The sequence below is a fragment of the Mesorhizobium yinganensis genome, assembly GCF_040081985.1.
Taxonomy (GTDB): Bacteria; Pseudomonadota; Alphaproteobacteria; order Rhizobiales; family Rhizobiaceae; genus Kumtagia; species Kumtagia yinganensis.
Genome location: NZ_JBEBMH010000020.1, coordinates 55,228 through 106,100 on the forward strand (window position 1 = coordinate 55,228; position 50,873 = coordinate 106,100).

The 50,873-nt window shown below is 61.2% G+C and carries 48 protein-coding genes and 8 pseudogenes (1 of these 56 running past the window's edge); 19 read left to right on the forward strand and 37 right to left on the reverse strand.

From position 1 onward, the window contains the following. Both ABMA59_RS26735 and ABMA59_RS26740 read right to left on the reverse strand, forming a co-directional pair. Nucleotides 1-1,270, reverse strand: partial view of an SLC13 family permease gene (locus ABMA59_RS26735; RefSeq protein WP_349008427.1) — the 5' portion only. The gene continues 503 nt to the left of window position 1, outside the view; 1,270 of the gene's 1,773 nt are visible here — the first part of the coding sequence; the start codon lies at nucleotides 1,268-1,270; its stop codon lies beyond the left edge, outside the window. 445 nt (nucleotides 1,271-1,715) lie between these two features. Beyond that, nucleotides 1,716-2,768 carry a sensor histidine kinase gene (locus ABMA59_RS26740; protein ID WP_349008428.1) on the reverse strand — a complete coding sequence of 351 codons (1,053 nt, stop codon included), beginning with the start codon at nucleotides 2,766-2,768 and terminating at the stop codon, nucleotides 1,716-1,718. A gap of 998 nt (nucleotides 2,769-3,766) precedes the next feature. On the opposite strand from ABMA59_RS26740, the gene ABMA59_RS26745 reads away from it, so the two are divergent. From ABMA59_RS26745 to ABMA59_RS26765, 4 genes are all read left to right on the forward strand, one after another. Next, on the forward strand, nucleotides 3,767-3,952 hold the full coding sequence (locus tag ABMA59_RS26745; RefSeq protein WP_349008429.1) for a hypothetical protein: 186 nt from the start codon (nucleotides 3,767-3,769) through the stop codon (nucleotides 3,950-3,952). A 48-nt stretch (nucleotides 3,953-4,000) separates the two neighbouring features. Further along, complete coding sequence (locus tag ABMA59_RS26750) at nucleotides 4,001-4,252, forward strand: hypothetical protein (RefSeq protein ID WP_349008430.1); 252 nt, start codon at nucleotides 4,001-4,003, stop codon at nucleotides 4,250-4,252. Nucleotides 4,253-4,678: 426 nt separating this feature from the next. Further along, a complete protein-coding gene (locus tag ABMA59_RS26760; RefSeq protein ID WP_425475989.1) occupies nucleotides 4,679-5,536 on the forward strand; it encodes a transglutaminase-like domain-containing protein in 858 nt (285 codons plus the stop codon). Nucleotides 5,537-5,706: 170 nt separating this feature from the next. Next, a complete protein-coding gene (locus tag ABMA59_RS26765) occupies nucleotides 5,707-6,756 on the forward strand; it encodes an AI-2E family transporter (protein WP_349008433.1) in 1,050 nt (349 codons plus the stop codon). 1,030 nt (nucleotides 6,757-7,786) lie between these two features. On the opposite strand, the gene ABMA59_RS26775 is transcribed toward ABMA59_RS26765, so the two are convergent. The 5 genes from ABMA59_RS26775 to ABMA59_RS26795 form a co-directional block, all read right to left on the reverse strand. Continuing rightward, nucleotides 7,787-8,062: a DUF1488 family protein gene (locus ABMA59_RS26775; RefSeq protein WP_349008434.1), complete on the reverse strand. Its 276-nt coding sequence runs from the start codon at nucleotides 8,060-8,062 to the stop codon at nucleotides 7,787-7,789. Continuing rightward, entirely contained in the window at nucleotides 8,059-8,388 is a 330-nt protein-coding gene (locus ABMA59_RS26780; protein ID WP_349008435.1) for a hypothetical protein, read from the reverse strand. The genes ABMA59_RS26775 and ABMA59_RS26780 overlap by 4 nt, the downstream gene beginning before the upstream one ends. Continuing rightward, nucleotides 8,385-8,627 carry a hypothetical protein gene (locus tag ABMA59_RS26785; RefSeq protein ID WP_349008436.1) on the reverse strand — a complete coding sequence of 81 codons (243 nt, stop codon included), beginning with the start codon at nucleotides 8,625-8,627 and terminating at the stop codon, nucleotides 8,385-8,387. Before ABMA59_RS26785 ends, ABMA59_RS26780 begins: the two co-directional genes overlap by 4 nt. A 172-nt stretch (nucleotides 8,628-8,799) precedes the next feature. Continuing rightward, a complete protein-coding gene (locus tag ABMA59_RS26790; RefSeq protein ID WP_349008437.1) occupies nucleotides 8,800-9,102 on the reverse strand; it encodes a hypothetical protein in 303 nt (100 codons plus the stop codon). Then, nucleotides 9,099-9,362, reverse strand: coding sequence for a hypothetical protein (locus tag ABMA59_RS26795; RefSeq protein ID WP_349008438.1), 264 nt, complete (start codon nucleotides 9,360-9,362; stop codon nucleotides 9,099-9,101). Before ABMA59_RS26795 ends, ABMA59_RS26790 begins: the two co-directional genes overlap by 4 nt. A 626-nt stretch (nucleotides 9,363-9,988) precedes the next feature. Here ABMA59_RS26795 and ABMA59_RS26800 point away from each other — a divergent pair. Continuing rightward, a complete protein-coding gene (locus ABMA59_RS26800; protein WP_349008439.1) occupies nucleotides 9,989-10,198 on the forward strand; it encodes a hypothetical protein in 210 nt (69 codons plus the stop codon). Here the strand turns inward: ABMA59_RS26800 and ABMA59_RS26805 are convergent. Beyond that, nucleotides 10,195-12,006 carry a PAS domain S-box protein gene (locus ABMA59_RS26805; protein ID WP_349008440.1) on the reverse strand — a complete coding sequence of 604 codons (1,812 nt, stop codon included), beginning with the start codon at nucleotides 12,004-12,006 and terminating at the stop codon, nucleotides 10,195-10,197. The two genes, ABMA59_RS26800 and ABMA59_RS26805, sit on opposite strands and share 4 nt — an antisense overlap. 392 nt (nucleotides 12,007-12,398) lie before the next feature. Between ABMA59_RS26805 and ABMA59_RS26810 the strand changes: the two genes are divergently transcribed. The 3 genes from ABMA59_RS26810 to nhaA all read left to right on the forward strand — a co-directional run bounded on the left by ABMA59_RS26810 (nucleotide 12,399) and on the right by nhaA (nucleotide 14,851). Beyond that, nucleotides 12,399-12,608, forward strand: a complete 210-nt coding sequence (locus ABMA59_RS26810; RefSeq protein WP_349008441.1) for a cold-shock protein — start codon at nucleotides 12,399-12,401, stop codon at nucleotides 12,606-12,608. 211 nt (nucleotides 12,609-12,819) lie between these two features. After that, nucleotides 12,820-13,218: a hypothetical protein gene (locus ABMA59_RS26815; protein ID WP_349008442.1), complete on the forward strand. Its 399-nt coding sequence runs from the start codon at nucleotides 12,820-12,822 to the stop codon at nucleotides 13,216-13,218. Between the two features lie 313 nt (nucleotides 13,219-13,531). After that, the gene (gene nhaA / locus ABMA59_RS26820; protein WP_349008443.1) at nucleotides 13,532-14,851 is read left to right on the forward strand and encodes a Na+/H+ antiporter NhaA; all 1,320 of its coding nucleotides are present in this window, start codon (nucleotides 13,532-13,534) and stop codon (nucleotides 14,849-14,851) included. Between the two features lie 31 nt (nucleotides 14,852-14,882). Here nhaA and ABMA59_RS26825 read toward each other — a convergent pair whose 3' ends face one another. From ABMA59_RS26825 to ABMA59_RS26885, 13 genes and pseudogenes are all read right to left on the reverse strand, one after another. Next, on the reverse strand, nucleotides 14,883-15,740 hold the full coding sequence (locus ABMA59_RS26825; RefSeq protein WP_349008444.1) for a transglutaminase family protein: 858 nt from the start codon (nucleotides 15,738-15,740) through the stop codon (nucleotides 14,883-14,885). Between the two features lie 152 nt (nucleotides 15,741-15,892). After that, nucleotides 15,893-17,041 carry an extracellular catalytic domain type 1 short-chain-length polyhydroxyalkanoate depolymerase gene (locus ABMA59_RS26830; RefSeq protein ID WP_349008445.1) on the reverse strand — a complete coding sequence of 383 codons (1,149 nt, stop codon included), beginning with the start codon at nucleotides 17,039-17,041 and terminating at the stop codon, nucleotides 15,893-15,895. Between the two features lie 205 nt (nucleotides 17,042-17,246). Next, nucleotides 17,247-17,515 (reverse strand): annotated as a pseudogene (locus ABMA59_RS26835) (transposase); the annotation flags it as partial. 94 nt (nucleotides 17,516-17,609) lie between these two features. After that, nucleotides 17,610-18,649: pseudogene (locus ABMA59_RS26840) on the reverse strand (ISL3 family transposase); the annotation flags it as partial. 345 nt (nucleotides 18,650-18,994) lie between these two features. Further along, entirely contained in the window at nucleotides 18,995-19,225 is a 231-nt protein-coding gene (locus tag ABMA59_RS26845) for a hypothetical protein (RefSeq protein WP_349008446.1), read from the reverse strand. Beyond that, on the reverse strand, nucleotides 19,222-20,415 hold the full coding sequence (locus ABMA59_RS26850; protein WP_349008447.1) for an IS91 family transposase: 1,194 nt from the start codon (nucleotides 20,413-20,415) through the stop codon (nucleotides 19,222-19,224). The genes ABMA59_RS26845 and ABMA59_RS26850 overlap by 4 nt, the downstream gene beginning before the upstream one ends. Before the next feature lie 3 nt (nucleotides 20,416-20,418). Then, a complete protein-coding gene (locus tag ABMA59_RS26855; protein ID WP_349008448.1) occupies nucleotides 20,419-21,324 on the reverse strand; it encodes a tyrosine-type recombinase/integrase in 906 nt (301 codons plus the stop codon). Between the two features lie 467 nt (nucleotides 21,325-21,791). Then, a complete protein-coding gene (locus tag ABMA59_RS26860) occupies nucleotides 21,792-22,550 on the reverse strand; it encodes an amino acid ABC transporter ATP-binding protein (RefSeq protein ID WP_349008449.1) in 759 nt (252 codons plus the stop codon). Then, nucleotides 22,547-23,227: an amino acid ABC transporter permease gene (locus tag ABMA59_RS26865; RefSeq protein WP_349008450.1), complete on the reverse strand. Its 681-nt coding sequence runs from the start codon at nucleotides 23,225-23,227 to the stop codon at nucleotides 22,547-22,549. Before ABMA59_RS26865 ends, ABMA59_RS26860 begins: the two co-directional genes overlap by 4 nt. A 42-nt stretch (nucleotides 23,228-23,269) precedes the next feature. Continuing rightward, the gene (locus tag ABMA59_RS26870) at nucleotides 23,270-24,043 is read right to left on the reverse strand and encodes an amino acid ABC transporter substrate-binding protein (protein WP_349008475.1); all 774 of its coding nucleotides are present in this window, start codon (nucleotides 24,041-24,043) and stop codon (nucleotides 23,270-23,272) included. 348 nt (nucleotides 24,044-24,391) lie between these two features. Further along, nucleotides 24,392-24,823 (reverse strand): annotated as a pseudogene (locus tag ABMA59_RS26875) (DUF6504 family protein); the annotation flags it as partial. Between the two features lie 42 nt (nucleotides 24,824-24,865). Next, a pseudogene (locus tag ABMA59_RS26880) lies at nucleotides 24,866-25,895 on the reverse strand (IS110 family RNA-guided transposase). Between the two features lie 336 nt (nucleotides 25,896-26,231). Continuing rightward, a complete protein-coding gene (locus ABMA59_RS26885; protein WP_349008451.1) occupies nucleotides 26,232-26,921 on the reverse strand; it encodes a FadR/GntR family transcriptional regulator in 690 nt (229 codons plus the stop codon). A 198-nt stretch (nucleotides 26,922-27,119) separates the two neighbouring features. Between ABMA59_RS26885 and ABMA59_RS26890 the strand changes: the two genes are divergently transcribed. From ABMA59_RS26890 to ABMA59_RS26905, 4 genes are all read left to right on the forward strand, one after another. After that, nucleotides 27,120-27,920 carry a transporter substrate-binding domain-containing protein gene (locus ABMA59_RS26890; RefSeq protein ID WP_349008452.1) on the forward strand — a complete coding sequence of 267 codons (801 nt, stop codon included), beginning with the start codon at nucleotides 27,120-27,122 and terminating at the stop codon, nucleotides 27,918-27,920. Between the two features lie 63 nt (nucleotides 27,921-27,983). Continuing rightward, nucleotides 27,984-28,655 carry an amino acid ABC transporter permease gene (locus tag ABMA59_RS26895; protein WP_349008453.1) on the forward strand — a complete coding sequence of 224 codons (672 nt, stop codon included), beginning with the start codon at nucleotides 27,984-27,986 and terminating at the stop codon, nucleotides 28,653-28,655. 16 nt (nucleotides 28,656-28,671) lie between these two features. After that, nucleotides 28,672-29,877, forward strand: coding sequence for a cysteine desulfurase-like protein (locus ABMA59_RS26900; protein ID WP_349008454.1), 1,206 nt, complete (start codon nucleotides 28,672-28,674; stop codon nucleotides 29,875-29,877). 478 nt (nucleotides 29,878-30,355) lie between these two features. Further along, nucleotides 30,356-31,312 carry a GlxA family transcriptional regulator gene (locus tag ABMA59_RS26905; RefSeq protein WP_349008455.1) on the forward strand — a complete coding sequence of 319 codons (957 nt, stop codon included), beginning with the start codon at nucleotides 30,356-30,358 and terminating at the stop codon, nucleotides 31,310-31,312. Between the two features lie 34 nt (nucleotides 31,313-31,346). On the opposite strand, the gene ABMA59_RS26910 is transcribed toward ABMA59_RS26905, so the two are convergent. The 5 genes from ABMA59_RS26910 to ABMA59_RS26930 all read right to left on the reverse strand — a co-directional run bounded on the left by ABMA59_RS26910 (nucleotide 31,347) and on the right by ABMA59_RS26930 (nucleotide 35,630). After that, the gene (locus ABMA59_RS26910; protein ID WP_349008456.1) at nucleotides 31,347-32,354 is read right to left on the reverse strand and encodes a nuclear transport factor 2 family protein; all 1,008 of its coding nucleotides are present in this window, start codon (nucleotides 32,352-32,354) and stop codon (nucleotides 31,347-31,349) included. A 32-nt stretch (nucleotides 32,355-32,386) separates the two neighbouring features. Beyond that, a complete protein-coding gene (locus ABMA59_RS26915) occupies nucleotides 32,387-33,076 on the reverse strand; it encodes an alpha/beta fold hydrolase (protein WP_349008457.1) in 690 nt (229 codons plus the stop codon). Beyond that, nucleotides 33,073-34,194 (reverse strand): cobalamin-independent methionine synthase II family protein, encoded by a 1,122-nt coding sequence (locus ABMA59_RS26920; protein WP_349008458.1) that lies wholly within the window; start codon nucleotides 34,192-34,194, stop codon nucleotides 33,073-33,075. Before ABMA59_RS26920 ends, ABMA59_RS26915 begins: the two co-directional genes overlap by 4 nt. Before the next feature lie 229 nt (nucleotides 34,195-34,423). Next, nucleotides 34,424-34,720 carry a hypothetical protein gene (locus tag ABMA59_RS26925; protein ID WP_349008459.1) on the reverse strand — a complete coding sequence of 99 codons (297 nt, stop codon included), beginning with the start codon at nucleotides 34,718-34,720 and terminating at the stop codon, nucleotides 34,424-34,426. Between the two features lie 193 nt (nucleotides 34,721-34,913). Beyond that, nucleotides 34,914-35,630, reverse strand: a complete 717-nt coding sequence (locus ABMA59_RS26930; RefSeq protein WP_349008460.1) for a TetR/AcrR family transcriptional regulator — start codon at nucleotides 35,628-35,630, stop codon at nucleotides 34,914-34,916. Nucleotides 35,631-35,746: 116 nt separating this feature from the next. Here ABMA59_RS26930 and ABMA59_RS26935 point away from each other — a divergent pair, with 116 nt between their 5' ends. The 6 genes and pseudogenes from ABMA59_RS26935 to ABMA59_RS26960 form a co-directional block, all read left to right on the forward strand. Beyond that, nucleotides 35,747-36,490: an SDR family NAD(P)-dependent oxidoreductase gene (locus tag ABMA59_RS26935; protein WP_349008461.1), complete on the forward strand. Its 744-nt coding sequence runs from the start codon at nucleotides 35,747-35,749 to the stop codon at nucleotides 36,488-36,490. Nucleotides 36,491-36,498: 8 nt separating this feature from the next. After that, nucleotides 36,499-37,704, forward strand: coding sequence for an acyl-CoA dehydrogenase family protein (locus ABMA59_RS26940; RefSeq protein ID WP_349008462.1), 1,206 nt, complete (start codon nucleotides 36,499-36,501; stop codon nucleotides 37,702-37,704). 11 nt (nucleotides 37,705-37,715) lie between these two features. After that, nucleotides 37,716-37,940 (forward strand): hypothetical protein, encoded by a 225-nt coding sequence (locus ABMA59_RS26945; protein ID WP_349008463.1) that lies wholly within the window; start codon nucleotides 37,716-37,718, stop codon nucleotides 37,938-37,940. Next, on the forward strand, nucleotides 37,930-39,333 hold the full coding sequence (locus ABMA59_RS26950; protein ID WP_349008476.1) for an AMP-binding protein: 1,404 nt from the start codon (nucleotides 37,930-37,932) through the stop codon (nucleotides 39,331-39,333). The genes ABMA59_RS26945 and ABMA59_RS26950 overlap by 11 nt, the downstream gene beginning before the upstream one ends. After that, nucleotides 39,330-40,355, forward strand: coding sequence for a phosphotransferase family protein (locus tag ABMA59_RS26955; protein WP_349008464.1), 1,026 nt, complete (start codon nucleotides 39,330-39,332; stop codon nucleotides 40,353-40,355). Before ABMA59_RS26950 ends, ABMA59_RS26955 begins: the two co-directional genes overlap by 4 nt. A gap of 200 nt (nucleotides 40,356-40,555) precedes the next feature. Continuing rightward, nucleotides 40,556-40,876 (forward strand): annotated as a pseudogene (locus tag ABMA59_RS26960) (IS6 family transposase); the annotation flags it as partial. 357 nt (nucleotides 40,877-41,233) lie between these two features. On the opposite strand, the gene ABMA59_RS26965 reads toward ABMA59_RS26960, so the two are convergent. The 11 genes and pseudogenes from ABMA59_RS26965 to ABMA59_RS27015 all read right to left on the reverse strand — a co-directional run. After that, nucleotides 41,234-41,959 (reverse strand): GntR family transcriptional regulator, encoded by a 726-nt coding sequence (locus ABMA59_RS26965; RefSeq protein ID WP_349008465.1) that lies wholly within the window; start codon nucleotides 41,957-41,959, stop codon nucleotides 41,234-41,236. Nucleotides 41,960-42,080: 121 nt separating this feature from the next. After that, a complete protein-coding gene (locus ABMA59_RS26970; protein WP_349008466.1) occupies nucleotides 42,081-43,163 on the reverse strand; it encodes an Ldh family oxidoreductase in 1,083 nt (360 codons plus the stop codon). A 45-nt stretch (nucleotides 43,164-43,208) separates the two neighbouring features. Beyond that, nucleotides 43,209-44,213 carry an amidohydrolase family protein gene (locus ABMA59_RS26975; protein WP_349008467.1) on the reverse strand — a complete coding sequence of 335 codons (1,005 nt, stop codon included), beginning with the start codon at nucleotides 44,211-44,213 and terminating at the stop codon, nucleotides 43,209-43,211. Between the two features lie 38 nt (nucleotides 44,214-44,251). Beyond that, entirely contained in the window at nucleotides 44,252-45,760 is a 1,509-nt protein-coding gene (locus ABMA59_RS26980; protein ID WP_349008468.1) for a tripartite tricarboxylate transporter permease, read from the reverse strand. 24 nt (nucleotides 45,761-45,784) lie between these two features. Next, nucleotides 45,785-46,246, reverse strand: coding sequence for a tripartite tricarboxylate transporter TctB family protein (locus tag ABMA59_RS26985; protein WP_349008469.1), 462 nt, complete (start codon nucleotides 46,244-46,246; stop codon nucleotides 45,785-45,787). 62 nt (nucleotides 46,247-46,308) lie between these two features. Continuing rightward, the gene (locus ABMA59_RS26990) at nucleotides 46,309-47,313 is read right to left on the reverse strand and encodes a Bug family tripartite tricarboxylate transporter substrate binding protein (protein WP_349008470.1); all 1,005 of its coding nucleotides are present in this window, start codon (nucleotides 47,311-47,313) and stop codon (nucleotides 46,309-46,311) included. A gap of 82 nt (nucleotides 47,314-47,395) precedes the next feature. Beyond that, nucleotides 47,396-47,821, reverse strand: a complete 426-nt coding sequence (locus ABMA59_RS26995) for a cupin domain-containing protein (protein ID WP_349008471.1) — start codon at nucleotides 47,819-47,821, stop codon at nucleotides 47,396-47,398. 15 nt (nucleotides 47,822-47,836) lie between these two features. After that, nucleotides 47,837-49,210 (reverse strand): NAD-dependent succinate-semialdehyde dehydrogenase, encoded by a 1,374-nt coding sequence (locus tag ABMA59_RS27000; protein ID WP_349008472.1) that lies wholly within the window; start codon nucleotides 49,208-49,210, stop codon nucleotides 47,837-47,839. A 393-nt stretch (nucleotides 49,211-49,603) separates the two neighbouring features. Further along, nucleotides 49,604-49,840: pseudogene (locus tag ABMA59_RS27005) on the reverse strand (ATP-binding protein); the annotation flags it as partial. Then, nucleotides 49,762-50,082, reverse strand: a complete 321-nt coding sequence (locus ABMA59_RS27010; protein ID WP_349008473.1) for a hypothetical protein — start codon at nucleotides 50,080-50,082, stop codon at nucleotides 49,762-49,764. The pseudogene ABMA59_RS27005 and the gene ABMA59_RS27010, both read right to left, overlap by 79 nt. A gap of 32 nt (nucleotides 50,083-50,114) precedes the next feature. Next, nucleotides 50,115-50,311 (reverse strand): annotated as a pseudogene (locus ABMA59_RS27015) (type IV secretory system conjugative DNA transfer family protein); the annotation flags it as partial. Nucleotides 50,312-50,479: 168 nt separating this feature from the next. On the opposite strand from ABMA59_RS27015, the pseudogene ABMA59_RS27020 reads away from it, so the two are divergent. Then, nucleotides 50,480-50,873 (forward strand): annotated as a pseudogene (locus tag ABMA59_RS27020) (transposase); the annotation flags it as partial.

Sequence of the window (50,873 nt, forward strand, 5' to 3'; positions counted from 1 at the left end):
AGAAGGCCGTTGCGACCGGCAGCATGCCTGATGCTGCAAGCGCCATGGCACCACAGAGAATCGCCACAGGAAGCATGCCCTGGCGTACATTCCCCAACCGGATTTCGCGCTCGGCCAACGGCAGAATGCCGAGTTCCTTCAACTTGTCGGGAAACCTTCCAAGGTCGCCCTTTAGCACGAGAACATCGCCCGGTTGCAGGGTGATGTCCCGCAGACGCTCAGTGAACCGCTCGCCGCTGCGGCTGACTGCAAGCAGGTTAATGTTGAAGCGCTCGTGCAGAGCCATGCGCTTGGCAGTCTGTCCGACCAGGATGGAAGTTGCCCCAATTACAGCCTCTATTCCGACAACTTCTCCCGCACCGCCGCCTCCGGTGACTCGGCCCTCTCCTTCCAGTTCGAGGCCGGCTCGGCCGACTGCGCGTTCGAGCGCTTCAGGGTCGCCTTCGAGCAGCACAATGTCGCCCTCGACGAGAACGGCGTCGGGCAGCAGGCTGAGACGCTCTGGTCCATGGCGTATAACGCCGGTCACCAGGATCTCGTAGTCGCACAGCTTCGACAGGTCACTGGTGGTCTGGCCGACCACCGACGAAGTCGCCAAGACGCGGGCTTCCGTCATGTAGTCCTTCAGATCGATCGCCTCGTCCATCGTTGCGGCCGGCTTGCGACCGCCAGGTAGCAGCCGATAGCCGAATACTAGAAAGGCCACACCAGCGACGGCGATGCCGAGCCCTACCGGCGTGAAATCGAATATCCCGAAAGGTTGACCGGTCAGTTCCTCGCGCATGCGCGAGACGATAATGTTAGGCGACGTACCAACGAGAGTGATCAGGCCTCCAAGCAGCGAACCGAATGCCATTGGCATGAGGAACCAGGAAGGCGATGCGTTTGAGCGCCTCGCCATCTGAAACGCCACTGGGATCATCATCGCAAGCGCGCCGATGTTTTTGACGAACGCGGAGAGGACGGTGACCGTCGTCACCAGAACCACTATCTGCCCCTGAACCGAGGTGATCTTGGGCGAAATTCTGTGGAGTGTGGCTCCTATAATCCCAGAGCGTTCGACCGCCGCACTGACCACCAGCGCACTCGCGACGATGATCACGATGTCATCGCCGAACCCGGAGAAGGCAGCCTTATGAGGCACAATGCCGGCAAACACCGCAGTCAGAAGAGCAAGCACGGCGACGAGATCGTATCGAAGCCGACCCCAGATAAAAAGGACCATCATCCCCGACAGGACTGCAAAAGCGAAGATCTGAGCTTGCGTCATGACCTAGTATTCATGAGCGTGATCGCGAACGGTGCCGCCAGCATCATCGCGACCGCAATGCAAGCCGGTCACCCGAAGCACGCTCGAACCACGTGTAAAGAGGCCAAGTGGAGAAGGCTATCACTGCTGCACACAAATGGGCTGACAGGAAGGGCCAGAGAACAAGAAAGCAAGGGTATCGCGAGCAGGACAAGCGAGCTGATCCTCAAGGTTTGTTCGATCGGTTATCCAAGGGAGATTTTACCGGCTGCGGCGTTGATCCGGCTAGCACGCATTGCGACCGACTGCGTTCACCTTGATCTTGAGCATAGGGCACCAAGGAGCGAGGTGGGAGTCCAGACGTGATACTTTCGTCCGCACAGGCACGGCGCCGACGCATGCATGGCTCACTCGGGTAAGGGCGGCGTTTCCATGCCAAGGTGTAGATATTCGGAGGCAATTGTTCCTACGCGACCGTAGAACTGTCGGTTCGGACGCCGGCGCTTTCCTGGTGTTTGATCGTGACGGCGGTGCCGGGATCTGCATCGCGTTGCTGAATCTCAGCCTGCAGATTCTTTACAAGAGCCTCCACAATGCCTGTCCCTAGACCCGCCTTTGGTGCATCACTCCCCGCAGGGATGCCGATGCCGTTGTCGGTAACCGAAAGGGCCCAGTCATTGCCGGACGACCGATAGTCGATCACAATGGTGCCTGTTCGCTCATCGGGGAAGGCGTGCTTGAGGGCGTTGATGACAAGCTCGGTCACGATAAGCCCCAAGCTGACGGAAACGTCCGCTTCCACTGCGCTGTTGTCGACCGTCACCTGAATCGAGAGCCGATCAGGATCCGCTATCATAGACGCGCCAAGACTTTGGCAAAGCTGAGTCAAATAGGTACGAAGTTCGACGTTGCCGCCGTTGGACGTCGAGAGTTGCTTCTGCAGGGCTGCAATCGACATGACGCGGTGATGGGCGTTGTGGAGATGCCCGCGCGCTTCGTCCGACTGAACCCGACGCGCGCTCTGCATGAGAACGCTGGCAATGATCTGGAGGCTGTTTGCCACCCGATGCTGGACCTCCTGCAGCAGGATCGCCTTGTCGCGAACGAGATCATCTTTCAGGCGAGCCTCCGCCCGCGCGTCCGTCACGTCGGTCACGGCCAGCAGAAGGCGAATGTGATCCATGTCGCCGTCGTCGAGCGTGTGAGCGTTGACGACCAGGTTCCGTGTCTTCTGCTTTGGCCGCCTGAGGTCGATCTCGTAGGCTTCGACCTGCGCGCTTCCTGAAGCGGTAGCCCTCAGAAGCGACGCAAGCTTGGGCATCGCCCATTCGCCGTTGCCAAGTTCGCTGAGGCGTCTACCGGGAACTGTCGCTGGGTCGATTTCGAAGGCTCGGCAGAACGATGCGCTCGCTGCTATGACCCTCTGGTCGTCGGAAAGGAAGAGCAGCGGTTCGTTCGACGATACCACAACGGCAAGCGTGCTCGCCGCCTCGAAATGCACAGTCGGTGCCTTTGACATGAAGAGGCCCTCAAGGGCCGGAGACTCACGGCGTGAGCCATCACTCGGCAGGAACGCCGCCGAGCCGGAAAGACGAGTTCGACGAATACACCCTATCACGCCCCGCGCATGCCAACACCATACTAAATCCTGCGCGAGCAGATCGATGTCGGAAAAACCCTCGCGCCACCGCGCGGAAGTCTGGAGCGACCCAGGCGCGCATGACGTTCCCGCACGAGGGTGCGGAACGGCAACTGACTGAGCGGACAATAGAACCGCCGCTCCGGTTGCGAAGCAGCGGTGGCGGTCTGTTCCAACATCGACCAGGGTCAACAAACGGCGAGTTGCACTGCCACGTCGTCTGCGCCAAGCCTTGCTCCCATGGGCGGAACCTTTTGCTGCCACACGTGTTGGTTAGATGTCCCCACCTTTCCGTGTGTAATCCGGCGGGACGCGCTATTAGCGCAGAAAGCACTCAGATGAAATTCATTCAGCGCATGAACGAGCAGCCCTCGTCTTGGCTCCTGCTGTTCGGCACAATAGCTATCCTCGGCTACCTTGTGTATCTCGTCGGCAATGGAATGACCTGGTAGCGCTCTTATGCCAATAAAGCGCGCCATTCCGGCGCACGTTCGTGCAGCCATCGCTACCTTCCTGCACCATTGTCAGAATGAAGCGGCGCCGTTTGCCGGAACAGAGGCTCTGGGCGCAATCTGAACGATGTTTCCTGAGCTGGATATCTCGGATGCCGATCTGGAGGACGCGATATCCGGAGTTGCCGCAAATGCTGGCTTCGATGTTGGTTACGAAACGCGAACTGGCTCGGCTCGTGCGAAGCGGAAAGCGCTTGAACGCTGGGATAATGAAGGCGGAGCAATTGGGAAAGCCCCTCGGATGGAGACCTTGCAGCGGACCGATAACGACGCGAACGGCACGCGGCGGAAGCGTGAGATCGGGAAGACGGCAATATTTGATCTGGCTCGGTCGCGCGCCCGGGAATGTGGAGCGATGAGATACCGATGAGTGAAGTCGTTACTTTGTTTGCCGACAAACGGTGGAAGGCCGTGATCGATTATCGAACGGAGGAAGGCTCGCAAAGTCTCGAACACTATTTCGAGGAGATTTCCGAGCTGCATCTCATCATAGAACACGGACCGGACTGGAATCAGCTCATTCTGCACCGTGACGCTAAATCGCCCGGATGATGGCGGAGATCAAAACAGCGTCAAGAAGGCACTCCGCCAGGAACGCAGGTGGTAGCAAGACTCGCCAGTCGGCCAAAACCAGCCCAAGGTGTTGTCATGCACGGTTCCAAGCCTCGGGAGATCCGCTACGCCTTGCGGATCGAAGACAACGGGACATGGACGGTATTCGACACGTTTACCGACAAACCTGCCGAGATTGGCGACCGACTGACCACAGAGATGCAGATGAACGATGCCGAGGAGATCATGGAGGTCCTAAACCTCCTCCATCCCGCGAACGACAACGGGACGATTCACTAGCGAAGGCTGGATCCCATCAAAGCCTCTCGATGCACCGCGAATCCCTGATCAGTTTCGCTCTGCAGAAGAAATGCCGAGCGAACTTTGAGTGCCACCGCATTTTGGATGTCAGCTCCACAGGTAAGGGAATTTTATGAGCAAACAGCGCCGCATATTCCCGGAACGCCGCCGAAAAATATGCACCAACGCCTCAGGGGTCGTCTCTGCTCTACGGCCTCATCGCCGTGGTTCTGCTCGGAGCGTCTCTCTGGATCATCGGTCGCTTCTACGGCTTCGGTTTTCCGGATCACCCCACTTTCCTTGTCACTGGGAGTGTTGTCGCCTTCTGTGGCGGCTTCATCCTCAGACGGGTCCGGAGGCATCGTCACGACGTTGCCTATGTGAAAGAGTTCAATAAGCGAAGCACACGGTGATGGGACCGCATCGATGAAGCTGACAGTCCTATCACAAGACGACGTATCGCTACTCACGTCCCGTCGTGCTCCAGCCCCACCGTATCATGCTCAGGCCACGCGGCAGCCACGACATCGTGGTGCTGGCGAGTTCGCTCAGCTGCTCGCCAAGGCGGAGTTGGACTGGACACAAGATGTTTTCGGCAATCTGATCGCGACTGCGACGTTCTCGCATCCCACGGCCGAACTCGAGATAATCAATGATCTGGCTGTCCGGCAATCGGCAACGGAATGGCCGATTTTCCGGATCGCACCAGAAGTACATTCGTTTCCGTTCGAATACTCACCCGACGACCTCGCCGCCCTTGGCACCCTCGTTGTCTTTGAACACGCGGACCCGGAAGACAGACTGAGAGCGTGGGCGCGGAGCTTCATTCGCGGCGCGTCGACAGATACGTTGTCTCTGCTGAAGGATATCAATGCCGGCATGCTCGATGCAGTGGCTTACCGGACTCGCGACGAGGAGGGTACGCAGACGCCACTCGAGACACTTTCGCTTGCCAGTGGCTCCTGTCGCGACATCGCCGCGCTCTTCATCGAGGCTGTTCGTCATCTCGGCCTCGGGGCTCGAGCAGTCTCAGGCTACCTCTTCGACCCCCACGCATCTCCGGGTACTCAGGGCGCGACTCATGCGTGGGCCGAAATTTATCTCCCTGGTTCGGGGTGGATCGCCTTCGACCCGACACACCGCCGAGTGGGGAACGCTAATCTCGTTCCGATAGCGGTGGCTCGCAGCAATCGACAGATCATGCCGATCATCGGGGGCTATGTCGGCCTGCCGGAGGATTTCATTGCCATGGACGTGACCGCACATGTCGCGCGGGAGAGATAGTCACAGATCTCGGCGCGGGCTATCACTGATCGCGTCATCTAACCAACGGCTCAGTTAGCCGTCGAAGACCGAGAGCATGGCGGGTGCGCCGTGTAGCTTGGTAGGTTCAAGGGCCGCGTTCTTCGGAAGGATTTTGCCCCTGCCAAGGACGGATAAGGGCTGCACGGCGCATGTTGTTTGACAGATCAATCGAGCAGATTTTGGGAATTGGCGCACTTTTGCTTTTAGGCATTGGCTGCATTGTGGTGCTCTGGCCATTCCTCTCCGCATTGATCTGGGCGGCGGTGCTCTGCTTCTCCACCTGGCCAATCTACACTTGGTTGGAGCGACTTCTAGGAGGAAGGATGACGCCGGCCGCGCTTCTCATGACCCTGATTGTAGCAGCTGTTGTTGTGGCGCCGTTTGCCATCTTGGTGGCAACACTGGCCGATAGTGTGGCGACCGTGGCCCAGGCCGTGAACAACCTGCTTGAACAAGGCCCACCTGCGCCGCCCGCCTGGGTGGCCGAAATCCCGTTCCTAGGTGAGCGCCTAGCACTTTACTGGCAGGGCCTGGCCTACAATGCGCCCGCCTTCCTCGTCGAGCTGACGAAGCTGATACGTCCTGCGACCGACATCGCGGTGGCCAGCGGTGCGGTTCTGGGCGTCGGACTCCTCGAACTGGCACTGAGCGTGTTCATCGCGTTCTTCTTTTATCGGTACGGCCGCCAAATGGCAGCTTCCGTGCGCGGCAGTTCCGAGCGGATCGGTGGCACTCGCGCACGACGTCTGCTCTTAGTTGCCGGCTCAACAGTTACCGGGGTGGTTTACGGTGTGATCGGGACGGCGATTGCGCAAGGACTGCTGGCGGGGCTTGGGTTCTGGATCGCAGGTGTGCCCCAGGCCCTACTGCTCGGCTTCCTCACATTCCTCTTATCCTTCGTGCCCGCCGCTCCTCCCCTGGTCTGGGGGGGTGTCGCACTATGGTTGTTCTTTCAGGGCGAGGTCGGCTGGAGCATCTTCGTTGCGGGTTGGGGTTTGCTGCTGGTGAGCAGCATCGACAACTTCTTGAGGCCGTATCTTCTCACGCAAGCCAACAGCTTGCCCGTACTGCTCAGTTTCTTCGGATTCCTGGGCGGCATTTTGGCGTTCGGCTTCATAGGTGTGTTCCTAGGCCCCGTACTCTTGGCGGTTGGTTACAGCCTGTTCCTTGAATGGCAGGCGTCCGACAGAGAAGCGTAGGCACGCGCCGAAAGGATGAGTGAGATGCCTATCGCTATACGAGGAAGCGGCGAACCGGCGCGTCCCTCGGCAGCCGTGCGGCTGTCTTCCTTGCCATGGTGCATGGCAGCAACGATATGCTCTAGGTGCGTTGGAAAGACCGTCGTCCAATTCCGGCGCCACAACAGGGACAGCCCGATTGCGAAAATCTCTGACAAAATCGCGCGGCTCGCCGCGTTACAGGCCCGGAACACGGCCGTCAAAGATTATAGCGGCGCGGCCGGTCATCTCCAGGCGCTGACTGTGAAGCGGCGTGAAAAGTTGACTCAATTTTTTGATCCAGGTGGTGGGAGTTTTGCGCTGAGTTCTAGGAGGAATCAGCGCGATGAATCAAACGCTTCGATCATGTCAGCTGGTGGCGAAAGGGCTCGTTCTCGAGCGATGGCTCGGGGAAGGTGATCAACTCAGCCTGTGGGTTCGGTCGAACCGGGAGGACGGTCGATGTCCGAGTTGCGGGACGATCTCGCGCAGGGTGCGTAGCCGGTATTGCCGACGGCCCTGCCGACCTGCCTCTTTCTGGCGACCGCGTCCGGCTGCACGTGACCGTGCGGCGCTTTCAGTGCGAGGCGGTGCTTTGCCGCCAGCAGTTGTTCGCTGAACGGTTCGCCGAGGACGTGCTTGCGCCGATGGTGCGGCGCACGGGACGGCTGGAACAGGCACTGACGCGCGATCGCGGGCGGCGGGGTCTTCAGTCGCCGCCTCGCTTGCGGACATGCGCTCCACTGTAGCCAAGCTGAGGCACCACTGCCCCGCTTGGGCCACGCGAGGATCCAGTGATCGGATGCAGAAAGGCTCGGCCTCGGGGCACGATCCTGGACCTGGCTCGCCTGATTCGATACGGCGCCAAATCCATCCGTACGGAGCCTGCTTCCACGGCCTCAGCGCTCTGCCAGTGGCCATGCTCATCTAGATGCCGTCACACGCCGGGCAGGCCTCTATTCCACTTCCAAGGCCGCGGTCATGCCGGCGCACGTCGTGCATCCAGCGAAGTCTACCGGAAATCGGCAGCCGTCAGCGTATAGGAGGTTTGGCGGCGATGGGAGTAGGCCTCGCGGGCGACGTCGTGGATCGAACTGCGCGCCGCATCGAAGGTCGAGAGATACATTTCCTCCGATAGCTCCATTCTGCGCAATCCAGCAGAGGACTTGGCGAGCGCCTCCACTTCGACAAAGAATGGCACTTCGAACATGCCGTCGTGCCCGATAAAGCGAATTGCGTTGCGCACTTCGTCGAAGCTGCGGCTGGGGTTCAGGAATTCAAGAGTCATCGTTGACCTGCCCCTACCGTTACAACTGGCAGCGGCGCAAGCAAGCGTCCGTTCGCTTGCTCTTTGCGTCGCACATCATTCCGCCGATTGAGCGACAGCATGCCATCGGTCGCGTCCGAACGGCTAAGGCCGATCATTTCCTCTCCCTCCCTGTTGGCTGGTACGCCGGTGAAGACATTGTAGATTGTCCAGGACCGGTCGCCTTCGATGCGACGGCCATACTGTTCGTCGCCCGGCGCGCGAGCGGATGCACCGCCTTCATTGTCCCAGACGCTGATCGCGTTGTCGTGCCGCTGCCGTTCGATTTTTTCTATGTATCGGTTCATGATCGTGGCCTTTCTCCAGTGGTCACGTCGACATCAAGTATGCCGGAAAACAGCGCCGCGCCGTATAGGTTGGTGATCGCGACTGCATCGGGCCGTTGAGGCATGTCGAGCGTCTGTGAAAGCAGACGCGCAATCTCAATGGCGTTGGCGATATCGTCGGCTTCTATCGTCTCTCGGCCGACCACGGCGTGGGCGTCATCTGCATCCCGGGTGCGGTAGAACTCGATGACGAATTTCATGGCGCTACTTGTTCTTTCAGCCGAAGCAGCACTGCCTCAGTGCTTGCCTTTACCTTGTGACGCGTTGGCGTTTGCGGCAACCTTGATCTGGCTCCCGAAGCTGCTTTCAGGCTTTGGTGGGGCCTTCTCCTGTTTCGGCTTTCTGATCTCGCGATTGCTTCGTTTCTGACCCTTAGCCATGTCCGAACGTCCTTTCGATGAGCGTTGCGCCGCTGCCGGATTGCGATATGTCGACCAGCTCGAGGCTGTCTTGCGTCGTTACCCGCTCATGACGCTCGTCATCGTTGCGGATGCGATACTGAAGCGAATCTCCCCGTGGCGGCAACGTGCCGGTGATGCGGTAGATTTCTGCATGTGGAGTCAGCCTTCCAAATCCGCCTCTCAACCGGACAGTCTGCCCGATCGTGAAGAGATGGGCAGGAGACTCGTGGCGGGCGGGGCGGGCTGTTGACCGGATGGAACTCGTCGATATCATGACTGCTGGTGATCCTTTTCGAGTGCGGCGTCGAGATCAGCAGGATCGATCCGCGCCATCTGATGTGTGTGGCCATCAATGCCGATGGCTGGCAGGTGAATAAAGGCGCCTACACGTCTCCAAGCGAGGCGGGAGGATACCTCCAGCAATTCCTCATCCTGGTCGACACGATAGTCGCCAGCAGGCTGTGCAGCGTCGAAGCCGCGCAGCATGAAGGGTGCGGAGAACCGGACCACAGTCTGCGTAGTACGCGTTGTCATGGGCCATACCTCCGCAGGACAAGCGCCTCCCGCATGATCCCATTCGAACCGGAACGAACTTGCGTGCTGCCAGTACATCCGTGGTCAGCGGCGGGTTCATTCCGAGGTTCGAACAGGGCGACATGCGCGCCGGGTCGGCGCTTGACACATTCGCTATCGAGAATTCGGTGGTGAATGGCGGGTCGTAGTCTCTGACACCGCGAAGCCAAATCGGCCAAATCAACGAGTTTCATATATGGGCTGAGATCGGCCTCCCTGCAAGGCGATCTGCATTTTTATTTGCTCATTGCGTGCGCGGAAAATTAAACGCTCGGAAACAATCTCGGCGAAAAGCTGGGTAAATTGATTTGCGATGCGATTTTGCTCGATGGACACGTTGCGCAATATTTCTGGGAGCTCGAAATAACTATGGCACTCCTATCATTCGAATGCCACAGTCGCTATGTATCTAAAGTGACCGCCCTTCCTACAGCTTGCAGAAGCGGCAGTTCGTCGAGCCGCTGGCTGGCGACAACGCCCGGACGCACCACGGCCGACGGCGCCGTGCGCAAGGTTGGTTCACCGTACTTGCTGCCTAGCAAGTCACCACTTGGCCGGACCTTATCCTTCAACCACGGAGCTACACCATGATCGTGTTCTCAAAGAAGACCTCCACGGCTGGAAACAACGCCAAAGAGGCGGAGGTACGGCGTGAAGCGACGCCGACAGAGCCTCCGCAGGAGGAGAACCGTTTCGACCAGATCCGCAGGAAGGCGGCGGCCGGTCACCGGAAGTCCGACACGGATGGCGCCTTGCGCAGGGCGCGGCAGACAGTCGAGGACAATCGACTTCTTTAGTCGCGCGCTTCTTCCACGCGAAATGAGCTTGCGCCTCCAACGCTATCAAGCGGTGCCTCCAAGATCCAGGTGAGGCCGTTCGATCCGAACAGCAGCTCGCCCGAGCCACTCAACGCCTGAGGTGCCACTCTCCTCAGAACGACGCTGCCAAAACCCGCCTCCGTCGCAATGTTCTGGACCCTGGGGCCGTCTTGCTCGTTCCAGATCAGTCTTAGAAACGCGCGGTCCTGGATTTCGATGACCTCCCACGAGACGGCGATGGTCCCCTGCGTGCCTGAGAGCACGCCGTACTTGATGGAATTCGTGCCGAGTTCATGGAATGCCATTCCAAGGTGCTGGACGGCGGTTGGGCTGAGCACCACGGAAGGTCCCGACGTGGATACCCGATCTCCAACGGTGAAGGCTCTAATCTGAGCCAGGAGCAGCTCGGCAATCGTCGCTCCTTTCCAATCGGCCGCCACGAGGAGGTCATGCGAACGGGCCAAGGCCATGATGCGTTCGCGAACAAGGCGCTCGAATGCGTCGGCGCTTTTCGAACGCTTGTTCGTCTCACGCACCATCGACAGGATGACCGCGTACTGGTTCTTCACGCGGTGGTTGACTTCACGCATCAGCGCCCGGATTCGATGCTCGCTCTCTTTTGCAGCGGAAACATCACGGGCGATTTTTGAGGCACCGACGATCCGGCCTGACGCACTACGAACAGGGGAGACGGTGAGCGACACCGGGATCAGCTTTCCGTCCTTGCGCCGGCGGATAGTCTCGAAGCTGTCGACACGCTCGCCCCTTCGGATGCGCTCCAGGATCCGCGGCTCTTCGCCTTGTTGGTCCGCGGGTATCAGCATGGTCACCGACTTGCCCACCGCTTCCTCGGACGAGTAGCCAAAAAGCCTCTCCGCGGCAGCATTCCAGCTGGTGATCACGCCATCCAAATTCTTGCTGACGATCGCGTCGAAGGACGACTCGACGATCGCTGACAAGTGATGGGCAGCCGCATCCATCCGCCTGACCTCGCTGAGGTCCACCAGAGTATTGACGCCGCCAACAACGCTGCCATCCCCGTCCCGCAAGGGAGTCGGGAAGGGAAGGAACGGGACGAGCGTTCCGTCGGGGCGCTGCGCGAGCGCTTCGACGTTTCTCACCGGCCGGTTCTCGCGCAGTGAAGTTGCCATCGGGCATTCGTCGTGGGGAAGCGGCTGCCCTTCTGAACTGAGCAGCCCGTGGGTAACACACCACTTGTCCTTCCCGATCTCCGGCCTGCGACCGGCGAAATCGACAGCGGCCTGATTGTAGTAGGTGACATTCCCGGCGCGATCCGTTGTGTAAACCGCGACTGGTAGGCTGTCCAAGATCTGCCGGAAGTTCTGATCCTTCACGTCGAGTTCGGCTTTGGTACGGTTGAGCTCCGTGACATCGAACGAAAAGCATCTGCTATGAGCAAATTTCCCATCGAGCAGGTGTGGACTGGACGTGACCTCGACGCTCTTGATCGATCCGTCGTGTGCCCTGAGCCGCGCAGGCACCGCCTCGACGCTTTCTCCCCGACCTAGCCGCTCCAGAATGCCGTCAACGGCGTCCTGGTCCACGTGGAAATCCGCAATGTGACGGCCGACGTAGTCCTCGCGAGAATACCCTAGCAGATGAAGTTCCGCTTTGTTGGCATGCAGGATCGTACCGTCCGGTCCCACGACGTGAAGAGCTACGGGGCCATTATCGAAGAAGTCGCGAAAATCCACCTCCGGCTGCGGATCCAAGTGCGTGCCGTCGATGTCGGCAGCGCTTACCGCAGACGGTGTATCTCGAACCATATGGCGAATGTCCCTTGGGGCTTGATCAACCCCGTTGGGCCAACCTCATGAAACGCGCCGATTGTGGTTTCGTTCCGTGCTGCCAAAAGATTCGTACTCCTGTCCTGGGAGATGCTGCCGTCACCTTTTTCTCTGCCGCCTATCGTTTTCCGCCTCGTGGCGTGCATAGGCAGAACGCTCCGGCGCGCCATGGGAGCCACTTCGTAGCCAAGGAATTAAAATGCTGGACATTAATAATCGTTTGAGCTATACAGCCTAGTCGACTTTTGAAGTTCGAATATTGTCATTCGCGCTCCGGCGCTGGTCTACGATTTTCCTCTCCGAAATATCGATTTCTACTCGCGCTGCATTCGCAGCGGGAGAGTTAAATATTGCTGAGGAAAGGGTTCATCATGACCACCGGCACAGTAAAATGGTTCAATTCCACCAAGGGCTTCGGCTTCATTCAGCCTGACAACGGCGGCACGGACGTGTTCGTCCACATCTCTGCGGTAGAGCGCGCTGGAATGGCGAGCATCGTTGAAGGCCAGAAGATCGGCTACGAGATGGTGCGCGACACCAAGTCGGGCAAAATGGCGGCGGAGCAGCTTCAGGCTGCCTGAATGTCTTCATGGCTTTCCGGCGGCGACCACGGATGTACTGGCGCCCTGAAAAGCTGCTCATCGAGAGGCCGGGCGATCGCCCGGCCTCTTAGTTTTTGCAGCACTCGCGAAAGCAAGTCACGAAACCATCTTCATGAGCTTCTCGGCTGAAGGGCATGGAATTGCCGTTCCCTTCAGGAGAGCTTGTTCATGACTAAAGCGGGAAGCAAACATGACTGATGCCCTCTACCAGACAGGATCTTCTGCGCCGCAGGGCAAGAAGTCTCCGCGTCGCGCGTCGAAGCCCCGCCCTTCTACCCTGGGTAAGCTATCCCCCGAGGAGTTGCAGACGCTTCGGCTGGACGACAACGCTCGCGTGGAGTTCGATGCCTGTGTCCAACGGTTTGATCGCAGCGCGATGGAACTCAGGGTGTTCGAAGGCGAGGATGCGGCGTTGATGGACGATGCTCGCTATGAGCAGCTCTCGGCTGCCGAAGCCGAGCGTCGTAGCAGCGGGATGGCGGTCGTGCATTTCATGGCGCCCCGCATCCTGAAATTGCGAGACGGCGCCGCCAAGCGGAAGTGGCGCTCGTTTCTTGCCAAGTTCAGGCGAGACGAGAAGCTGGTTTGAGTCAGGTTTGCGGCGGGCTGCGGCAACCGCAATATATAGTCAGTGGGGTCTCCGCCTAACCGGCCTGGTTTCACATCGTGAATACCACGTTTCGCGTTCGCCTCCCTCGCGTTGACCGTGGTAGATGAAGCTAGCACCTTTTGTGCCGTCGCGGGGTCCCGGCGCGAGAAGCCGCCGCGTTAGGGGACTGGCGGCGATTTTATAGCCCTACAAGGCCACCAGTCACTACTCGCCGAGCAGGCACGAGCTGTCTGAATGCCCTAGCTCGTGGCACCTGACGCAGGCTTCAGGCGGCAACTCTACGGATAGTGATATGAAAGACAGCATTGAGCAGCTTCCGAACGAGTCCGCTGATATCTTCACGAAGCCGTTTGCACGGTTCCTGCGTATCGAGGCATTGTCTGGCGCTGCCCTGCTTCTTTGCACGATCATTGCGCTGGTTCTCTCAAACTCCATCTGGTCGTCGGAAGTTTTGGGGTTCTGGGAGATAAAGGCCGGCTTCAGCATTGGCGGGATCGAATATGACCGGACGCTGAAACACTGGATCAACGACGGTCTTATGACCCTCTTCTTTTTCGTCGTTGCGCTGGAACTCAAACGCGAGCTTGTTCTCGGCGAGCTGCGACATCTGAGAATGGCAGCATTGCCCCTGGTTGCCGCCTTGGGTGGCATGATCGTACCCGCTGGATTGTTTATTCTGCTCGTGGGCAAAAATCCGGGCGCAAGCGGCTGGGGGACTGTCATGTCGACGGACACCGCGTTTGTCATAGGTTGTCTTGCCGTCCTTGGAAGCAGACTTCCGCACAGCCTGCGCTTGTTCCTCCTGTCGCTTGCCATCTTCGACGATGTCGGCGCGATTCTGGTGGTCGCGGTTGCCTATGGCGATGCTGTGAACTGGGTTGCGCTTGGCTTGGCGGCACTCGGAATTGTCTCTGTGGCCGGCGTGGCGCGCCTTGGTATCCGCAGCATGGCTGTCTATTTCGCCATGGGCGGCCTGATCTGGATCGCTGTTGACGCTTCCGGAATACATGCCACGCTGTCAGGAGTGATCCTGGGCTTGATGACCCCGGCCCGGAGCTGGGTCAGCGACACACGCCTCCAGGCGATCTTCAATCGCGTGACGGCCCATCCCCCGGGGGCTCAATGGAGCGGCAACACACCTGCACGCCGTGATTTGCGCCGTGCGGGAGTCGCCGCGCGCGAAGCCTTGTCTCCCATAGAGCGGCTGGAGATGTTGCTCCACCCTTGGGTAGCGTTCACGATCATGCCGCTGTTTGCATTGGCAAATGCTGGTGTCGCGATAGGCGCAGACGAGTTCGACGCCATGTTGGCAACGTCGATCTTCGCCGCCTTCTTCGTCGGCAAGCCGGTCGGCATTGTGCTGTTCGCCTTCGCGGCCGTGAGGATACGCGTGGGCGTCCGCCCGACTGACCTACCATGGAGCCTTCTGGTGGGCGGGAGCCTCTTGACGGGCATTGGATTCACCATGGCTCTCTTCATCGCCGAACTGGCGTTCGAGCCGTCCCTGCTCACTTCCGCGAAACTCGGCATCCTCGCAGCATCGGTGGCGTCGGCCGCGGCCGGTTTCCTCGCTCTGGCCTGGCTGGCTAAGCGTCAAAACCTGTCCGAATGATCTGTAATGTCGCTAGCCCATCGGCGACGATCTACTCCTCCGCCAGAATTTCCACGCTGACATCCATGCCGGAGAAATCGTCCGGAGCGCCCAGGTAGCCGCCAATCACAGGCATGATCTGGCGGTTGCTGCGGGCGACGGCCACGGGAATCAAATTGTCTCCGCCGACGCGCCGGTGAGTAGGGTCAAAAGCTATCCAGCCGGCACCAGGGAGATAGACTTCCGCCCAAGCATGGGTCGAGCCCGGATCACCGGCAAGGGCTTGCGGATCGAACAGATAGCCGGAGACCGCACGGGCACCGAAGCCCAGACGGCGCGCAGCATCAATGAACAGCGCGGCGATGTCGCGGCAGGAGCCGCTCCCCAGTGCCAGTGTCTCGCGCGGCGCCTGTGTCCCCTCCTCATCGCGCACGCGGTAGGAGATCGCTCCGAGCACCCCCGCGTTCAGATCCTTGAGCAGTGAAAGCGTGTCGGTTTGCTCGCCTCGAACAAAGGCGCGCGCCCAGTTCGCTAGTTCGCCCTGCGGATCGGGATAGTCGGGAACGGACAGCGCGCCCAGAGCAGCCGCGTCGTCAGGCGAGTAGGTGAACGGGAAGGAATGTACGGCTGGATCGGTTCGGAAGACCGGCCATGCTGCGGCTGACTGGTCTAGGTGCAACTCGCTTACAATGATGAGCTGATCTGTGGCCTCGGCGAATGTTGCCGTGGCGATCAGGTTGCCGAACACATCTTGCGTCCACTCCATCTGCGCAGCTGGGGAGCAGGAGATCGAACTTGCAAGGACCGCCATGTCATGACTGCTGCGCGGGCGCAGCGTCAGTCGGTGCGGCTGGAGGATCACCGGGCGCGCATAACGGTATCTCGTCGTGTGGTGGATCGACAGTTTCATATCTGACCTGAGAGCTTCCTTTGGCGGTTGGATGCTGCCTGTGCTCTAATCATCGTCGCGCCATCGGGTTGCAGTGCCTCCGCTACACGGTGGCGGATGAACGAATATCCAGTTTGGCCGCGCTCGATGCATACCGGCCGCATCATCTGCAACTATCGCATCAGTCCGGCAGCTCGAAGCGCATCCTCGATCGTCTTCTGTGCGCCAGAGGGTTCGGGTGCCGGACTTCTTGGCCGAGGGACAGCTGTGGGCTGCGGCGCGAGAGCTTTACCAGGTTGGCCCGCGCGAGGGGACCAGGCCTTTGACGATGGGTGTTCCGATGCCTGGGGGCGCAGCTGCCCCTCGAGGTTCGACACACCCCAGAATGCGGCGATCTCCCGCGTGGACGAAATTCCGACATCGAGCATGAACGGGCCCGCAGTTCCGAGATCGGCAGTGACCGGCGCGCCGTGGCCCATGCCCGCGATCATGTTGACCTCGATAATCGCTTCGCCGGATGCCTTGCGCCAGACATGTCGGGTCAGAGCACCCGACACCCTCGTGCTGGCCGGCTCCTCAGAGAGGTGGTGGACACCACGCCATTGGGCGGCAAGCGCTTCCGCGTTGCAGGGTGCGACCGTCCGGTCGTCGGTGCCCTGCCAGATCGAAAGCTTCGGCCACGGCCCGTCATGATCGGAAGCCTCGCGCAGGCTGCGCTGTAATTGCATCTCCAAAGGGAGCCCGTGACCCCGCATTCGATCGAAGGCCTCGGGAACGTTTGTCGCGCTGCCATGGGCCAGACCCGCGATGATCGCTCCACCGGCGAAAACTTCCGGGTAGGTCGCCAGCATCGAGGCGGCCATCGCGCCGCCGGCAGAGAGACCACTGACGAATACACGCGCCCTATCCAGGCTGTGGGCGAGGACTACCCTCTCGATCATCTGCCGGATAGATGCGACTTCGCCCGAATGCCTCTGCGTGTCACCCGGAATGAACCAGTTGAAGCAGAGGTTGGGATTGTTTCCGCGCTGCTGCTCCGGGTAGAGCAGAGCGAAACCCGCTTCATCCGCAAGCCGTGACCAGCCGGAATGGTGATCGTATCCAGCCGCCGTCTGCGTGCAGCCGTGCAGGACCACAACAAGAGGACAGCTGTCCGGCAGATTCTTCGGGACGTAACAACTGCCCTTTAGGGCGCCCGGATTGAACCCGAATTCATTCAGCGGGCGGAGCCGGTTCTGCCCAGACTCGGCGCCGGACAGTTCGCCAGCAGAACGGGCGTGGAGCGCGGCGAGCCGCGCGATCGTGTCGGAGATTTTCCGCAATGGGAACGTCCTTGTTCTGCGTCCAGACAGGACGGGAGCATATGCAACGGCTTCTCGGTCATATGGTTGCTGCACTGCACAATTGCGAGCGCAGATGCGCGAACGGGCATGGCGCGGTCGTAACCCAAACCGGGAGGCAGGAGAGTGCAGCACCCCTTGGCTGGACATTTCAGCAGCGATTGCGGCTATTCCCGCCCTTACTCCACTCGGGGAGGTGCGCCATGGTGCCGAAGAAGCGGAGCCGCCCGGCATGGTGCAACGCGAGCAGCCGAGTGAGGAAAAGCCGCCGGAACAGCTTGCCGAGCACACGCACCGGAAGCAGAAGGCAGGACGCGACGAGGTCCATCGACTTCCGTTAAGCGCGATGCCGCCGCCCGGTACTATCATGTGCACGTGCGGTTGGGGGGTCATCGCCGATCCCCAGGTGTGGAGCACGGCGGTGATGCCAATGCGGGCGCCGGGATGCCTGGGATCTCCATCCGCTCGAAACACCGAACGGATGGTCGCAGAACGAACCAATGAGAGGGGTCAATTTTGGGCTCTGACGCAATCTCGGTGCACAGCACCATCATAATGCGCCGATCAACCTGGCCTGAAGCAGATCGATCCTTCCGCGGCCGTACATCTGGCGTTTGACCAGCTTCAGCCTGGTGATCTGCCCTCGGTCTGACCATTGGACCATGATGAGGAGATCGCAGCGCGGACCGCAGCTTCGTCGTTGAGGACGCCACGGGCGAAGGATGCGATCAGGCTCGATCGGGCGGGCGGAAGCCGTGGCCCGAGGCGGGAGATGTCCTTGTCCCGCAGCATGGCGTGGAACTCGGCGACGAGAGTTCTGGCTTCGACCAAGGCTGGCACGCCGTCCTCGACTGCGGCAAGGGTGATGGTCTCGGCCCTCGACAGCCTGTCGCGGTGCGAGGTCATCAACGGCGCGATGGTGCGGGCCGAAGGGACGCGCCGGAGGTTCTTGTCGTTGGCCTGGTCTGCTCGGCGCCGGCGCGTTGCCCACTCACCGACAACCCACCGTGAGCCACGGAAGCCGTGCTGATTATGCGGCGCCAAAGCTCGGTGGCGTTGCGTGAAGCGGCTTCCCATTGTGCATCCAGCCAAGGCAGGTGAGCTTCGAGCGAGCTTTCCCTAGCGGCACCGAGCACTCGGCGGATCCGGCGCATGGATTTGCGCACGGCGTCGAGGGAGGCTCGGCTGGCGTTCTCCATCAGGTGCCAGCGATCCGCCACCTGGGTGGCGTGCGGCAACGCCCTAGCGGCGGGCTTCGCCATAGCCGCCGCCTCGATCCCGCGCGACCACGACGATCGACTGGTGGCGTCCGAGCCATGCCTCGGAGGTCGCAGACGCGCGCTACGGCAAAAGCGTCACCGGCCGGCGCCGTGCCAGGTCGCAGACGATCGTTCCGTAGCGGTGATTGCGGCGCCACGCAAAATCGTCGTTGCCGATCACCATAAGCGGTTCCTCGGGAACCCGCGCTCGGCGGCGGACAACGCGAAGCAAGGTATCGTTGCTGACCGGCAGCATCAGCCTCTGCGCAAAGCTGGCGGCCGGTCGACCGCCAAGAGCAAGGCCGAGAGGATGCACGATCCCTTTAATTTGAAGACGGAAGAGGTCGCCAAGCTGAAGGACCTTGAACTCCCCGCTTCCGGAAGGCTGCCTGAAGTTGACGTCATCGGGCTCGATCCCGGCAAGATAGTCGAACCACGGCCTGTGGGTGACCCCCAGGAGAATTTTGACCACCTTCGGATTATGGCTGTCCAAACCACGATGGCAACAGGGAAGGGGCACCCATTGGCTCGCGAAACCCGCTATAGCTAACCGGACGAACGACTGCTTTTGGGATTCTGGATCGGCGTTCGGAATGACCGACATGGTGAAGGGTTTCGGGTGCCGGCAGGCGTACGAAAGCCTCTCATGCAGGAACCCGCGGGCCACAGTCGATGGCTATGGGGATTTCGAACTTCGGCTGATGTCGGCTTTGGCGCGACCGACGCCGGGAAGCGCCGAGGTGGATGCGGATAGGCCGCTTCGTTGCGCCTCCGCGCGGTATTGGCGGCCCCGCACCAGTCCGGGCGGAGGCATGTCGGCGTCAGCGATCGCCATGAACACGCGCGTATCTGTTGCCGGAGACGAAGCGTCGGCGGCTGTAGTCTTGACCAGGCCATGCCGGGTCATGGAGCGGTCTCCCGGTTCGTCGACGACGCATCGGGCGGTGCTCGGGGCTGCCTACACCGTTCGAACGTCTCGATGATGATCATGCGTCCACCGCAGCACCGGCATGGCGGACGGAAGTCCTCCAGCTTGTCGGAGTCGCGTGGGTCAGGCGGCGCGGCGACATCCAGGAGTTCGCGGGCGAGCGCGAGGTTGGCCTTACGGGCGGAGCCGGCGAGCAGACCGTAGTGACGCATGCGATGGAAGCTGCGTGGCAGGACATGCATCAGGAAGCGGCGGATGAACTCGTCGGCCGCGAGCATCATGATCTGCTGCCGGTCGGTGCCGTCGCGGCGATAGTCCTTGTAGCGGAAAGTAACGCGGTCCTGGTCGAAGGCGATCAGGCGGCTGTTCGAGATTGCCACGCGGTGGGTGTAGCGGGACAGATAGGCGAGCACCGCCTCCGGCCCGGCGAACGGCGCCTTGGCATAGACGACCCATCGCTTCCCGCGGACGGGAGCAAGGTGGCGCAGGAAGGTGCGTCGCTCGGTGAGGTGCGCCATGGTCCCGAAGAAGCCGAGCCGCCCGGCGTCGCGCAGCGCGAGCAGTCGCGTGAGGAAGAGCCGTCGGAACAGCTTGCCGAGCACGCGCACCGGAAGCAGGAAGGCAGTACGCGACGATATCCATCGGCTTCCGCTCAGTGCGATGCCGCCGCCCGGTACGATCATGTGGACATGCGGATGGTGGGTCATCGCCGAACCCCAGGTGTGAAGCACGGCGGTGATGCCGATGCGCGCGCCGAGGTGTTTTGGATCGGCGGCAATGGTCAGCATCGTCTCCGACGCCGCCTTGAACAGCAGGTCGTAGACCAGCGCCTTGTTCTGGAACGCGATGTCGGCGATCTCGGCCGGTAATGTGAACACGACGTGGAAGTAGCCGACCGGCAACAGGTCGGCCTCGCGCTCGCCCAGCCACGTCCGCGCCGCCGCGCCCTGGCACTTCGGGCAGTGCCGGTTGCGGCAGGAGTTGTAGGCAATCCGCCACTGGCCGCAATTCTCGCAGGCTTCGACGTGACCTGCGAGGGCAGCGGTGCGGCAGTTCTCGATCGCCGACATGACCTTGAGCTGGGCGAGGCTCAGGTGCCCTGCATGGGCGGTCCGGTAAGCAGGCCCGGCTGTGCGGAAGATGTCGGCGACCTCGACCGAGGCGCGCACGGATCAGCCGGGCGGCGTCTTGCCCTCCATCAGCGCCATCAACCGGTCGAGCGGCCCGGTGACAGCATGGATCGTCCGGGTCGAGACCTTGGCGTAGAGCGCGGTCGTCTCAAGCTTGCTGTGCCCAAGCAGCACCTGGATGACGCGGATGTCAACATCCTGTTCGAGCAGGTGGGTGGCGAAGCTGTGACGCAGTGTGTGCGGGCTGACGCGCTTGCGGATGCCGGCGACCTCGGCGGCCTCCTGGACGGCGCGATGCAGTTGCCGCGATGAGATCGGATCGGTGCGGCTGCGGCCTGGGAACAGCCAGCCATGCGGAAGCATGATCCCGCGTCGCCTGCCTTCTCGCCACCACAGCCGCAAGAGTTCCAGGAGCTGCGGCGAGAGCATCGCGTTGCGATCTTTGCGGCCCTTGCCCTGCTCGACACGGAGCAGCATGCGCGCCGAGTCGACGTCATCGACCTTGAGGTGCGCGACCTCGGATACGCGCAGGCCCGCGCCATACGCAACACCGAGCGCGGCCTTGTACTTGAGGCCCGGTGCAGCTTCGAGCAGCCGTCCCGCTTCCTCCACGCTGAGCACATCCGGAAGCTTGCGATGATAGCGGGTGATCACCAGGGCGCGCGACAGATCCCGGCGCTGCAGGGTCACCAGAAACAGGAACCGCAGAGCCGAGACCGCGCCGTTGATGGTCGCAGGTCCGACGCCCTTCTCATGCTGATCGAGCTGGAAGCGGCGGATATCGTCCGGCGTCGCGGTATCAGGCGAGCGGCCGACAAACGCGGCGAAGCACTTGACGTGGCGAACGTAGTCCTGCCGCGTGTGCAAGCCCAAGCCCCGCATGACCATGTCGTGCTGCATGCGCTGGCGAAGCGGCGAAACGGTTGCATCGGTCGACGGGGTAGCCATGGCGAGTTCCTCTCGTTGAAGGGAACTCCATGGTCGGCTCGCCCCCCGCCACCTGCTCAAAGGCTATGAAGACTACGCCATCTCAGGCCAAGGCCCCCCTCCCGCGAAGCGGGTTCGTGCATGGAAAGGAAGCCGCCGGCCCCGCATCGGCATGAAATAGGACAAGGAACAAAAACGAACACAGACAGTGGTTCGCCCGAGAGGGTGATCCGGATCGTTCCCGTGGGGACGATGGGCAAGGTGATCCCGTTAGCAGGCACGATCCTGGGACGAACTCTCCCAAGGTCGTTCAACAGATTGAGACGCCTCGCTCTCCTGACCCCATCATGCGGCGGCTCCGCGCCGACCGCGAAGAGAAGCGAGTGACCCGCGGGGCGACATGATCCGCAAAGAAGACAGGAAAAGCTTGACGTCAACGACCCCAATCAGAGAAGCCTGCTAGGTGTTGATCAATCCGCCGCCGCCAGCTAGTTCGCCCCCGACGCCGCGGCGAGCGAAGCTAAAAAGCGCTTGGTCCGCTCACGCTGCGGTTGGTCGAAGACACTTCGGGCGGTGCCCTGCTCGACGATCAGCCCACCATCGAGAAACGCCACTTCGCCGGCGATGCGTGATGCCAGGCGCAGATCGTGCGTCGCCATGACCATCGTCGTACCCTCGCGGGCCAAGCTGGCGAGCACCTCGACCACTTCTTCGGCGAGTTCCGGATCGAGCGCGGAGGTCGGCTCATCGCAGAGCAATACGCGCGGTGAGGGCGCGAGCGCGCGGGCAATGGCGACGCGCTGCTGCTGTCCGCCGGAGAGCGTTGACGGCCACGCGTCGGCCTTGTGGGCAAGCCCGACCTTTTCCAGAAGCTCTATGGCCCGCGCGTTGGCCTTTTCGCGCGACCAGCCTAGCACCGTGACTAGGCCTTCCGTGACATTTTCCTTCGCGGTCCTGTGCGGGAACAGCTGGAAATTCTGAAATACCATGCCGGTCTGCCTGCGCAGACGTTGGATGTTTTTCCAGCCAGCCTTGAGGCCGGGACTGAATGTCAGCGCTTCGTCGCCGATGCGCACGGTACCGGAGGTCGGCGTCTCCAAGAGGTTGATGCAACGGAGAAGCGTGCTCTTGCCGCCGCCCGAAGGACCCACCAGCGCTGAGACGCTGCCCTCCACGAACTGCAGTGAAACCCCCTTCAGCACTTCGAGATCGCCAAAGCGCTTGTGGATATCGCGGAGCTCGATCATGCGCGCGCCTCCAGGAAACCGCCATAGCGGTTGAGACGGCGCTCCAGTCTTACTTGGACCGCGGACAGAACCGACGACAGCGCGAGATAGATCAGAGCTACTTCGACATAGAGGATCAGCGGCTCGTAGGTCACCGCAACGATGCGTTGCGCCGACTGGAAAAGCTCCGGCACGGTGATCGCGGCGGCAAGCGATGTGTCCTTCACTAACGAAATAAACGTGTTCGACAATGGTGGGACGGCGGTGCGGGCAGCCTGTGGCAAGATCGTCTTGCGCATCGCCTGGGCCCAGCTCATGCCCACCGAATAGGCCGCCTCCCATTGGCCTCGCGGTACCGACGCAATTACGGCACGGATGATCTCGGAGGTGTATGCGCCGATGTTGAGCGTGAATCCGATCAGGGCCGCGGGAAAGGCGTCGAGTGTTATGCCAGCCGAGGGAAGGCCGTAAAAAATCAGGAAGAGCTGGACAAGCAGTGGCGTGCCGCGGATCACCCAGACATAGAAACGCGCCACGGCGACCAGCGGCGCCGCACCGAACAGCCGGACTAGCGCGGTGGCCAGGCCGAGCGCCAGCCCTAAGCCGAAAGACAACAGCGTCAGCGGAGCGGTGAAGGTAAAGGCCGCCCAAATGAGCGGCCCAAGCGAGTTCAGCATTAGCTGCAGCCAATCCGGCATGCGGCACCTTTCAGTTGGGCAGCAGCCTTGGCCGCTGGTCGGTCAGTTCGAGACGTCCTGACCGAAATATTTGTCGGCGATAGCCTTGTAAGTGCCGTCCGCCTTGATCTCTTCAAGGGCCTTATTGATCGCCGCGAGCAGTTCCGGCTCATTCTTGCGGATGATAATTCCGGAAAAGTCCGCATTGTCCTCCTGTGCGGCGATCTTCACCGGCGCGTCGGGTTTGTGCTTTTTGAAGTCGAGGAAGGACAGGCTGTCGTTAATGGTGGCATCAGCGCGGCCCTGCAGCACGAGCTGGATCGACTGGTCAAAGCCGTCGGTGCCGACAAGCTCGGCACCATTCTTCTCTGCCAGCTTGCCGAAGTTGGAGGTCAGCGACTGCGCCGACTTCTTGCCTTTCAGGTCGGCAAAGGTCTTGACCTCTTCATTGTCCGACTTGACGATCAGCACCGCCTTCGAGGCGATATAGGGCTCGGAGAAGTCGTACTTCTTCTTGCGCTCCTCGGTGATGCCGACTTGGTTGATTACGGTGTCGTAGCGGTCTGCATCAAGGCCAGCGATCAGGCCGTCCCACTTTCCTTCCTGGAACTTCGCCTCGACACCGAGTCGCTTGGCGATGGCTTGGCCTATCTCGACGTCGAAGCCTACCAGGGCACCCGATGCCTCGTGATAGGTGAAGGGGGCGTAAGTGCCCTCGGTGCCGATGCGCAGCTCGCCGCTTGACTTAACCTTGTCTAGGTTTGATTCGGCGGCAGCCGTGCCGGCCACGACGAGCGAGAGGCCGGCAACGGCCATAAGTGTGCTGATCCATTTCATGATGTCCGTTCCAGTGCTGGCTGAGGCGCAATGCCATCTTGTGAGTGACTGGAATCTGATGGAGACATGATCGTTCGGCAAGCACGCTGCACGCAAATTCAGCACGTCTATGCTCAAACGGCTCTTAAATGGGCTTCGAGTGTGGAAATATTTTGCGCGATTGTTCATTGAAGGACCCCCCACAGTTCGCGGGCACCCTTCGGGCCGTCGACTTCGGAACCGGCTACCGAGCTATGTCCAATTCCGGGCAAACAACAGCAACATCTAGATTCTGAACGTTCGGCTACGGCGCACAGCCTTGAACGCTTTGTCGACGCGAGCTAGCGCGAGGCAAAGAAGTGTCACGGGCTAACCGTATATGCCATGCAGAAACCAGCGGTAAGAACCGGTCGCAGCATCTTCGCCGTCACCGGCGCGGTAGATCCAGAACCGCTCCCCGGCATCGTCCTCGACCCGGAAGTAATCGCGGACCGCAGCAAGCTCCGCATCGCGCTTCCACCATTCTCCAAACACTCGCTCCGGTCCATCGGCGCGCCGCACGCGCCGGCGAATGCCCCGCCAGGTAAATGACGCGGGCGGATGATCCGGCAATAAGGCAACCGTCTCGATGGGTTCAGGCTTCGAGAGTAGCCGCGCCGGCCGTGGCCAGTTGGTCGGCCATGACGTCTCGGTGTCGGGTGAGAGCGCGGCCACACGTGCGAGCGAGCGTTCCGGCACATCGCTTTGGGCCGGAGCATGCCGATAAAGCCGGTCTTCGCCCACCCGATTGGACAGAAGATCTGAAATGGTATGGCGGAAGCGTCGCGGCGAGCGTCTACAGGATCAGGTAGCGGCGGGCGTTCCTCCATGCGGATCGAATAGCTCGCCCGTCCGGAGCATCGCATGCATGATCACTGCCAGCTTGCGCGCCAGGGCTACGGCCGCTCGCTTGAAGCCGAGCCGTTCCTTCAGCTCCAACGCCCAGGTTCGCAGGGTGCTGGTATCCGTCGACCGGTTCAGGATTACCGCGGCTGCCTCGTATAGCAGTCCGCGCAACTGACTGTCGCCACGGCGCGAGATATGTCCGTCGTTATCGACCTCGTCGGACTGGTAGCGCCTCGGGGTCAGGCCGACCCATGCGCCCACGGCGCGCGAGTTCCTGAAGTTCGCCGGATCCTCCACGGCTGCGGCAAAGGAGGTGGCTGTGACGGTGACTACACCGGGCACCGACATGAGCAGACGGCAGCGCTGGTCCTCACGCGCCATCGCGGCCAGTTGCTTGCTCAACTCTGCTATTTGGTGGCGATATCACTCCATGCCTGAAGCATTGGCACAACGATGCGCGCCAGCTTCTCTTCGCCCTGCAGAAGGTTGCGAACATTGCGCTCGAACACGCTGCCGGCACCTTTGGGCACGACGAGGCCGAACGTCTTCATCAAACCACGGATTTGGTTGGATATCTGCAAGCGCATCTTGAGAAGCTGGCGCCGCGCGGTGATCAGCGTGCGGATCAGCATGCCGTCAAAACCTTTGACCCAAACCTCTCGGTAGAAGCAACCTCGGCCAGATGTGCCAGGCCATCGGCATCGTTCGCATCGGTCTTGTTCGCGGCCATGTCGAGCGCGGCCTTGGCATGCCGTGCGTCGATGCAGATCACGGGCAGGCCCTCTGCCATCAATGCATGGTAGAACCACACCGACAGCGGCCCCGTCTCGAATACCACCCGCCGGACATCCGGTGCGCGCTTGCGGATCACCGCCGCGAGCAGATGCGGGTCGGACGCGCACTTGCCCCGCCAGATCCTCTTGCCGTCCTCACGGATCGAAATTGCCGTCTCTTTGATGGATACGTCGAGACCGATATACTGCTCCATGGCTGTCCTCCATTCGATGCCGGGGCCTGGTGTGGATCGTGGAGCCCGTTCTTCATCCTATCGGGGGACAGCCAGCCTGCTAGGTGTTCGAACATCGCCACGTCTCAGGTGGCCACCGCTCCCGCGATTACGTCATGTTCGTTCACCGGCCCCCAACCCGCCGGTCGGCATTGCGCCGTGCATGAACCTGGTCCGCAGCAGGGTCGCATTATGCTGAGATGCCCGTATTCATCGACTTTGAATGGGTAGGGACTGCAATCCAACTATGGCATTCCGTTCAACCTTGGGAACCCGCCTTAGTTGCACGACCAGTACTGTCTCCCACAGGGCCGAATCCTAAAGATCGATATTGGCGCACCGCGCTGTGTTGAGTACGTGGTTTTCCATCGCATGCCGCGCCGCTTGTCCGTCGCGCTTTCGTAGAGCGTCAAGTATAAGCCGATGCTCGGCGATGGACTGGCTCATGCGCGCCGGCGCGGTGATCGGAATGGGCTGGCGCTGCGTCTCCGTGATCAGGTCGCGCACGGAGCGGTAAAGGTCGACGAGCATGATGTTCTGACACCCCGACGCGATGACCGAGTGAAACTCCAGGTCGGCTTCAACATTCGACAACAGGTCGCCCGAGGCCCAGAACCGTTCCATATCGTCCGTCGCGCGCTCCAGTGTCTCGAAGTCGGATGCAGGCAGCGTGGCCGCGGCCAGTGCACAGATCGTCCCTTCGAGCATGAACCGCGTGGCGAAGACATCGGCAACCGGATAGCGCTCGGCGTAACGCCAGCGCGCCATGTTCCTCGATGCCGATGGCGGTCCCTCCGCGACGAAGGTCCCCTTTCCCGGCTGCGTATCTAGGAGACCCAGCGTTTCGAGTGTCAGCAATGCCTCGCGCAGCGAGGCTCGGCTGATCTTCAGCGTCAGCGACAACTCGCGCTGCGATGGGATCTTTTCTCCCGCCTTCAACTTGCCGCTCAGGATCATCGCCTGAATCTTGCGGGCCGCCGATTGCGGTACGAGCACCCGCGCAAACATCCGTAACCGCCTCCCATCACGATCGCCCTAAGGTGCCCGGCAACCGTGCCACCGTCGCACTGCTCGATGCCTAGCCGGTCGACCCGTCCGGCAGCAAGCGTCCTTGCTTTTACAGAAACCGCATGGTTGTCTGGTCCGACTGGTCAGACCAGTGATAAAGGCGGGATTGAATTTCGTCATCAGAATAAGGGGAGTGGTATGAGAAAACGGACGTTTCTGAAATCGATGCTGGCGACCGGCGCTGCCGCTCTCGCCTCGCTAACCATTTCGGTCGCGGCAGCCGAGGAAATCAGCGTCGGCGCGAACATCGGCAACGTGCCATGGGAGTTCCAGGATGCCAGCGGCAACACCGTCGGATTTGAGATCGACCTGATGACCGAGGTAGGCAAGCGGCTAAGAATGGAAGTGAAGTTCACCAACATCCCTTTCCAGGGCCTGTTCGCAGCGGTCCAGTCGGGGCAGATCGACGCCGCGGTCTCCTCGATAACCATCACCAAGAAGCGGCTGGAATCGGTCAGCTTCGCTCAACCCTACTACGACAGCGATCAGTCGCTGACGGTCAAAGCCGACAGCGGCATCAAGGGCCTTGCCGGGATGGAAGGCAAGACCGTGGGCGTCGATACCGGCTCGACCGGCGACATCTGGGCCACCGCGCACCAGGCCGAGACCAAGATCGGCACCATCAGCAAATATGAGGGGCTAGCACCCGCCATGCTGGACCTGCAGGCCGGCCGCATCGACGGCTATATCTCGGACATTCCGGCGCTGCTCTACTACGTCAAGGACAAGCCACAGTTCGCGGTGGTCGAGCGCATCAAGACCACGGAGCAATATTCGGTGATGTTCGCCAAAGACTCGCCGCTCGCGGCAAAAGTCAACGATGTCATCACCGAGATGAAGAAGGACGGCACGTTGGCCAAGATCCACGAGACGTGGTTCGGCACCAAGCCGGATGAGGGGCTGGCGACGACAACGGTGCTGGACATGCCTAAGCTCTGATCCCAGCTCAAGGCGGAAGGGCCGCCCGACGGCCGTCCTTCCGCCATGGGCAGGGTGCAAGCGATGTCGATCTTCGAGACTTTCCTCAACTACCGGGTATTCGTCGAAACGCTGCCGCTCATTCTGAGCGGACTGATGACAACGCTCGCCCTTGGATTTACATGCATCATCATCGGATTCTTCGCTGGCATCTTTTTGGCGATGCTCCGACTCTACGGCGGCAGGGTCATAAGTGCCGTGACGGTCGCCTACATCGACGTGTTCAGATCGATCCCTGTGCTGGTCCTGCTGTTCATCGTCTACTACGCACTGCCATTCGCCGGGGTCAGGCTGACTTCATTCATTGCGGCCACCACGGCCATCTCCATGGTGTCCGCCGCCTATTCGGCCGAGATCGTGCGCGCGGGTATCGAGGCGATACCCAGGGGACAGTTCGAGGCCGCACGGGCGTTGGGGCTGCATTTTTCGACGACCATGCGGCTGGTGGTGCTGCCGCAAGCCATCAAGATCGTCGTGCCGCCCCTCACGTCGAATTCGATCAACGTGATGAAGGACACGGCGCTCGCTTCGGTCGTGGCCATGCCTGACTTGCTGAAGCAGGCCAACCAGGCGCAGGCGCTCGCCGCGAACCCCACGCCATTGATCGTCGCGGCGATCATCTACCTCCTTATCCTTCTTCCCCTGGTTCGGCTGGTCGGCCTGCTGGAGAAGCGCCTTGCACGATCCGACCGATAGGCAATTCGAGGCGACCATGACGCTTGATATGGATTTCGTGAGATCGCAGTTCCCTGCGCTGGACGGCGGTTGGGCGTATTTCGACAATGCCGGCGGATCGCAGGTCCTGCGCGGGGTGGCGGACCGCGTATCCGACTATCTTCTGACAACCAGCGTCCAGACAGGGGCGAGCTACGAACCGTCCCAGCGAGCCAGCGAACGGCTGGCAGAGGCGCGGTCGCGGATCGCGCTGTTCGTCAACGCGGCGCGGTCCGAGGAGGTGGTTTTCGGCCCGTCGACCAGCGTGCTCGTCCGTTTTCTGGCGACCGCCATGGCAAGCCAGTTCAAGCCGGGCGACGAGGTCGTCGTCACAGACTTCGACCACGAATCGAACATCGGGCCGTGGCTTGCGCTCAAGGAGCGCGGCGTCATCATCCGCACCTGGACCCTCGACCGGGAGACGCTGGCGCCCGACCTCGCCGATCTTGCTCAACTGATGAACAGTCAAACGAGACTGGTTTGCGTGACCCATGCCTCCAACCTCCTCGGGTCGATCAATCCGGTGCGCGAGATCGCGGAACTGGTTCATGCCCATGGCGCTCGCATATGCATCGATGGAGTGGCCTACGCCCCGCACCGAGCAATCGACGTCCAGGCGCTCGGCGTCGATTACTACGTCTTCTCCTGCTACAAGACGTACGGCCCCCACTACGCGGTCATGTACGGGCGCTACGAGCACCTCTTGGAACTGGATGGCCTCTATCATTACTTCTACGGCAAGGAAAAAGTGCCGTCCAAACTCGAGCCAGGCAACGCCTGCTACGAGCTCGTGTGGGGCGCCGCAGGGATCGTCGACTATTTCGAAAAGCTCGGCGGTGGCGAAGGTAGAACTGCCATCGAGCAGGCATTCGAGATCATCACCGCCCATGAAGCCGCGATCGGCGGGCATCTCTTGTCCTGGCTGCGATCACGAAACGACGTTCGCATCGTCGGCCAACGCAGCGCCGAGGCCTCGTTGCGGGTTCCTACCATCAGCTTCATTGTCGAAGGCCAGCAGGCGGACCAAATCGTTCGCGCCGTCGACAACGGCAAAGTCGGCATCCGCTACGGTGACTTCCATTCGCGCCGGCTTGCTGAGGCGCTAGACTTAGGCCCAGCCGGCGTTCTACGTGTGTCGATGGTACACTACAACACGATCGCCGAAGTCGATCGCTTGATCACGGCGTTAGAAAAATCTTTGTAGCGGATGGCGTGCTCGACGCGTGCGGGGGGCACATGCGCGATCGGAAGAAACGGAAGCGCGACCTATCGTCGAGTGAAGCTCGAAACCGGACATGTCGCCCTATCGGCCCCAATGTCGCAGAGTCCCTATGCAACTTATGCAAGGACCCGCTCAGACAGAGGCGTGCCACGGGTGAGATGTCGTAATACTCATGGCCATTGTGAGCGGGTAGCGGCGGACAAGCCGCTGATGGAGTTCCTTCAACGAGAGAAACTTGTCATGGCAATCCTGTCGAACGCCACACCGAGCCAACAGTCGGAATACAGCTATCTCATCAGAGGAAGGGGCGGTATCAATCCGTCGGACCGGAAATCCCGTTCTGCGAAGGAGACGCCCTCTCTTTCGAAGCGGATACGCTGCTGAGTGGAAAAATCTTGAGGCTGGCACAACAGCCCATATTAGTTTTCGCCAAGGGGTTCGTAGCGGGATCGATAGCCTGATGACATATCGATTTGCCTTTGTGCTGGCGCGCGAGTTCACTCTTTCACCGCTTGCCATGTTTATCGACACATTGCGTCTGGCCGGCGACGAGGGAGACCGCAGCCGCCGTGTGCTTTTCGATTGGCAGATCGTCGGCGATCGAGGTCTCCCTATCCGATCGAGTTCGGGCTTAGAGATGATGCCGACGGCGACGCTTGGCGATCCCGGCGAGTATGACCATATCGTGCTAGTTGGCGGTCTGCTCGGTGCGCCGAAGAATCTTGGAGCGACACGGGAGAGGTTCATCCTGGATGCGGCCAAACGCGGACTGCCACTGACCGCTCTTTGTACGGCCTCGTTCCATTTCGCGAGGCTTGGCCTGCTCGACGGCTATGAGGTCTGTGTCAGTCTCTTCCATCTTGCGCAGTTCCATGAGGAATTTCCAAACGTTTCGGCGCGCGCGGTCTCGTTGTTTTCGGTCGACCGTAATCGTGCCACATGTTCCGGCGGCGCTGGCGCTGCGGATCTCGCCAGCCATTTCGTCCGCGAGCGAGCAGGTGACCAACCCGTCGAGAAAGCCGCCAAGATCCTCCAGCTCGATCGGATCAGAAGCCTGAACGACCTGCAGCCTGGCGGCGATCTCTTCGCCGACGCATCAAACCGCATGGTACGTCGTGCTCTCCTACTGATGCAGGGCGTCATCGAGGAGAGCATCGATGTCGAGGAGATCGCCGACCGTCTGAGCTTGTCGCGCCGGCAACTCGAGCGCCTGTTTGCCTCGGATCTTCAGATCAGCCCGAAGGCGGCATTTATGCAGTTGCGGATACGTGAAGCCGAGCGGTTGCTGAAGACGACGAAGCTGCCGATCTCACAGATTGGCCTCCGGTGCGGCTTTGTGAGCCCCCAGCACTTCAGCAGGGTATTCGTTGCGCAGAATGGTTTGACGCCCACTCAGGTGCGCCAAGCTCTTTGTTAGGTGGACCATTCGCCCCAAAGCTCACGCGGAAAGCTCACATCCCCTCCATCCGGGCGAGAACATCGAGCCCCTGCATGTTGAGGAAATTTAGCACGTCGATGAAAACCCAGTTCTCCGTCAGCTTGCCGCCCTCCTCCCGGTAGAGATCCACGACGCGCATGTCGGCGGGATTGGGACTGGCCGGCAAGCCCATGAAGCCACCGGAATTGACCACCGTCAGGTTCGGCCAGCCGAAGAAGCCGCCGAAATGGCCTTCGGCCATGCGGCAGATATGGCCGTTAAACTGGTAGCCCTTGGAAAGGGTCTCGCGGAACGGACCGGAATGCTGCCGCACATAACGCGGGATCGTATAGGTGGCGCCTATGCCGGCCGGACCCCACCAGATCATGTCGTCGTTCCATGTACGGGCGAGTTCTTCCGCCAGCCCCTCGCCGCCCTTGCTGCGGTCGGTGGTGCGCATGTCATCCAGCATGGCGTTGATCGCCGCGATCGTCGCCCTGCCCTCGGCCGGATCCTGCGGGCCATGCATCAACCCTTCATGGGTCACCGGTCCCGGCTGCACGAGGTAGGCACCGGTCTGCGGCGGGAACGGGTTCTGGCCGGCCTGGATCATCACCTGCGGGATGTCGAAGAACATCGCCGTTTCGACGATGCGACCGGCCTCGACCCGGTCGAACTCGGCATAGCGCATCATCGCGATCTTTCCCGAAGGACGTATGCCGAGCCACGGCCGGTCGAAGAGCCCCATCAAGTGGCCCATCGAGACGACCCATACCGACTTTAAGCCGTCGAGCTCGTTCAGGCCGGCCATAAAAATGTCCGGGCGGCGCTGGAGGCGGGTCATGGCCGAAATGAACGGACCCCAGAAGGTCGCCGCCACGGTTTCCGCGCCAAACTGTTCATGAAAAGGATGCATGCCGCGCCAATGCCAGTCGGGAGCAGTGTATTTAGCCAAGGCGGCCGCGATCGTTTCGCTGTCGGCTCGCGCAATAGCCTCGTGATGGCGGCGGACCAGGTCTTTCGCGGACTGAAAATCGCTCATCGGCATGTTCCGGATTTAATGTTCAGGGCGAGTCAGGAAGCCAGCCATTCGAGCAAGGCGGCCGACACAGCGTCGGGCTGTTCCAGGGTCGGAAGGTGCCCCGCGCCACCGGTCACGACAAACCGCGACTGTGGCATCAGCCGATGCATCAGCTCGTGCCGATCGCGCGGGCATAGCCGGTCGTCCGCGCCCATCAGGATGAGCGCTGGACCGTGCCAGGCCGCGAGTGTTGCCTGCTGGTCTGGCCGGGTTGCGAGCGCACGCGACTGGCGGACGAACACGTCGGCTCCGAGCCCCAGCGCCATATCCATGCAAAGGTCTAAAATGGGCTGGCGACGCGGACCATCGGACAGGTAGTTCGGTTTCATCTCGTCGCGCATGACGGCGCGCAGCTCGCCGGCCAGCGCCTTGGCAATCTGCGGCTTTCGGCGCGCCTGCGCCTCGGGCATGTCGGCGCGCGCATTTGTGTCGAGCAGCGCAACCCTCTCGATGCGACCCGGCGCTTGCGCCATCATCTCCATGGCGACGATACCGCCCATGCTGAGCCCGGCCAGCGCGAAGCGCGGCGGCGCGACAGCCAGGATCGACGCAGCGATCTCCGCGATCGTGTCGAACTCGGTCGGGGACACGAGCGCGACGGGCCGGCGGCACAGCACCGCTAGCTGCGGGCCGAACAACCGCCAGTCGCACATCATGCCGGGTATGAGGACGAACGGCGTCATGCTGCGCGGCGCGCGCCCTCCTTGAGCGTGGCGAGCTTGGCCCAGGCGATCTCGGGATCGACGGCGCCGAAACCGGCGAAGGTTCCAAAACCGCAGTCTGAGCCGGCAACGACGCGTTCGGCACCAACGATGTCGATGAAGCGCCGCAGCCGTTGTGCGACCAGTTCCGGATGTTCGACAAAATTGGTCGTCGTATCCACCACGCCGAGCACCAGCACCTTTGCTTCGGGAATCTCCGCCGCCCGGTCGCGGAACACGGACCATTCATGGCCATGCCGGGGATTGGACGTCTCGAACAGCATGTATTTCGCGTTCACGTCCATCAGCACCGGAAAAACCTTGGCCATGTCGATGTCGCAGACATGCGGGCCTTCGTAGTTGCCCCAACAGATGTGCACGCGGATGCGCTCCGCCGGCAGGCCGGCCAGAGCATGGTTGAGCGCCTCGACATGGCTTGCAGCGACCTTGACGAACTCCTCGTCCGAAAGATGTTGGAAGAGCATATGCCGCGACAGCGCGAGGTCTGGACAGTCGAGTTGCAGGAACAGCCCGGCCTCGACGATGGTGCGGTATTCGTCACGCATCGCGTCGGCAAGCGCTGCAAGATAGGCTTCGCGCGTCGGATAAAAATTGTTCTGCAGGAACAGCGAGATCACGCCCGGCGAAGCGGCATTCATGAAGCCGCTGCGCACGTCGTGCGCGGCCATCGCAGCCTTCAGGTTTTCGATATCCTTGCCGAGTTCCCCCTGCCCTTTCGAACGGACTTCCCCGACGCATTGCGGGCGCGAATAGGTGGGCGTGCCGCCCGATTTTGCCAGGCGCTCCAGGAAGGTCGGGAACAGTTTCAGGTCGCCGGGCGCGTTGCGCGGGCTGTCGCCGGCGAAGCCGCTGTAGCGGTCTTTGACATAGGTGGCGTAGGAGATTTTCGATGTCTCGCCGTCGCTGACGATGTCGATGCCGGCCTCGGCCTGTCGCCGCACGATCTCGTCGACGGCCGACGTCATGCAGGCGTCGAAGGCGGCGCTGTCATAGGCCTCGCCGCGCTCGCGGGCGAACAGGAAATCGACGACGGCCTGGCTGCGCAGCAGCGATCCGACATGGGTGGCAAGCAGGGTCATGGGTCCTCCCGAGATGCGCTTCCGCTCCCAGTTTCGGTCCGGGAACGGTATAATTCCCGACCGGGTGCGGACCCGGCCGGGACGATGTCGGCGTTCAGTCAGTGCCGCCGCCAGGTTGGGCCGGCCTTGTCACCGGTCGTCGTCACCCGGTAGAGGCTCGCCTCGCCGGTCATGGACGGCGCCAGCGAATGCTTCAGGCTTGGCGGCAAGGCGCAGGTGTCGCCGGGGTTCAGCGTCTTGGAACCGCCATCCCAGTCGAGCCGCCAATAACCGCGAGGTCCCAGTAGCGCGCAACGTAGTACGGCACCACGTCCGCCGTGGTCGGTTCCGGAAAGGCCTTCAACTCTTCATCGGTCAGCACCGGCATCTGCGGAACTCCTTCCGGCAGATGCTGACCCTTCTTGGAATCGTAGAGCTTGCCGTTCTCGCCGAGCACGAGGCCGTGGTCCGTGGCATCCTGGATAACCTGCGGCGCCCAGATCACACCGCCGCCGGCATCGTCGCCGCCGAGGATCGCCATGATCATCCCGTAGTCCGTGCCGATATTAGTCGGCGCTGCCTACGGCCCAGCGCTATGGCTGCCGCGACCGGGATATGGAAACGCGAAAGAGCTTATCGGGTGTTGTGACGCTAATCTTTGGCTAATGATCGTTGACCTAGAAGCTGCAGCATGAATAAGCCAGTCGGCTACACCATATTCCTGGACACTACCCTATAGATCAGTAATGCGGCCGTCCTTTTTCAGGGAAAGAGCAATCGAGTGAGCAAATCACAAAGCAGGAGACGGCGTCTATGTACACATCCACCGATGTGCCGCGTTTTCGATATTTTGAACGCTTTACGTACCAGTCCTGGAGCATCGGTTTGATAATCGCCGAAGCAAGATGTGCGTCGATCTTTCTGAAGAATCCATTTGATATACCACGAGCGAGAATATCAGCAAGAATTCTTTCCGCGACGAGTTCGCCTTCTATCGCGGCGGTCTTTGCGGATTTAGGAAAAGCCTTCGCTTCCATATAAACAAAGAAAAACCACGGCTGCATCACTTCGGTCAGCCGTATGTGCGCCTCTATGACCCACCGAAGGTGATCTCTGGGGTCTTTTGTGACATCCTCGGGGGCCTGTGAGAGGATATCTACAATGGCGGCCTCCACTTCCGCGAGTACCATGAGAAGGAGCGTCTCCTTGCTGTCGAAATAGGAGTACAGCCCGCCCATGCTGAGGCCGGATTCTTCCGCAAGGTCGCGGAGCGACGTTTTATGGAAACCTTTTCCGTTCGCGAGCGTCAGAAACGCTTCGACTATACGCTCCAAGTTGGCCACTGCGACATGCCGCTTCTTGACCTTGATGCGGGAAGCGTGGCGCTCGAAGATGCGCGCGCAAAGGTTCTCCATAGTGTAGCGCGACAGATACCGCGCAATCGTCGTAGTCGCCACGAGTCCCTCATTTCATTCAGGTTTAGCTACATTCCCACAGTATGAAGTGCAAGGGACTTGCGGCGAAATCGTCGTAGTGTATATAGCGAGCGCTTGCTCGGTTTTGAGGGTCGAACTTGCCAGTAGCATTGGTTACGGGAGCATCCTCGGGGCTCGGCGCACACTTCGCCCGTACCCTCAGCTCAAACGGCTTCTCGGTAGTCGTCGCTGCGCGGCGGGTCGACCCCTTGAATGCATTGACGGCCGAGATCAAGGCGCAGGGCAAAATTGCGCATGCGGTTCCGCTCGACGTCACCGATCCGGGGTCGGTGGACGCAGCCTTCGCCAGCATCAAGCAACTCGACCTTTCAGTCGGCATGCTCGTCAACAACGCTGGCATCTCGGACATGAAGCCTGCCCTGAACATCTCGGCTGACGAATGGGACCGCGTCGTCGACACCAACCTGAAGGGTGTGTTCCTCGTTGCCCAAGCCGCGGCCCGACAGATGAAGGAGGCAGGCACGGGCGGATCGATCGTCAACGTCGCCTCGATACTGGGACACCGGGTCGCTGGATCGCTTGCCAGCTACGCTGCCAGCAAGGCAGGTATTGTCCGGCTGAGCGAGAGCCTAGCCCTCGAATGGGCCCGCTACGGCATCCGGGTGAACTCGCTCTGTCCTGGCTACATAGAGACCGACCTCAATCGCGAGTTCTTCGCCAGCAATGCAGGCCTCGCCTTGATCAAGAGGATTCCTCAGCGTCGGCTTGGAAAGCAAGAAGACCTCGACGGCGCCTTGCTCCTGCTTGCGACGGACGCCGGACGATACATCACGGGGTCGTCGATCGTCGTCGACGGCGGCCATCTCGTCTCTTCACTTTAGGATTACCTATGGATTTCAGAATCAGTTCCCGCATCGAGGACTATCGAAGCCGGATAGCGGCCTTCGTCGATCGGCGGGTCCTTCCGATCGAAGCACATCGGGGAAATTACGATGCGCATGATAACATTCGGCTCGACGTGTTGGATCGCTTGCGGGCAGAAACGCGCGCCGAGGGACTATGGTGCCTGCAACTGAAAGCCGAGACCGGCGGGCAGGCGCTCGGCAAAGTGGGCATGGCCGTCTGCTACGAGGCAATGAACCGTTCCATCTTCGGTCCGGTGATCTTCAATTCGGCCGCACCCGACGACGGCAACATGATGTTGCTGGAGGCTGTCGGAACCAATGAGCAGAAGGAGCGATGGCTGAAGCCGATCGTAGAGGGTCGGGTTCGTTCCTCCTTCGCAATGACAGAGCCGATGCCGGGAGGCGGCTCCGATCCGTCGATGATTCAAACGAAAGCCGAGAAACACGGCGACAAATACGTCATCTCGGGAAGGAAGTGGTTCATCACGGGCGCGGAAGAAGCCCAGCACTTCATACTCATAGCCAAGACATCAGATGATCCACGCAAGGGCCTGACGGCGTTCCTGTTCGACCGTGATCAACCCGGTTGGCGCATCAAGCGCCGGATCGACATCATGGGACCGGAAGAACACGGAGGTCACTGCGAACTGGCGTTCGACGGGTTGGAGATCGACGCGTCCAACATACTGATGAAGGAAGGTGACGGGCTGAAGGCTACGCAGATTAGACTTGGACCGGCCAGACTGACGCATTGCATGCGCTGGCTCGGCCTTTCGAAGCGCTGTGTCGAGATCGCTCAGGGCTACGCGACCGAGCGGACCGGCTTCGGCATTCGTCTGGCGGACAGGGAGTCCATTCAGATGATGATCGGCGACCTTGCCTTGAAGATCGAGATCGGACGGTTGCTCGTGATGAAGGCCGCATGGGCCCTCGATCAGGGGTCGTTCGCTCGCAAGGAGGTTTCCATGGCGAAGATCCACGTCGCGAATCTCCTTCATCAGGCGGCCGATGTCGCAATCCAGATCAACGGCGCCCGCGGCTACTCCAAGGACACGGTGCTTGAGTGGATTTATCGCTATGCCCGGCAGGCACGCCTCGTCGACGGGGCGGACGAAGTCCACAAGATGGTGCTGAACACCCATTTTGTCGCCGAAGGCGGTGACTTCTGGCATTGGGCGGTCACCGAATAGGAGGGGTCCGCATGCGCATGGAAGAGCACCTGTCTCAACGAGCCACCAATCACGTTTCGCTCACCCCAGTCGAGTTCCTGAAGCGGGCCGTCGAGGTTTTTCCGGAGCGCCCGAAGGTCGCTTGGAACGAGAAGGTCTGGACCTACGCTCAGTTCGGCCGGATCGTGGGGCGTTTTGCGCGCTTTCTGGTCGACAGTAACGAAACCGGGAGACGTAATCTCTGTGATGGCCTCTAATCGGCCGGAGATGCTGGCCGCCCACTACGCGGTTCCCATGTTGGGCGCTGTGCTGAATACGATCAACACGCGGCTCGACGTCGAGACGGTCGAATACATCCTGACGCACTCTGAATCCCGCCTGCTGATCTCCGAGCGGGGGCTCTCGGTGAATGCCGGCGCCGCGGCTGGTTTGACATCGGTAGAGCTATGTCAGCTCGCCGAGCAAAAGGGGCATGTCGTAAGCGGCAGCCTGGATTTACTGACGGAGGACCATGGGCCTGACGAACTTCCGGCATTTGCAATGGCCGACGAATGGCAGCCGCTCTGTCTGAATTACACATCGGGTACCACGGGCAATCCGAAGGGAGTTTTCTGCCACCATCGCGGCGGCTACCTGAACGCGCTCGGAAACGTCCTGGCACTCGGGTTAACATGCAGTTCGGTCTATCTCTGGACCTTGCCGATGTTCCATTGCAACGGCTGGTGCCAAACTTGGGCGGTGACGGCAGCCGGTGGTTTGCATGTCTGCCTGGACAAGCCGGACCCATCCCTGATCTTCCCCGCGATCGCGGAATACAAGGTCACGCATCTGTCCTGTACCCCTGTGGTCCTTTACATGATGCTAAACCATCCGCTGCGCAAGACGCGCCAAGGCGGGCACCGGGTCTCCGTCAATAGTGGTGGCCCGGCGCCGACAAGTGCGCTCATCGCCCAACTCGATGCCCTCGGCTTCGACTTGACGCATCTCTACGGCCTCACCGAATCCTTTGGGCCGGCCACGCTGCGCCAGCTCGACGGAGAGCAACAGCATCTGACGATCGAGCGGAAGGCCGTTGAGCTTGTCAAGCAGGGTGTGCGCCATCTGACGGCGAACCGCGTGCGGATACTGGACGAGAATGGCAACGATGTGCCGGCCGATGGCGCGACGATGGGCGAGATAGTGCTTACCGGAAACACGCTGATGGCCGGATATTATCGGAATCCTGCCGCGACCGAAAAGGCTTTCGAAGACGGTGTCTTCCATACGGGAGATCTCGCTGTCCGTCATGCCGATGGAAACATTGAGATCCGCGAGCGGTCCAAGGACATAATCATCTCAGGTGGCGAGAACATCTCGAGCGTGGAGATCGAAAGCGTCCTTCACCGGCATCCAGCCGTGCCGCTGGCGGCCGTCGTGGCAGTACCACATAAAAAGTGGGGGGAAACGCCTGCGGCCTTCATCGAACTCCGCGACGGGATGACTGTGACTGCCGAGGAACTGCGCGCTTTCTGCAAGTTGGAACTCGCCAGTTTCAAGGTGCCGAGTCAGTTCGCGTTTACAGAACTTCCGAAGACGGCTACCGGCAAGATACAGAAATTCGTTCTGCGCGAGTGGGCACGGGGCCCGGGCGCCGGGAGCGCGCACGGATGACCTACGAGTTCTCTGAGGAACGTCTGAAGACCTACCTGGATGACCGGTTTGGTCAGGCGTCGCTTTCGATCGAACGCGTCGGGGGAGGACAGTCCAATCCGACCTTCTTCGTGAAGCACGGCGCAGAACGCATGGTCCTGCGCAAGCAGCCGGCGGGTGATATCCTGCCCGGCGCGCATGCCGTCGATCGCGAGTATCGTGTGATGAGCGCGCTCCAGGGTTCGGCGGTCCCTGTTCCCCGAACGATTGTGTTCTGCGAGGACAAATCGATCGTCGGCACGCCATTCTACCTGATGGAGCGTGTCGAGGGGCGGGTTTTCCATGATGCGTCGCTCGCTGAAGTTACGCCGGAGCATCGCGAGAAAGTCTACTATGCGGTGGCGGAGGCAATGGCGAAGCTGCACGCCGTCGATCCGACGAGCATCGGCCTTGGCGACTTCGGCAAGCAGGGAAACTATTTTGAAAGGCAGATTGCACGGTGGTCGCGCCAATACGCCGAATCCCCCTCCGAGAGGATTCCCTCGCTAGACCGGGTAATCGACTGGCTCAGGCAGAACCAGCCGAGAGATGACGGCCGCGTAGCGATCGCACATGGCGACTTCCGTCTAGGCAACATGTTGTTCCATCCGACACATAACGAGGTGGTGGCGATCCTCGACTGGGAGCTTTCCACCCTCGGGCACCCGCTGGCAGATCTCGCCTTCTGTTGCATGCCATGGCGGACGTCGCCGGACGAGTATGGCGGCATCCTTGGGAAGGACTTGAAAACCTTGAAGCTTCCCGAGGAAATCGACTTCATACGTGTCTATTATCGATCTGCCATTCCGACCGCGAAACTCACACCCTTCCACTTGGCATTCGCGCTGTTCCGGTTCGCAGTCATCTTCGTCGGTATCGCCGACCGGGTGCGGTTGGGCAATGCGTTTGACGATGATGCCGCTGCACTCGGTCCGCTTGCATCCAGGTTCGCAGCCCGCGCTGAGGAAGCGATAGCTGGATCAAAGTTCCCGTCACTCGAATAGAGCCTCAGGCGGTTAATATGCAACGTATCCTGTTTGCTTGTAGGTGCGGGCGGCGGTCTTCCGCAGCCAGTGCGTTAGCTTGCGAAGACCACCTCGATAGATGGTGTCGCGGCTTGGACGTCAAGCATCTATCGCGTTGATGCGGCTCTGCCGGGTGTATGGTTGTCTTCGCGGTCGACATCGGCCGCCGCATGATCGAGCTGGCTGAACGTGGCCCGAGCGTCGATTACTCCACCGTGCATCGCTGGGTCGTCCGCTTCGCGCCGCAACTGCTGGAGCGCTTCAACCGGCGCAAGCGGACCGTCACCGGCAAGTGGTTCCTGGACGAGACCTATATCAAGGTCAGCGGTCAATGGATGTATCTCTACCGGGCCATCGACAGCGTCGGCGACACGGTCGAGTTCTTCTTCAGCGAACACCGTGACCTGGTGGCTGCCAAACGCTTCCTGCGCAAAGCGTTTCAGCGTCATGGCCGCCCCGAGCGCATCGTCATCGACGGCAGCCAGACCAATCGCGAGGCAACAGATGCGGGTCACCGCGCGGTCCCAGAGCAGTCTTACGGGTCGTGATCTGCCCCACTCGGATGAACTCCTTTCCGAGGATCGTTAGCGCGCTCGCCTTCGTGCCCGCCGATACCTTCGAGAAGTGGCCGGAATCGTAGAGCTTCAGCGTTCCCATCAATTCCAGCACTTCGGTGCGCTCCATCGCTGCTTGTCATCCTGAGATTGTCATAACGGGCTCAGTCGGCGACTGCCTCGTGAGCCAGCTTGAGCGCCTGGGGAATGGTAAGGATCGCGCCTGGCGCCGTTGACACACAAGCCTCCGAGCAAGGCGGGCGCGGCCTTCATTGCCGCCGCCAAGGACGCCACGCTGCAAGCTCATGGTTGCTGCTGGAGGCGATGCTGGAACCGGAAGCGATCGGCCCGATAATAGGCCCGCGAGCAGTCGACGGGCTGTCCGGACTCCAGGTACAGAATCCTCTCCACCAGGATGAGCGGGTGTTCCGTGCCGATGTTGAGCATAGACGACCTGAATTCGTCGGCGACGATGAACTCGATGATTTCGTCCGCGCTGGATAGTTCGTATCCATAAACGTTTTCGAGAATGACATGCATTGGCGGCGACAGATCCCGCTTGGTCAAGTGGGGCGCGAGCGCTGCGGTGACAAAGGTCGTGCGGTAGGCGATAGGCGCCTCGCCGTCCACGGCCAGCACCTTGCGGATCTTGTAGACGTCGTCCCCAGCGGCGATGTTGAGCTTGCGGGCGAGCCAATCCGGCGCCGGCATATTCTCCGCGCTGAACAAGGTGATGTTCTCCGCCGGTTCGGCGTCGAAACCGCTGGCGAGGAAGTGATTGGTGTCGACCAGTTGCTGGGCAAGCCTAGGTGCCAGAACGAACGTACCCCGGCCTCGCTGCTTCTTCAATAAACCCTCGTCGACCAGCGCGGTGACGGCCTGGCGCACGGTGATACGCGAAACGCCATAGTGGTCGCAAAGATCCGTTTCTACCGGTATCTGGTCGCCCGGCTTCAGCTTGAATGTGGCCAAATCCCTCAACGCATGCTTGAGCTGAAGCCAGAGCGGCGTGCCGATCGCCGGGCGCAAGGGGGGCAGTTCGTCCGAAGCAAGCGTGCTCATCTTACCATTGGTTAGTTTAATCTCTGAAGCGTTTGCAAGTGTCGCGGCATCGGATCTTGCATTAGCTCCCTGTCCGATACTTCCAGGGTCATGTTCTGCCCGAGAGAGCGCCCAAATTGAGGTCGACCGCTAACTTGTCGAGGGCCGTTTCCAACCCCGCCGAGATCGGGACACCGTTTCTGGACCGTTCGGCCACGCGGCGGAGCCGCTCGGCACCGGGCAGTCTGATGGTCTCAAATCCCGGCATCGTTTGCGATGCCTGCAGGCTTGCAAGCTGCCTGTCGAGTTCGCCTTGGAACGCCGCCAAAGGCTGGAACCGCTTCACGTCGATCGCCAGGATGAAGTGGCCCGTATTCGTCTCCGACGAGGAATCCGCGTTGAAGTCGATGACGTCGCGCCCGAAGGCCGCTCCGTTGAGCACGCCTGCCAGTATTCCCAGAACAAGCGCGAGACCGCTGCCCTTGTATCCGCCGATCGGCACTAGAAGACCTGCCGAGCTACGCTTCGGGTCGGTCAGCGGCTGCCCTGTCGTGCGCTCGATCAGCCAGCCTTTCGGCAACTCGAGCCCGTTGAGTGCGTAGGACTTGATCGTCCCGTAGGACACCATTGTGGTGGCGATGTCGAGAACAACGGGGGCGAACTCGCCCGCGGGTATTCCGATTGCCAGCGGATTGGTGCCGAGAAGGGGCTCCGATCCTCCCCAGATAGCCATGTGGTTGGCACTGGCGACCGCGCTGTAGATGCCGATCATGCCGCGCTCCATCGGCATGGTGGCATAGAGCGACGCCGGCCCGGCATGGTTCGAGCGTCGAACGCCCACCCATCCGACCCCGGCTTCACCGGCGAGTTCGATGGCCGTCTCGACGGCGCGATGCATGACCAGATGGCCCATGCCATTGTCACCGTCGACGATGGCGGTCGCGGCGGCCGTCTTCCGCACGTCGATGGAGGGTGTCGGATTAACCCCGCCGGCGTTGAGGCGTCGCACATACTGCGGCAGGCGAAAGATGCCGTGTGCGTCGGCGCCGGCAAGATCGGCATCGATCATCATGCCGGCGACCTGGGCCGCGTCCCGGGCGGGCAGCGCGCAGGCCGTCAGGCACTCTGTCGTGAAGGCGCGGAGAACATTTGCATCGAAACGCTTCGCGTCCTGTGCGGTCATGTCTGCCATTGCCGTCTCCCTACGTTCGCTCGCTTGCCTTGCTCAGCCGACCGTCTACAGCAGCCGCCTTGCCGTCCCGCGAAGCATCGCGTCCTCGACCGCGTCGGACGCGCCGAGCGCGCGAATCTGCCTCACGCCTTCCAGCGTTCCCATGTCGAAGGGGTAGTCGCTGCCGAGCATGAGCCTGTCGGCTCCAACCGTATCCAGCAGGAATTTGAGGGTCGCGGTGTCGTGGACGATCGTGTCGTAGAGGAGCAGATCCAATCCTCCGTCCAGGCCCTCCACAGCCGCGCCGCGATCGTCGGGCCGCACGGTCCAGCCATGCCGGAACCGACCGGCCTGGAACGGCAGGAAGCCGCCGCCATGTGACAGCATGATCTTGAGCTTGGGATGACGGTCCAAGACGCCGCTGTACAGGAGACAACCCGCGGCTATCGTCGTCTCCAGCGGATTGCCGATAACGTTCTTGAGATAATAATGCTTCATCCTGTCGGCGCCGGCGATCTTGTGCGGGTGGACCAGTATGAACGTCCCCAGCGCCTCGGCGGCGTCCCAGAACGCTTCGAACACGGGCTCGTCGAGATTTTTCCCGCTGACATTTGTTCCGATGATCACTCCGCGCGCCAGCGGGCTCTTCATGATGCGCTGAAGTTCCTCTACCGCGCGCTGCGGATCCTGCATCGGGACCGTGCCGAGCATCAAGAAGCGATCGGGGTGGCTTGAAGCGAGCGAAATCAGTTCGTCATTGACGATGGCGGATGTCGCGGCGGTGACCGCCGCGTTTTCGTCGTAGAGAAAGAAATGCGGCGATGGCGACACGACCTGCATGTCGATGCCGGCCGACCTCAGGTCCTCGAATCGAAGATCGAGATCCATCGCGGATCTCGGGAACGGGTTCTGGACGACACCGCCGATCTCCAGGATGAGCGATTTGTCGTCGATGTCCGTGAGCTTCAGGCGGATGGACGGTGCGTCCTTGGCCAGCGCCTTGAAAGCCTGCTCTGTAATGGCGTGCGCATGCACGTCGATGACGGTCGTCGCGGTGATGGGAGAAGACATGCGTTCGTATGACCTTGCCTTGGGAGGAAGGGGTCGCGTCAGAGCGATCCCTCATTGACGATGTGGCGCTTGCGGGCACGGAAGGCCCGGACGAGGGGGAGCAGCAGAACCAGCAGCACGCCGACGGTCAGCACCGCCGATATCGGCCTCTGCACGAAGATTGCGAGGCTGCCCTGCGAAAGCATCAGCGATTGCCGCAACGACGTCTCCATCAGCGGCGCCAGCACGAGCGCGAGAACAAGTGGCGGCCGTGGCAGGTCGAGCTTGATCATTGCGTAGCCGAGCATGCCGAAGGCGATGGCCACCCCAACCGTGAACAGGCTGAGCGTCGTCCCGAATGCACCGATAAGGGACAGCACCAGGATGCCGGGCGCAAGGTAGTCGTAGCGGATGCGCAGCATCGAGGCGAAGAGCGGCGCCAGCGGCAGGTTCAGGACCAGCAGCATCACGTTGCCGATGAACATGCTGGCCATCAGGCCCCACACGAGGTCGGGCTGCTCGGCCATCAGCATAGGTCCGGGCCGGATGCCTTGCAGGATCAGTCCAGCGAGCAGCACGGCCGTACTCGCGGAGCCGGGGATACCGAGGGCGAGCATCGGAATGAGCGCGCCGTGGACAGCCGAATTATTGGCCGATTCCGACGCGGCCAGACCGTCGAGCGCGCCCTTGCCGAAGCGCTCCGGATGCTTACTGTACCGTTTCTCGGCAACATAGGCCAGCAGGGCGGCAATGGTCGGCCCGGCGCCCGGCATGAGGCCGGTGAAGAAGCCGACGAGGCCGCCGCGCAGAATTGCCATTCGGCAGTGGACCCAGTCCGCCCAACTGATCCACAGATCGCGCAGCCTGGTCTTCATCGGCTCCAGGTCCTCGCGCTTCTCGATTGACACTAGAACCTCGGCAATGCCGAAGAGGCCGATTGCGACCGGCAGAAAGTCGAGACCTTCGAGCAGATGGACGCTGCCGAAAGTCAGTCTCGGCGTACCGAGCAGCGGGTCTGTGCCGACCAGCGAGATCATCAGTCCGGCAACCGCGACCAGCAGAGCCTTGACCGCGCTGCACGTACCCATGCTCGCCGTGGCTGCAATGCCGAAGGTGGCGATCAGAAAATATTCGGGGGCGTTGAAGCCGAGTGCGAAGTCGCTCAGCACCGGGGTCAGGAACACGACGGCAATCACCGCTCCGATACCCGCAAGGAAGGAGCCCAGCGCGGCGATGCTGAGCGCCGCGCCGGCCCGGCCCTGCCGGGCGAGCTGGTGTCCGTCCACTGCCGTCATGACGCTCGCCGCCTCGCCTGGGACGTTGATCAGGACCGAGGTCAGCGTACCGCCATACAAGCCGCCATACATGATACCAGCAAGCATGATGATGGCGCTGACCGGGGGAATGCCGAAGGTGATGGGCAGCAGCAGGGCCATCCCCGCGGCGGGACCTATGCCGGGCAGCAGGCCGATGATCTGCCCGAGCAGCACGCCGACAAGGACGAAGAGCAGGTTGGTCGGGGTGAGTGCGATCTCGAAACCGTGTCCGAGGAGCGATAAGATTTCCATGAGGTCGGCTCCAGGGTTCCGCGGCTAGATGCCGAGAATGCCGGTGGGAAGGGGGACCTTCAGCCAGGCGACGAAGATGCCGTAGACCAGAGCCGCCGTGGCGAGCGCCGCCGCCGCGCTGGGGACCAAAGGTCTGCGCAGCACGCCGAGCAGCATGAAAATCATGAACAGAAGTGCGGTCGGAAGCGTTCCCAGAACCGGAGCAAGGGCGACGAACAGCCAGAGCCCCAGCGTGGTGGCGCCCACACGGTACATCTCGTCTCGGTTGGGAACGCTGGATTCGTCGGGAAAGCCGCCGGTGCCGATGCCAAAAAGCATAAGCCCCGACAGAAGGATGCCGGCGATGCCAACCCAGATCGGTGCGAAACCGGACGCTGGGGCAAACCCGTCCCAATACAGGAGATTATATCCCGTGATCACCAGGCCGATGCAGATTACCAGCATCGAGACGGCGGTAATGAAATGTGAACCGGTCGCAAGTCGCATTCAATATCTCCAGCGAGCATCCGGTCCGCACCGATGAATCGTGGCGGACCCTGGACGGACCGCTACTGCTTGGACAGACCGAGATCCTTCAGCAGTGCCAGATGCTCCTCGTAGATATGCCGCAGGAGCGCCTTGGAGTCGGCGCTGTTGGTGTATTCGCTGCGCAGGTAGTTGGCGGCGATCATGTCCTTCCACTCCTTGGTCTCGACCATCTTGGAGAGCTTGTCATCCCACCAGGCGACCACGGCGGGATCGAGATTCTCCGCGCCCAGCAGCCCCCATGCCTGTCCCCAGACGATGTCGAGACCTTGCTCCTTAGCGGTCGGGATATCCTTGAGCTCTTCATCGGCACGCCGCTCCTTGTTGAGGACGGCGAGGATGCGTCCCTTGCCGGTTTTCTGCAGCGCGAGGGCTTCGTCGATCGTCAGCACGATCATGTCGACATTGCCGCCGAGGAACGCCGTCTGCGCGGCGCCGCCTCCGTCGAAGGGGATATAGTTGATCTGGATACCGCCCGCCTTCTCCAGCAGTCCGGTGACCATGTTATCGGTCGAGCCGACCTGAGCGCCGGCCTGCTTGATGCTGCGCGGCTCCTTCTTGGCGATCTCGACGAATTCCTTCAGGTCTTTCGCCGGGAAATCCGGCGTCACGAGGATGACCAGGTCGGCCTGGACGAACATCGACAGCGGTGTGAGTTTTTCGAATGTGTTGGGCAGGCCCTGGGTTATCGGGGTCGTGAGCATGGGCTGCGCGACGGCGAGATAGGTGTTTTCGTCGCCGGGCTTGCCCAGCACCCAGTTGCTGGCGACCATCCAGGAACCGCCGGTGCGGTTCGCAACGACGATCGGGGGCTCGGTGACGAGCCCGGTCTGTTGCAGCACTTGCGACATGCGGCGCATCATGACGTCCGGCGTGCCGCCGGCACTGCTGCCCACTGTCACCTCGATAGGCCCGGAAGGGGCGCGCTCATCGGCAGCGGTGGCGTTCGACAACAGCGCAAGACATCCCATCGCGCCGACGGCAACCGAAGCGGCACAACGGCGAAGAGCCGCAAACTTGGATATCATACTCATTCCTCCCTGATGCGTCCTAGGACGCGGTTTGACACTCGCGGTTAATGAACAGCCGTTCGCGGGCCTCCTCCAGGCCCTATGTCTTGACAAGCTTGTCTTTCGAATGCTCCGCCGCGATCGGCCGCGTTTCACCGCTCTCGACAAGCGTTCTGATTGCCTCGACGGATGCGTAGGTCCAGAAAATGCGCATCGGCTTGGTGTCGGACACATTCCGGAAGAAATGCGGCACGTTCGGAGCAACCCATGTCGTGTCGCCTTCCGCAAGTTCGTGCTCGACACCGTCGATCATCGCGATGGCATTCCCCTCGATGATGAGGACGCTCTCCTCGCAATTGTGGAAATGAAGAGGTATCGCCGCACCCGGCTCGAACAGCGTAAACCCGTTGATAAGTTGGGTGGACCCGACGGCCGGTGTGACCATCGGAATGGATCGCGCACCGCCTCCGCGGTTCGCCACCGGGCGTTCGCCAGGCCGCAGGATTGCGTTATTCGGTTCAGGCATCGCTGCTCGCCCTTGTCACTGTTGCGCCGGACCGATCCAAACGGTCTTCACATTCGTGAATTCGCGCAGGCCGTGGATGCCGAGTTCCCGTCCGTACCCCGATTTCTTGATGCCGCCGAAAGGCAGCCGGGGATCGGAGGCAACCATGCCGTTTATGAACACGGCGCCCGCCTCGATGCGGCGGGCGAGACGCTCCGCCCGGCTGAGATCCTTCGTCCAGAGCGCGGCTCCCAGCCCGAACTCGCTGGTATTGGCCAGTTCGATCGCCTCGTCGGCGTCTCCAACACGGATGACCGCCGCGACCGGACCAAAGGTCTCCTCCTTGAAGACGGGCATGTCGGGCGTCACATGATCGAGCAGCGTCGGCTCGAAGAAGTAGCCGTCTCCCCCCAGGGAACCGCCGCCGACGGCAAGCTTTGCGCCTGCTTCGACCGATCGGTCGACCTGCGACTGGAGATCGCCGCGGAGATTGTCGCGCGCCATTGGGCCGACCGCGTTCGTTCGATCCAGGGGATCGCCGACCTTGAGACGCTTGATGCCCCCCACCATTGCGGCAACGAACTCGTCCGCAATGCTGTCGTCGACGATAAAGCGCTTGGCGCAGACGCAGCTTTGGCCTGTGTTGGTGAAGCGCGCCTTCACGGCCGTCTGCGCGGCTTGCCCGACATCGGCGTCGGCGAGCACGATGAATGGGTCGGAACCGCCCAGTTCGAGTACCTGCTTCTTCAGGGCCCGCCCGGCTTGCGACGCGACCAGCGAGCCGACCGCCGTCGATCCGGTCAGCGTCAGCGCCGCGATGCGCTGATCGTCTATCAGCGACTGCACCTGGGAATGATGAACGAACAGGTTCCGGACCAATCCGGCCGGAGCGCCGGCCTTCTCCATCAGGGACTCGATCGCTTGCGCGCATTGCGGCACGTTGGATGCATGCTTCAGCAGGATGCCGTTTCCAGCAACGATCGAGGGCGCGGCAAATCGGAAGAACTGCCACAGCGGAAAGTTCCACGGCATGATCGCCAGCACGACGCCGATCGGATCGAGAACCACATAGCTGCGCGACGCGCCGCTGGCGACGAATTCGGGCGCCAGGAACCGCTCGGCGTTTTCCGCATAATATTCGCAGCACCTGGCGCATTTGAGGACTTCGCCTTCGGCCTCGGCTAGCGGCTTTCCCATCTCAAGCGTGATCAGCCTCGAAAGCCGGTCGACGTCCACGCGCAGAACGGACGCGAGCCTTTTCAGCAGGTCGCCCCTGCTTACGACGGTGGAATCGGCCCAGTTGCGCTGCGCCCTCACGCAGCCGTCCAGTGCTCTTTCGAGCGCCTGCGGCGCGGTCTGGGCAAAGGAAGCCAGCAGCTCGCCATTGGCGGGGTTTATAGATTCGAACACCACAATCCCTCCCAAAAGAGATTATGACGTTATATGACGTATTATAATGTGGTCAAGGGTCTTTAGCCCGTCAAAAGAGCTTTCATGCAGCATGTGATGGCGCTAAGCGGTCCAGCTACGCTGGATGCATCCATCCGCAATCCAGTTGGCCGACGCGAAAACCGGCCTGTCCGCAGACGGCCCCCCGAGCGGTATCTGCCCTGCACAGTTACGCCTTCGGCCAATCAAGGCCGAGGATAAATCACATGGGCGTAGCCTGGAACGTGGTGACGTCTGCCAACGATTTGGAAGCCAAGAACGCCGGCATGGGGCAGATGTGTTAATGCCGTTCGAATTTTCCCCAAAAGTGCGAAGTAAATTTCCGCAGTTCGGCCGGTCAGGCTGTCGCGGGGGGTGACCATTTTTCGGCGGCCGGCCGCGCGGTCGTGATGGTGTTTTGAGTGCCGGTGGCGTGATGGCGGCTTTTGATCGCAGGTGTTCCTGCGTCAGTTCGGCGTGTTGCTGCAGCCGATACCTCGAGCCCTCGATCTGGACGACGACAGCGTGGTGGATCAGCCGGTCGAGAAGTGCGGTTGCGACGACGGGATCGCCGAAGACCTCTCCCCATTCTGCAAAGCTCGCTGTTCCGGTTCGCAGTCATCTTCGTCGGCATCGCCGACCGGGTGCGGTTGGGCAATGCGTTTGCCGATGATGCCGCTGCACTCGCTCCGCTTGCGTCCAGATTCGCAGCACGCGCTGAGGAAGCGATAGCTGGCCCAAAGTTCCCGTTGCTCGAATAGCCGAGGCCAGACCGCAAAATCACCGAAACAGCCTAGCATTGCAGTTGCGATTTCGTCGGTTTCGACAAGCAGCGTTGCGGCGCTGGCGGTCATGTGGGAGATTTCATCGTTCTCTACATCTCGTGGAACGGCGCCGTCCGGAATAACCGCGGCTTGTCAGCGAAGACCGGCCCCTGCCCCTCGGCCAGCATGATCTTCTTGTCTCCGGGGGGCTGTCGCACCTCCTGCGGCATCATGAAGTCGCGTTCCCTCAGTTGCTTGTACGGTTATGCAGGCCCATCAGCTCTATTGTGCGGGATTCGGTCTTATAACGAGTCGGCCGTGAAGAATCGTGAAGCTTCTGAATTCCCTAGGAATTCGCGGTGTCGAAGTTTTGCGGATTGCAGGAAACGATCGGTTTGTGGGTTGTTTTCCTGCAATTCGTTTTGTGGTTTTGCTTCCATGCGAGGCGTGATTCACGGGCGATATCGCGGTGAATCGGAGCCATGGGATGGGCAAGCCACGCGAATTGGGCGAGACGGGAGAGCAGGATTTGTTCCGCTCGCGGCTCGACCAGATCATCAACATGGATCACGAACTGGTGCGGCTGGCGCGGGCGATTGACTGGCCGGTTCTGGAGGCGCGTTTCGGCTCGGTCTATTCGGATGGACCGGGCATGCCGCCCTTGCCGACGCGGCTGATGGCGGGTTGGCGATCCTCAAGCACACGTTCGACCTGTCGGACGAGGCGCTGTGCGCGCGCTGGGTGGAGAACCCCTATTTCCAGTATCTCACTGGCGAGGCGTTCTTCCGCCACGACCTGCCATTCGAGCGCTCGTCGATGACGCGCTGGCGTCAGCGCATGGGCGAGGAGCGGATGACGGCGCTGCTTCAGGAAAGCCTCGC

Excerpts from the sequence above, each read along its gene's own strand:
- ABMA59_RS26740 (WP_349008428.1), bottom strand. The coding sequence starts at position 2,768 with ATGTCAAAGGCACCGACTGTGCATTTCGAGGCGGCGAGCACGCTTGCC.
- ABMA59_RS26745 (WP_349008429.1), top strand. The coding sequence starts at position 3,767 with ATGAGTGAAGTCGTTACTTTGTTTGCCGACAAACGGTGGAAGGCCGTG.
- ABMA59_RS26760 (WP_425475989.1), top strand. The coding sequence starts at position 4,679 with ATGAAGCTGACAGTCCTATCACAAGACGACGTATCGCTACTCACGTCC.
- ABMA59_RS26765 (WP_349008433.1), top strand. The coding sequence starts at position 5,707 with ATGTTGTTTGACAGATCAATCGAGCAGATTTTGGGAATTGGCGCACTT.
- ABMA59_RS26775 (WP_349008434.1), bottom strand. The coding sequence starts at position 8,062 with ATGACTCTTGAATTCCTGAACCCCAGCCGCAGCTTCGACGAAGTGCGC.
- ABMA59_RS26780 (WP_349008435.1), bottom strand. The coding sequence starts at position 8,388 with ATGAACCGATACATAGAAAAAATCGAACGGCAGCGGCACGACAACGCG.
- ABMA59_RS26785 (WP_349008436.1), bottom strand. The coding sequence starts at position 8,627 with ATGAAATTCGTCATCGAGTTCTACCGCACCCGGGATGCAGATGACGCC.
- ABMA59_RS26790 (WP_349008437.1), bottom strand. The coding sequence starts at position 9,102 with ATGATATCGACGAGTTCCATCCGGTCAACAGCCCGCCCCGCCCGCCAC.
- ABMA59_RS26795 (WP_349008438.1), bottom strand. The coding sequence starts at position 9,362 with ATGACAACGCGTACTACGCAGACTGTGGTCCGGTTCTCCGCACCCTTC.
- ABMA59_RS26800 (WP_349008439.1), top strand. The coding sequence starts at position 9,989 with ATGATCGTGTTCTCAAAGAAGACCTCCACGGCTGGAAACAACGCCAAA.
- ABMA59_RS26805 (WP_349008440.1), bottom strand. The coding sequence starts at position 12,006 with ATGGTTCGAGATACACCGTCTGCGGTAAGCGCTGCCGACATCGACGGC.
- ABMA59_RS26810 (WP_349008441.1), top strand. The coding sequence starts at position 12,399 with ATGACCACCGGCACAGTAAAATGGTTCAATTCCACCAAGGGCTTCGGC.
- ABMA59_RS26815 (WP_349008442.1), top strand. The coding sequence starts at position 12,820 with ATGACTGATGCCCTCTACCAGACAGGATCTTCTGCGCCGCAGGGCAAG.
- nhaA (WP_349008443.1), top strand. The coding sequence starts at position 13,532 with ATGAAAGACAGCATTGAGCAGCTTCCGAACGAGTCCGCTGATATCTTC.
- ABMA59_RS26825 (WP_349008444.1), bottom strand. The coding sequence starts at position 15,740 with ATGAAACTGTCGATCCACCACACGACGAGATACCGTTATGCGCGCCCG.
- ABMA59_RS26845 (WP_349008446.1), bottom strand. The coding sequence starts at position 19,225 with ATGACCCGGCATGGCCTGGTCAAGACTACAGCCGCCGACGCTTCGTCT.
- ABMA59_RS26855 (WP_349008448.1), bottom strand. The coding sequence starts at position 21,324 with ATGGCTACCCCGTCGACCGATGCAACCGTTTCGCCGCTTCGCCAGCGC.
- ABMA59_RS26860 (WP_349008449.1), bottom strand. The coding sequence starts at position 22,550 with ATGATCGAGCTCCGCGATATCCACAAGCGCTTTGGCGATCTCGAAGTG.
- ABMA59_RS26865 (WP_349008450.1), bottom strand. The coding sequence starts at position 23,227 with ATGCCGGATTGGCTGCAGCTAATGCTGAACTCGCTTGGGCCGCTCATT.
- ABMA59_RS26870 (WP_349008475.1), bottom strand. The coding sequence starts at position 24,043 with ATGAAATGGATCAGCACACTTATGGCCGTTGCCGGCCTCTCGCTCGTC.
- ABMA59_RS26885 (WP_349008451.1), bottom strand. The coding sequence starts at position 26,921 with ATGTTTGCGCGGGTGCTCGTACCGCAATCGGCGGCCCGCAAGATTCAG.
- ABMA59_RS26890 (WP_349008452.1), top strand. The coding sequence starts at position 27,120 with ATGAGAAAACGGACGTTTCTGAAATCGATGCTGGCGACCGGCGCTGCC.
- ABMA59_RS26895 (WP_349008453.1), top strand. The coding sequence starts at position 27,984 with ATGTCGATCTTCGAGACTTTCCTCAACTACCGGGTATTCGTCGAAACG.
- ABMA59_RS26900 (WP_349008454.1), top strand. The coding sequence starts at position 28,672 with ATGACGCTTGATATGGATTTCGTGAGATCGCAGTTCCCTGCGCTGGAC.
- ABMA59_RS26905 (WP_349008455.1), top strand. The coding sequence starts at position 30,356 with ATGACATATCGATTTGCCTTTGTGCTGGCGCGCGAGTTCACTCTTTCA.
- ABMA59_RS26910 (WP_349008456.1), bottom strand. The coding sequence starts at position 32,354 with ATGAGCGATTTTCAGTCCGCGAAAGACCTGGTCCGCCGCCATCACGAG.
- ABMA59_RS26915 (WP_349008457.1), bottom strand. The coding sequence starts at position 33,076 with ATGACGCCGTTCGTCCTCATACCCGGCATGATGTGCGACTGGCGGTTG.
- ABMA59_RS26920 (WP_349008458.1), bottom strand. The coding sequence starts at position 34,194 with ATGACCCTGCTTGCCACCCATGTCGGATCGCTGCTGCGCAGCCAGGCC.
- ABMA59_RS26925 (WP_349008459.1), bottom strand. The coding sequence starts at position 34,720 with ATGATCATGGCGATCCTCGGCGGCGACGATGCCGGCGGCGGTGTGATC.
- ABMA59_RS26940 (WP_349008462.1), top strand. The coding sequence starts at position 36,499 with ATGGATTTCAGAATCAGTTCCCGCATCGAGGACTATCGAAGCCGGATA.
- ABMA59_RS26945 (WP_349008463.1), top strand. The coding sequence starts at position 37,716 with ATGCGCATGGAAGAGCACCTGTCTCAACGAGCCACCAATCACGTTTCG.
- ABMA59_RS26950 (WP_349008476.1), top strand. The coding sequence starts at position 37,930 with ATGGCCTCTAATCGGCCGGAGATGCTGGCCGCCCACTACGCGGTTCCC.
- ABMA59_RS26955 (WP_349008464.1), top strand. The coding sequence starts at position 39,330 with ATGACCTACGAGTTCTCTGAGGAACGTCTGAAGACCTACCTGGATGAC.
- ABMA59_RS26970 (WP_349008466.1), bottom strand. The coding sequence starts at position 43,163 with ATGGCAGACATGACCGCACAGGACGCGAAGCGTTTCGATGCAAATGTT.
- ABMA59_RS26975 (WP_349008467.1), bottom strand. The coding sequence starts at position 44,213 with ATGTCTTCTCCCATCACCGCGACGACCGTCATCGACGTGCATGCGCAC.
- ABMA59_RS26980 (WP_349008468.1), bottom strand. The coding sequence starts at position 45,760 with ATGGAAATCTTATCGCTCCTCGGACACGGTTTCGAGATCGCACTCACC.
- ABMA59_RS26985 (WP_349008469.1), bottom strand. The coding sequence starts at position 46,246 with ATGCGACTTGCGACCGGTTCACATTTCATTACCGCCGTCTCGATGCTG.
- ABMA59_RS26990 (WP_349008470.1), bottom strand. The coding sequence starts at position 47,313 with ATGATATCCAAGTTTGCGGCTCTTCGCCGTTGTGCCGCTTCGGTTGCC.
- ABMA59_RS26995 (WP_349008471.1), bottom strand. The coding sequence starts at position 47,821 with ATGCCTGAACCGAATAACGCAATCCTGCGGCCTGGCGAACGCCCGGTG.
- ABMA59_RS27010 (WP_349008473.1), bottom strand. The coding sequence starts at position 50,082 with ATGACCGCCAGCGCCGCAACGCTGCTTGTCGAAACCGACGAAATCGCA.